The organism is Amycolatopsis sacchari (assembly GCF_900114035.1).
Taxonomy (GTDB): domain Bacteria; phylum Actinomycetota; class Actinomycetes; order Mycobacteriales; family Pseudonocardiaceae; genus Amycolatopsis_E; species Amycolatopsis_E sacchari.
Genome location: NZ_FORP01000031.1, coordinates 1 through 56,414, shown reverse-complemented (window position 1 = coordinate 56,414; position 56,414 = coordinate 1). Strand labels below are relative to the sequence as shown.

At 71.2% G+C, this 56,414-nt stretch carries 51 protein-coding genes, 2 tRNA genes and 2 pseudogenes (1 of these 55 running past the window's edge); 19 read left to right on the top strand and 36 right to left on the bottom strand.

The window, feature by feature from the left end; translation table 11 throughout:
• Both BMZ92_RS32575 and BMZ92_RS32570 read left to right on the top strand, forming a co-directional pair.
• Positions 1-11, top strand: partial view of an SAM-dependent methyltransferase gene (locus BMZ92_RS32575; RefSeq protein WP_091515622.1) — the 3' end only. Its footprint begins 793 nt before the window's first position; only the last 11 of its 804 coding nucleotides appear in the window; the start codon falls outside the window, past its left edge; it ends in the stop codon at positions 9-11.
• Positions 12-53: 42 nt separating this feature from the next.
• Complete coding sequence (locus BMZ92_RS32570) at positions 54-686, top strand: helix-turn-helix transcriptional regulator (RefSeq protein ID WP_091515619.1); 633 nt, start codon at positions 54-56, stop codon at positions 684-686.
• A 71-nt stretch (positions 687-757) separates the two neighbouring features.
• On the opposite strand, the pseudogene BMZ92_RS38440 reads toward BMZ92_RS32570, so the two are convergent.
• A pseudogene (locus tag BMZ92_RS38440) lies at positions 758-901 on the bottom strand (nucleotidyltransferase family protein); the annotation flags it as partial.
• An 86-nt stretch (positions 902-987) separates the two neighbouring features.
• Positions 988-1,872 (bottom strand): LysR family transcriptional regulator, encoded by an 885-nt coding sequence (locus BMZ92_RS32565; RefSeq protein ID WP_091515618.1) that lies wholly within the window; start codon positions 1,870-1,872, stop codon positions 988-990.
• An 82-nt stretch (positions 1,873-1,954) separates the two neighbouring features.
• Between BMZ92_RS32565 and gabT the strand changes: the two genes are divergently transcribed.
• The gene (gene gabT, locus BMZ92_RS32560; protein ID WP_091515659.1) at positions 1,955-3,268 is read left to right on the top strand and encodes a 4-aminobutyrate--2-oxoglutarate transaminase; all 1,314 of its coding nucleotides are present in this window, start codon (positions 1,955-1,957) and stop codon (positions 3,266-3,268) included.
• Positions 3,268-4,647, top strand: coding sequence for an NAD-dependent succinate-semialdehyde dehydrogenase (locus BMZ92_RS32555; protein ID WP_091515615.1), 1,380 nt, complete (start codon positions 3,268-3,270; stop codon positions 4,645-4,647). The genes gabT and BMZ92_RS32555 overlap by 1 nt, the downstream gene beginning before the upstream one ends.
• Here BMZ92_RS32555 and BMZ92_RS32550 read toward each other — a convergent pair whose 3' ends face one another.
• Positions 4,648-6,618: an acyltransferase family protein gene (locus BMZ92_RS32550; RefSeq protein ID WP_091515614.1), complete on the bottom strand. Its 1,971-nt coding sequence runs from the start codon at positions 6,616-6,618 to the stop codon at positions 4,648-4,650.
• Positions 6,619-6,972: 354 nt separating this feature from the next.
• Here BMZ92_RS32550 and BMZ92_RS32545 point away from each other — a divergent pair, with 354 nt between their 5' ends.
• Positions 6,973-9,030 (top strand): tetratricopeptide repeat protein, encoded by a 2,058-nt coding sequence (locus BMZ92_RS32545; protein WP_143249998.1) that lies wholly within the window; start codon positions 6,973-6,975, stop codon positions 9,028-9,030.
• Between the two features lie 7 nt (positions 9,031-9,037).
• On the opposite strand, the gene BMZ92_RS38630 is transcribed toward BMZ92_RS32545, so the two are convergent.
• The 3 genes from BMZ92_RS38630 to BMZ92_RS32535 form a co-directional block, all read right to left on the bottom strand.
• On the bottom strand, positions 9,038-9,163 hold the full coding sequence (locus tag BMZ92_RS38630) for a hypothetical protein (RefSeq protein ID WP_281245243.1): 126 nt from the start codon (positions 9,161-9,163) through the stop codon (positions 9,038-9,040).
• 221 nt (positions 9,164-9,384) lie between these two features.
• A complete protein-coding gene (locus BMZ92_RS32540; RefSeq protein WP_091515612.1) occupies positions 9,385-10,365 on the bottom strand; it encodes an NADPH:quinone reductase in 981 nt (326 codons plus the stop codon).
• Between the two features lie 49 nt (positions 10,366-10,414).
• Positions 10,415-11,506: an epoxide hydrolase family protein gene (locus BMZ92_RS32535; protein WP_091515656.1), complete on the bottom strand. Its 1,092-nt coding sequence runs from the start codon at positions 11,504-11,506 to the stop codon at positions 10,415-10,417.
• Positions 11,507-11,648: 142 nt separating this feature from the next.
• Between BMZ92_RS32535 and BMZ92_RS32530 the strand changes: the two genes are divergently transcribed.
• The 5 genes from BMZ92_RS32530 to BMZ92_RS32510 all read left to right on the top strand — a co-directional run bounded on the left by BMZ92_RS32530 (position 11,649) and on the right by BMZ92_RS32510 (position 16,077).
• Positions 11,649-12,629, top strand: a complete 981-nt coding sequence (locus BMZ92_RS32530) for a LacI family DNA-binding transcriptional regulator (RefSeq protein ID WP_245783398.1) — start codon at positions 11,649-11,651, stop codon at positions 12,627-12,629.
• Between the two features lie 76 nt (positions 12,630-12,705).
• Positions 12,706-13,167 carry a MarR family winged helix-turn-helix transcriptional regulator gene (locus tag BMZ92_RS32525; RefSeq protein ID WP_177228969.1) on the top strand — a complete coding sequence of 154 codons (462 nt, stop codon included), beginning with the start codon at positions 12,706-12,708 and terminating at the stop codon, positions 13,165-13,167.
• A gap of 46 nt (positions 13,168-13,213) precedes the next feature.
• On the top strand, positions 13,214-13,858 hold the full coding sequence (locus BMZ92_RS32520; protein ID WP_091515599.1) for an MBL fold metallo-hydrolase: 645 nt from the start codon (positions 13,214-13,216) through the stop codon (positions 13,856-13,858).
• 119 nt (positions 13,859-13,977) lie between these two features.
• Positions 13,978-15,267: a serine hydrolase domain-containing protein gene (locus BMZ92_RS32515; RefSeq protein ID WP_091515597.1), complete on the top strand. Its 1,290-nt coding sequence runs from the start codon at positions 13,978-13,980 to the stop codon at positions 15,265-15,267.
• Positions 15,268-15,351: 84 nt separating this feature from the next.
• On the top strand, positions 15,352-16,077 hold the full coding sequence (locus tag BMZ92_RS32510) for an IclR family transcriptional regulator (RefSeq protein ID WP_091515595.1): 726 nt from the start codon (positions 15,352-15,354) through the stop codon (positions 16,075-16,077).
• Positions 16,078-16,091: 14 nt separating this feature from the next.
• Here BMZ92_RS32510 and BMZ92_RS32505 read toward each other — a convergent pair whose 3' ends face one another.
• The 3 genes from BMZ92_RS32505 to BMZ92_RS32495 are packed head-to-tail and all read right to left on the bottom strand — an operon-like array spanning position 16,092 to position 18,768.
• Positions 16,092-16,937, bottom strand: a complete 846-nt coding sequence (locus BMZ92_RS32505) for an HpcH/HpaI aldolase/citrate lyase family protein (protein ID WP_091515592.1) — start codon at positions 16,935-16,937, stop codon at positions 16,092-16,094.
• Positions 16,934-17,431 carry a MaoC family dehydratase gene (locus BMZ92_RS32500; RefSeq protein WP_091515590.1) on the bottom strand — a complete coding sequence of 166 codons (498 nt, stop codon included), beginning with the start codon at positions 17,429-17,431 and terminating at the stop codon, positions 16,934-16,936. The genes BMZ92_RS32505 and BMZ92_RS32500 overlap by 4 nt, the downstream gene beginning before the upstream one ends.
• A complete protein-coding gene (locus tag BMZ92_RS32495) occupies positions 17,428-18,768 on the bottom strand; it encodes an MFS transporter (RefSeq protein ID WP_245783395.1) in 1,341 nt (446 codons plus the stop codon). Before BMZ92_RS32495 ends, BMZ92_RS32500 begins: the two co-directional genes overlap by 4 nt.
• Positions 18,769-18,941: 173 nt before the next feature.
• On the opposite strand from BMZ92_RS32495, the gene BMZ92_RS32490 reads away from it, so the two are divergent.
• Both BMZ92_RS32490 and BMZ92_RS32485 read left to right on the top strand, forming a co-directional pair.
• On the top strand, positions 18,942-20,105 hold the full coding sequence (locus BMZ92_RS32490) for an acyl-CoA dehydrogenase family protein (RefSeq protein WP_091515586.1): 1,164 nt from the start codon (positions 18,942-18,944) through the stop codon (positions 20,103-20,105).
• Between the two features lies 1 nt (position 20,106).
• Positions 20,107-21,387, top strand: coding sequence for a CaiB/BaiF CoA transferase family protein (locus tag BMZ92_RS32485; protein WP_091515574.1), 1,281 nt, complete (start codon positions 20,107-20,109; stop codon positions 21,385-21,387).
• 19 nt (positions 21,388-21,406) lie between these two features.
• On the opposite strand, the gene BMZ92_RS32480 is transcribed toward BMZ92_RS32485, so the two are convergent.
• The 7 genes and pseudogenes from BMZ92_RS32480 to BMZ92_RS38625 form a co-directional block, all read right to left on the bottom strand.
• A complete protein-coding gene (locus tag BMZ92_RS32480) occupies positions 21,407-22,081 on the bottom strand; it encodes a cupredoxin domain-containing protein (RefSeq protein ID WP_091515571.1) in 675 nt (224 codons plus the stop codon).
• Entirely contained in the window at positions 22,078-22,647 is a 570-nt protein-coding gene (locus tag BMZ92_RS32475) for a YceI family protein (protein WP_177228968.1), read from the bottom strand. The genes BMZ92_RS32480 and BMZ92_RS32475 overlap by 4 nt, the downstream gene beginning before the upstream one ends.
• 78 nt (positions 22,648-22,725) lie before the next feature.
• Positions 22,726-23,469, bottom strand: a pseudogene (locus BMZ92_RS32470) (cupredoxin domain-containing protein); the annotation flags it as partial.
• 24 nt (positions 23,470-23,493) lie between these two features.
• A complete protein-coding gene (locus BMZ92_RS38435; protein ID WP_245783393.1) occupies positions 23,494-23,700 on the bottom strand; it encodes a hypothetical protein in 207 nt (68 codons plus the stop codon).
• Between the two features lie 27 nt (positions 23,701-23,727).
• Positions 23,728-24,453, bottom strand: a complete 726-nt coding sequence (locus tag BMZ92_RS32465; protein WP_091515566.1) for a hypothetical protein — start codon at positions 24,451-24,453, stop codon at positions 23,728-23,730.
• Between the two features lie 24 nt (positions 24,454-24,477).
• Positions 24,478-25,392, bottom strand: coding sequence for a copper resistance D family protein (locus BMZ92_RS32460; protein WP_342743528.1), 915 nt, complete (start codon positions 25,390-25,392; stop codon positions 24,478-24,480).
• A 3-nt stretch (positions 25,393-25,395) separates the two neighbouring features.
• Positions 25,396-26,079 carry a hypothetical protein gene (locus BMZ92_RS38625; RefSeq protein ID WP_091515563.1) on the bottom strand — a complete coding sequence of 228 codons (684 nt, stop codon included), beginning with the start codon at positions 26,077-26,079 and terminating at the stop codon, positions 25,396-25,398.
• A gap of 356 nt (positions 26,080-26,435) precedes the next feature.
• On the opposite strand from BMZ92_RS38625, the gene BMZ92_RS32450 reads away from it, so the two are divergent.
• Both BMZ92_RS32450 and BMZ92_RS32445 read left to right on the top strand, forming a co-directional pair.
• A complete protein-coding gene (locus BMZ92_RS32450) occupies positions 26,436-26,966 on the top strand; it encodes a copper resistance CopC family protein (protein WP_091515561.1) in 531 nt (176 codons plus the stop codon).
• A 124-nt stretch (positions 26,967-27,090) separates the two neighbouring features.
• Positions 27,091-27,525 carry a hypothetical protein gene (locus BMZ92_RS32445; protein ID WP_143249997.1) on the top strand — a complete coding sequence of 145 codons (435 nt, stop codon included), beginning with the start codon at positions 27,091-27,093 and terminating at the stop codon, positions 27,523-27,525.
• Between the two features lie 243 nt (positions 27,526-27,768).
• On the opposite strand, the gene BMZ92_RS32440 is transcribed toward BMZ92_RS32445, so the two are convergent.
• The 4 genes from BMZ92_RS32440 to gltX all read right to left on the bottom strand — a co-directional run bounded on the left by BMZ92_RS32440 (position 27,769) and on the right by gltX (position 30,405).
• Positions 27,769-27,841 (bottom strand) — tRNA-Glu (locus BMZ92_RS32440).
• A gap of 52 nt (positions 27,842-27,893) precedes the next feature.
• Positions 27,894-27,965, bottom strand: a tRNA-Gln gene (locus tag BMZ92_RS32435).
• Positions 27,966-28,060: 95 nt separating this feature from the next.
• On the bottom strand, positions 28,061-28,753 hold the full coding sequence (locus BMZ92_RS32430) for an HAD family hydrolase (RefSeq protein WP_091515557.1): 693 nt from the start codon (positions 28,751-28,753) through the stop codon (positions 28,061-28,063).
• A gap of 173 nt (positions 28,754-28,926) precedes the next feature.
• Entirely contained in the window at positions 28,927-30,405 is a 1,479-nt protein-coding gene (gene gltX, locus BMZ92_RS32425; protein WP_091515554.1) for a glutamate--tRNA ligase, read from the bottom strand.
• Positions 30,406-30,493: 88 nt separating this feature from the next.
• On the opposite strand from gltX, the gene BMZ92_RS32420 reads away from it, so the two are divergent.
• Positions 30,494-31,717, top strand: a complete 1,224-nt coding sequence (locus tag BMZ92_RS32420) for an FAD-dependent oxidoreductase (protein WP_091515553.1) — start codon at positions 30,494-30,496, stop codon at positions 31,715-31,717.
• A gap of 632 nt (positions 31,718-32,349) precedes the next feature.
• Here the strand turns inward: BMZ92_RS32420 and BMZ92_RS32415 are convergent.
• From BMZ92_RS32415 to BMZ92_RS32370, 10 genes are all read right to left on the bottom strand, one after another.
• Positions 32,350-33,084 carry a class I SAM-dependent methyltransferase gene (locus BMZ92_RS32415; protein ID WP_091515550.1) on the bottom strand — a complete coding sequence of 245 codons (735 nt, stop codon included), beginning with the start codon at positions 33,082-33,084 and terminating at the stop codon, positions 32,350-32,352.
• Between the two features lie 75 nt (positions 33,085-33,159).
• Complete coding sequence (locus BMZ92_RS32410; RefSeq protein ID WP_091515548.1) at positions 33,160-33,930, bottom strand: fumarylacetoacetate hydrolase family protein; 771 nt, start codon at positions 33,928-33,930, stop codon at positions 33,160-33,162.
• A 15-nt stretch (positions 33,931-33,945) separates the two neighbouring features.
• Positions 33,946-35,550: a citramalate synthase gene (gene cimA, locus BMZ92_RS32405; protein ID WP_091515546.1), complete on the bottom strand. Its 1,605-nt coding sequence runs from the start codon at positions 35,548-35,550 to the stop codon at positions 33,946-33,948.
• A 204-nt stretch (positions 35,551-35,754) separates the two neighbouring features.
• Positions 35,755-36,798: a 3-isopropylmalate dehydrogenase gene (locus tag BMZ92_RS32400; RefSeq protein WP_091515544.1), complete on the bottom strand. Its 1,044-nt coding sequence runs from the start codon at positions 36,796-36,798 to the stop codon at positions 35,755-35,757.
• A gap of 206 nt (positions 36,799-37,004) precedes the next feature.
• A complete protein-coding gene (locus BMZ92_RS32395; protein WP_091515542.1) occupies positions 37,005-40,310 on the bottom strand; it encodes a S8 family serine peptidase in 3,306 nt (1,101 codons plus the stop codon).
• Positions 40,311-40,419: 109 nt separating this feature from the next.
• On the bottom strand, positions 40,420-42,018 hold the full coding sequence (gene serA, locus BMZ92_RS32390; protein ID WP_091515539.1) for a phosphoglycerate dehydrogenase: 1,599 nt from the start codon (positions 42,016-42,018) through the stop codon (positions 40,420-40,422).
• A gap of 133 nt (positions 42,019-42,151) precedes the next feature.
• Positions 42,152-42,427, bottom strand: coding sequence for a DUF397 domain-containing protein (locus tag BMZ92_RS32385; RefSeq protein WP_091515538.1), 276 nt, complete (start codon positions 42,425-42,427; stop codon positions 42,152-42,154).
• 82 nt (positions 42,428-42,509) lie between these two features.
• The gene (ilvC, locus tag BMZ92_RS32380; protein ID WP_091515535.1) at positions 42,510-43,523 is read right to left on the bottom strand and encodes a ketol-acid reductoisomerase; all 1,014 of its coding nucleotides are present in this window, start codon (positions 43,521-43,523) and stop codon (positions 42,510-42,512) included.
• 40 nt (positions 43,524-43,563) lie between these two features.
• Positions 43,564-44,070, bottom strand: a complete 507-nt coding sequence (ilvN, locus tag BMZ92_RS32375; RefSeq protein ID WP_091515532.1) for an acetolactate synthase small subunit — start codon at positions 44,068-44,070, stop codon at positions 43,564-43,566.
• Positions 44,067-45,938: an acetolactate synthase large subunit gene (locus BMZ92_RS32370; protein ID WP_091515530.1), complete on the bottom strand. Its 1,872-nt coding sequence runs from the start codon at positions 45,936-45,938 to the stop codon at positions 44,067-44,069. The genes ilvN and BMZ92_RS32370 overlap by 4 nt, the downstream gene beginning before the upstream one ends.
• 301 nt (positions 45,939-46,239) lie before the next feature.
• Between BMZ92_RS32370 and BMZ92_RS32365 the strand changes: the two genes are divergently transcribed.
• Positions 46,240-46,689: a PH domain-containing protein gene (locus BMZ92_RS32365; protein ID WP_245783392.1), complete on the top strand. Its 450-nt coding sequence runs from the start codon at positions 46,240-46,242 to the stop codon at positions 46,687-46,689.
• Here BMZ92_RS32365 and BMZ92_RS32360 read toward each other — a convergent pair.
• The 5 genes from BMZ92_RS32360 to BMZ92_RS32340 form a co-directional block, all read right to left on the bottom strand.
• Positions 46,661-46,876: a hypothetical protein gene (locus tag BMZ92_RS32360; protein ID WP_091515527.1), complete on the bottom strand. Its 216-nt coding sequence runs from the start codon at positions 46,874-46,876 to the stop codon at positions 46,661-46,663. The genes BMZ92_RS32365 and BMZ92_RS32360 overlap by 29 nt on opposite strands.
• 11 nt (positions 46,877-46,887) lie before the next feature.
• The gene (locus BMZ92_RS32355; RefSeq protein ID WP_091515525.1) at positions 46,888-48,300 is read right to left on the bottom strand and encodes an amidase; all 1,413 of its coding nucleotides are present in this window, start codon (positions 48,298-48,300) and stop codon (positions 46,888-46,890) included.
• Positions 48,297-49,034, bottom strand: a complete 738-nt coding sequence (locus BMZ92_RS32350) for a GntR family transcriptional regulator (RefSeq protein ID WP_245783391.1) — start codon at positions 49,032-49,034, stop codon at positions 48,297-48,299. Before BMZ92_RS32350 ends, BMZ92_RS32355 begins: the two co-directional genes overlap by 4 nt.
• Positions 49,035-49,102: 68 nt before the next feature.
• Positions 49,103-49,696 carry a cysteine hydrolase family protein gene (locus BMZ92_RS32345; RefSeq protein ID WP_091515520.1) on the bottom strand — a complete coding sequence of 198 codons (594 nt, stop codon included), beginning with the start codon at positions 49,694-49,696 and terminating at the stop codon, positions 49,103-49,105.
• Positions 49,696-51,348 carry a purine-cytosine permease family protein gene (locus tag BMZ92_RS32340; protein WP_091515518.1) on the bottom strand — a complete coding sequence of 551 codons (1,653 nt, stop codon included), beginning with the start codon at positions 51,346-51,348 and terminating at the stop codon, positions 49,696-49,698. The genes BMZ92_RS32345 and BMZ92_RS32340 overlap by 1 nt, the downstream gene beginning before the upstream one ends.
• 213 nt (positions 51,349-51,561) lie before the next feature.
• On the opposite strand from BMZ92_RS32340, the gene ilvD reads away from it, so the two are divergent.
• A complete protein-coding gene (ilvD, locus tag BMZ92_RS32335; protein WP_091515515.1) occupies positions 51,562-53,406 on the top strand; it encodes a dihydroxy-acid dehydratase in 1,845 nt (614 codons plus the stop codon).
• Positions 53,407-53,437: 31 nt separating this feature from the next.
• On the opposite strand, the gene BMZ92_RS32330 is transcribed toward ilvD, so the two are convergent.
• Positions 53,438-54,070 (bottom strand): DoxX family protein, encoded by a 633-nt coding sequence (locus BMZ92_RS32330; protein ID WP_091515513.1) that lies wholly within the window; start codon positions 54,068-54,070, stop codon positions 53,438-53,440.
• Between the two features lie 114 nt (positions 54,071-54,184).
• On the opposite strand from BMZ92_RS32330, the gene BMZ92_RS32325 reads away from it, so the two are divergent.
• Positions 54,185-55,381 carry a PQQ-dependent sugar dehydrogenase gene (locus tag BMZ92_RS32325; protein WP_091515511.1) on the top strand — a complete coding sequence of 399 codons (1,197 nt, stop codon included), beginning with the start codon at positions 54,185-54,187 and terminating at the stop codon, positions 55,379-55,381.
• Positions 55,382-55,413: 32 nt separating this feature from the next.
• Positions 55,414-56,004 carry a DinB family protein gene (locus BMZ92_RS32320; RefSeq protein ID WP_091515509.1) on the top strand — a complete coding sequence of 197 codons (591 nt, stop codon included), beginning with the start codon at positions 55,414-55,416 and terminating at the stop codon, positions 56,002-56,004.
• The last annotated feature ends 410 nt before the right edge of the window (positions 56,005-56,414 follow it).

Sequence of the window (56,414 nt, the reverse complement as noted above, 5' to 3'; positions counted from 1 at the left end):
GGGTGCCGTGAAACCCGCTTCTGGACAAAGTGTCCGGTCTCTAGACTGACCGGGTGGAGACGGCGGACGCGATCCTCGACGCGCTCAAGGGGCTGGTACCGGGGCTGGCCGCGACGTTCGGCCGCTCGTGCGAGGTGGTGCTGCACGACCACCGGCTCGGCGACCGGTCGGTCGTCGCCGTCGCGGGCGAGGTGACCGGCAGGCACGTCGGTGGCGCGACGAGCGAGATCGGGCTGCGGATGCTCGCCCGCGGTGACGCGGCGGAGCCCGAGCTGAACTACGTCACGCGCACCGAGTCGGGACGCGTGATCAAGTCGTCCACGCTGCCGCTGCGCGACGGGGAGGGGCGCGTGTTCGGGGCGCTGTGCGTGAACCTCGACGTGACGGCGCTGCGCCAGGCCGGGGACCTGCTGGCGGACCTCGCGGGCCTGGCCCCGGCCACCATCCCGGCGACGACGTTCACGGACGATTTCGACGAGGTCGTCGACGCGGTGGTGCGGGCGGAGGAACTGGCGCTGGCCAAGCCCGTCGACAGCCTGCAGCGCCGCGAACGCCTGCGGCTGCTCAAGGCGCTGGACGAGCGGGGCGTGTTCGCCGTGCGCGGCGCGGCTCCGCGCATCGCCGCCCGGCTCGGCATCTCGCGCGCGTCCCTGTACACCGATCTCGCGGAGTGCCGCCGGGGTTGAGGGGCAGACGACGGGAACCGGTCCTCCAGCGCCGGGAGCGGCCCCAGTGTCGTGAGCGAGGAGTGGGCGAAGTAGTCGATGGCCGCCTCGGTGGAGGAATAGGGCTCGCACGGCACGCCGAAGCGGTCTTCGTACCAGAGGTGGACGCGCGCCTCGTTGCGGATCTCGACCTCGGCCGCGAGGTCTCCGAAGAGCCGGGCACCGGCGGTGATCATCTGGAACAGGCCCCGGACGTCAGGTACCAGCAAGGCGAGTTCCGTGGCGCGAGCCCGCCCCGCAGGCGGCCGATGCGCAAGCCCCCTCAACCGGCCGGCAACACCTCGTCCCCGTACAGCTCCGCGCTGAACGCCCGCAGCCGCCGCGCCAGTGCGGCCAGCGAAGCCGCCGCGTGGTGCGTCGGCGACCATGCCGCGAACAACGCCATCCGCAGCGGCCCGTCCGCACACCGGATCCGCATGCCGTGCAGCCCGAAGCGCGGGTCGTCCGACACCACCGCCGCGCCCCGGCCCGCTGCCGCAAGCGCTTGCGCCACCTGGGCGTTGCCGCATTCGACGAGCTCCGGCGTGGTCAGCCCCTCGGCCGCGAGCGCCTCCTGCAACAACTGCCTCGGCCGGAACGACGGGTCCAGCACCACGAGGGTTTCGCGCGCCAGCTCCGCGAGCGGCACCGCGGCCTGCCCCGCCCAGCGGTGGCCGGGCGGCACGTACGCGAACAGCGGCATCACGGCGACCGCGTAACTGCTCCAGCCCGACTCCGGCGGCTGCGTCACGATCGCCAGGTCCGCGCCGTGGTGCAGCGCCGCCGTTCCCCTGTTCTCGACGACCGTGGGCAGCGGGTCGTCCGGCCCGAAGGTCGCCAGGAACGGCGCGATCAGGTCGGTCAGCGTCGTGGTCGGGGCGGCGATCGTGAGCCGCACGAGGTGGCCGGCGGCGAAGGCCTCCGCGGCGGACAGGGCGTCGTCGGCGCGCTGCAGGACGTCCCGCGCCACGGGCAGGAACTGCGCGCCCGCGGCGGTGAGCGCGAGCCGGTTCCCGTGCCGCTCGAACAACTCCAGCCGCAGCTCGCGCTCCAGCTGCCGCACCTGCCGGGACAACGCGGGCTGCGTCACGTGCACGGCGGCCGCGGCGGCGCTGACCGAGCCGTGCTCGGCGACGGCCACGAAGTACCGCAGGGTCCTCAGTTCCACGTCCTCCAGTATGCCTTCCAGGCATGGCAAGACTAGAAAACAAGCAGTGGACGGCATGGTCGGCGGCTCCGACCATGGGGGCATGACACTCGCCACCTCCCTGCCCCAGACCCGTCGCCTCGCGACGGAGATCCCCGGCCCGCTTTCGCGGGAACTGATGGCTCGCAAGCAGAACGCCGTCGCCCGCGGGGTCGGGACGACGATGCCCGTGTTCGCCGTGCGCGCCGGTGGCGGGGTGGTCGAGGACGTCGACGGCAACGTGCTGATCGACCTCGGCTCCGGCATCGCCGTGACGACCGTCGGCGTCAGCGCCCCGCGCGTCGTGGACGCCGTGCGCGAGCAGGCCGAGGCGTTCACGCACACCTGCTTCATGGTCACGCCGTACGAGGGTTACGTCGCTGTCGCCGAGCAGCTCAACCGCCTCACGCCGGGCACGCACGAGAAGCGTTCGGTGCTGTTCAACTCCGGCGCCGAGGCCGTGGAGAACGCCGTGAAGATCGCCCGCGCGTACACCGGCCGCCAGGCCGTCGTCGCGTTCGACCACGCCTACCACGGCCGCACCAACCTGACCATGGCGCTGACCGCGAAGTCCATGCCGTACAAGCACGGCTTCGGCCCGTTCGCGCCCGAGGTCTACCGCGCGCCGCTGTCCTACCCGTTCCGCGACGAGCTGGACGGCCCCGCCGCCGCCCGCCGCGCGATCGACGTCATCGAGAAGCAGATCGGCAAGCCCGCCGCCGTCGTGATCGAGCCCATCCAGGGCGAGGGCGGGTTCATCGTGCCCGCGCCCGGGTTCCTCCCCGCGCTCGCGCAGTGGTGCCGGGACAACGACGTCGTGTTCATCGCCGACGAGGTCCAGACCGGCTTCGCCCGCACCGGCGCGCTGTTCGCCAGCGAGCACGAGGGCATCGTGCCGGACCTGCTCGTCAGCGCGAAGGGCATCGCGGACGGCCTGCCGCTGTCGGCGGTGACCGGCCGCGCGGAGATCATGGACGCGGCGCACGCCGGTGGCCTCGGCGGCACGTACGGCGGCAACCCGATCGCGTGTGCCGCCGCGCTCGCGACCATCGAGACGATCGAGGCCGAGGGGCTCGTCGAGCGCGCCCGGGAGATCGAGCGCCTGATGAAGGACCGGCTGTCGGCGCTGCGCGAGCGCGACGACCGGATCGGCGACATCCGGGGCCGCGGCGCGATGATCGCCGTCGAGCTGGTGCGGGCCGGCACGACCGAGCCCGACCCCGAGCTGGCCCGCTCGGTGGCCGCGGCCGCGCACGCCCGTGGCGTGATCGTGCTGACCTGCGGCACCTACGGCAACGTCCTGCGGTTCCTGCCCCCACTGTCCATCAGCGACGAACTGCTCCACGACGCGCTCGACGTCCTCGCGGAAGGATTCTGATGTCCCAGTTCACCGTCGAAAACCCCGCCACCGGCGAGACCATCGCGACCGTGCCCGACGGCGGGGTCGCCGAGGCGACCGCCGCGGTGGACGCGGCCACCGCGGCCGCCCGCGCGTGGGCGCGCACGCCCGCGCGCACGCGTTCGGAGGTCCTGCACCGGACGTTCGAGCTGATGCTGCGCGACCGCGAGGAACTGGCCGCGCTCATCGTGTCGGAGAACGGCAAGTCGCTCGCCGACGCCCGCGGTGAGGTGACCTACGCGGCGGAGTTCTTCCGTTGGTACGCCGAGGAAGCCGTCCGCACCGACGGCAGCTACGGCCCCTCCCCCGCCGGCGGCACGCGCACGCTCGTCACGCGCAAGCCGGTCGGCGTGGCGGCGCTCGTGACGCCGTGGAACTTCCCCGCCGCGATGGCCACGCGCAAGATCGGCCCGGCGCTCGCCGCGGGCTGCACCGTGGTGCTCAAGCCCGCCGCCGAAACGCCGCTGACCGCGCTCGCCGTGGCCCGCCTGCTCACCGAGGCCGGGGTGCCGGACGGTGTGGTGAACGTCGTGACCACCACCGACGCCGGTGCCGTCGTGACCACGTGGCTGGAAGACCCGCGCGTCCGCAAGATCTCCTTCACCGGCTCCACGCGTGTGGGCCAGTTGTTGTTGCGCCAGGCGGCGGACCGGGTCGTGAACTCGTCGATGGAGCTGGGCGGGAACGCGCCCTTCGTCGTCACCGCCGACGCGGACCTCGACGCCGCCGTCGAGGGCGCGATGATCGCCAAGTTCCGCAACGGCGGGCAGGCCTGCACCGCGGCGAACCGCTTCTACGTGCACGCCGACGTCGTCGAGGACTTCACGGCGAAGCTGGCCGCACGCGTCGGGGCGCTGAAGGTCGGCGCCGACGGGGAAATCGGCCCGCTGATCAGCGCGAAGGCCGTCGACGGCGTGACGAAGCTCGTCGAGTCGGCGATCGCGGCCGGGGCACGGGTCGTCGCGCGCGCCGAGGTCCCGTCCGACGGCAAGGGCTACTTCTTCCCGCCCACCGTGCTGGCCGACGTGCCCGCCGACGCCGAGATCGTGCGGCACGAGATCTTCGGCCCGGTGGCCCCCGTCATCACCTACCGCTCGGAGGACGAGCTGCTGGAGCTGGTGAACGCGTCCGAAATGGGCCTGGCCGCCTACGTCTACGCCGGGGAACTGCAGCACGCGCTGCGGCTCGGGGAGGCGATCGACGCGGGCATGGTGGGCGTCAACCGGGGTCTGGTGTCCGATCCCGCCGCCCCGTTCGGCGGGATGAAGCAGAGCGGCATCGGCCGCGAAGGCGCCCGCGAGGGCCTGCACGAGTTCACCGAGATCCAGTACCTCAGCGTCGCCTGGCCGGAGGACTGATCACGCGGGCGTCGGGGCCGCGGCCCAGCCGAGCGCGTCGTCGATGGCCTGCTCGACGATCGGCGCCATCGTGCCCAGGTACGTCGCCGACAGGTGGTTGTCGTCCAGGTACAGCAGCACGTTCCCGAGCACCGGCGGGCAGACGTCCTCGTCGCAGTAGTAGTCGCTGAAGTCCAGGAAGTCCACATTGGACGGCGTGTCGAGGAAGTGGTACGGCGGGTCCGGTGCGTACAGCTCGCTCCGGGGTGCGGCGCACTCCGGGGCGTCCGGGCCCGCCTGCTCGACGCACTCCGAAGGGGACGTGTCGTAGCGCGGGTTGTCGCGCACGGCCAGCACGCGGATGCCGGCGTCGCCGAGTTTCGCCCACTGGGCCAGGAAACCCGGCGGCGTCTGCTCGGTCAGCCCGACGCGCACGTCCCGCGTGGCGGAGGTGAACACGACGTCGGGCCGCAGGTCGAGCAGCTCGTCGGCGGCCGCGGCGTTCCAGTCCCGGCACGCCTGGTTCGCGGGGTCGATCTCGGACTCGGTGGAGAACGGGCAGCCGCCGCGGGACAGCACGATGAGCTGCCAGTTGCGGCGTTCGGCGATGGGCTGCAGCGCCGCGATGAACTGCGTCGGGTGCGAGTCGCCGACGATGGCGATCCGGTGCTCCGGTTCGGGGGTGTCGGTGGTGCAGACCACCAACTCCGCCCCGCGCGGGGACTCGGCGCAGTTGTCGATCCACGCCCAGTCGTCAGGCAGCGCCACGAACGACGGCGCGAGCGGCGCGTCCGGCCTGCCCTCGTACACGAAGCCTTCCGTCCGCGCGAGCGCGCCCGGGTGGTCGGCGTCGCCCGCCACGACCGCGCGTGAACGCACCAGGTGCTCGCTGGTGAACTGCCAGGCGAACGTCGCGAGCAGCACCGGCACCATCGCCACGGCGACGAGCCGGTAGGAGCCCCAGGCGACGGTGCGGGCCGGTTGTTCGACGAGGTGGTACGTCGCGACGGCCAGCAGCGCGGCGATCCCGATCACGAAGGCGCCGCCGAGCAGTCCGACCTCGGCGCGGTCCCGTGCCACGAGGTAGAAGACGAGCACGGGCCAGTGCCACAGGTAGAGCGAGTAGCTGAGTTTCCCCAGGTACCGCAGTGGCCGGGTGGACAGCAGCCGGTCCACGCCCAGGCGGCTGCCGGTCGCGCCGGCGACCAGCACGAGCGCGGCGGACAACGTCGGCCACAGCGCGACCCAGCCGGGGAACACCGTGCCCACGTTGAACACCAGCCCGCAGCTGATCAGGCCCGCGACCCCGGCCCAGCCGAGCAGGACCCGCAGCGGACGTGGCGCGGTGAGGACGTCGATGCCGAGCGCGACGAGCCCGCCGAGCGCGAACTCCCAGACGCGGGTGAGCGAGTGGAAGTACGCCAGCGGCTGGTCCACGTCGGTGAGGTGGATGGAGTATCCGAGTGAGCCGGCGAACAACAGCGCCAGCACCACGGCGAGCACCGGCCGCAGCCGCCGCCGGGCGACGAGCGCGACTCCGGCGATCAGCAGCGGCCACACGAGGTAGAACTGCCCCTGCACGGCCAGTGACCAGAAGTGCTGCACGGGACTGGCGGTGTTGTGCGCGGCGAAGTAGTCGGCCGAGTCCGCGGCGAGGCGCCAGTTCTCGACGAACAGCGACGAGGCGAAGATCTCCCGGATCGTCTGCGTCCAGCGGCCCTGCGGCAGCACCGCGACCCCGACCGCGACGGTGACGAGCAGCACGGTCAGCGCGGCGGGCAGCAGGCGCCGGAGGGTGCGGCCCCACGTGGCGAGCAGATCCCCGCGGCGGCGCACCAGTTGTCCGGTGAACAGGAAGCCGGAGAGCAGGAAGAAGACGTCCACGCCACCGGAAACCCGCCCCAGCCACACGTGGTAGATGACGACGAGCACGCAGGCCAGCGCCCGCAGGCCGGTCAGCTCCGGACGGTACCGGCGCGCCGCTTCGGTCAAGTTTCGCCCCTTTGCTCCTGGTTCCCTCCCTTTTGTACGTGACGGCCGGTGGCTGAACGGCTCTCGGGGTCACCACAGAGGATTGATCAGCGTTCAGGAACGCCTGCGTTGCAAAAGTGTTGCACTCCGGACGACACGTCCTGACGCCCGAAACCCCACGGCAACCGGCCTGCCGCGCTCCCGCCAGGCGCAAGATCGGCGCGATCAGCCGCACCCGACCGCACACTGTGATTTCATTGGGCAAAACGTCCTTACCTGTTCCGCCCACAGAGCATCCAGCCGGGTGACCCGCGAGCCACGCCCCGTAGCCGACCGCGGAACGGCCGTGCTGGACCGGAATAGCAGGTGGTGCCGATGAACGTCCGCCGGTTCCTCGCCTGGCTGCGCGGCCTTTCCAGTCGGCGGCGACCGGCTGGACCCACGGCACCCGCCGAGTCCGGCCCGCTCTCCCCGTGGCCCGCCCGGCCACCCCAGGCCCCACGGCGCCTCGTCGGCCGCGAGCGGCACCTGCGGGTGCTCGACGAGCAGGTCGGCCGCAACCGGATGGTCGCGGTCGTAGGCGCTCGCGGCACGGGCAAGACGGCACTGGTGAGCTACTGGGTCAGCCACCACACGACCGCTTTCGAGTTGTACGCCGATTTGAACGGGACGGTCAGCGACGGGCAGACCGAGGCCGTGCTCTCCGGTTTCCTCCACAAGCTGGACGTGTCGTTGAACTCGGTGGACCCGGCCGACCTCCCGGAGCTGTTCCGCTCGGTCACCGCGGCCACCAGGGTGGTGGTCGTCCTGGACAACGCCGCCTCCGCACCCCAGGTGAACGCGCTGCTCCCCGCCCCCGGCAACGAAGTTCTCGTCACCAGCCGCCGTCCGGTCGACGCGCTCGCGGCGGGCGCCACCGTGGAGCTGGGGCCGCTCACGTTCGCCGAAGCCCGGTCCATGCTCGAAGGCTTCCTGGGCGCGGCGGTCGTGGCCGAAGACCCGCACGCCACGTGGCGGGTGACCGAGTCGTGCGGCCGGCTGCCGCTGGCACTGCGGATCGCCGGGGACCTGGCGGCCCGCGAGAAGCTCAGCATGACCGCCCTCGCGCGGAAACTGGAGTCCGCGGGCGCCGAGGTGCGGGTGGTGACGACGATCGACGCCGATCTGTCGTCCGCGATGGGCGCGAGCTACGACGGTCTGACGAAGGAGGCGGCGCGGACCTTCCGGTTGCTGGGCAGCCAGCCGTGCGCCGCGCTGCACAAGTACGCGGTGGCCGCGCTCGTGGACCGCGAGCTCACCGTCACGATCGCCGCGCTCGACGAACTGCTGCGGTACCAGCTGATCGAGATCCACGACGACCGGGTGAAGCTGCAGAGCGCCCTGCGCGACTACGCGGCCGAGCAGGCGAGTGCCGCGGAGAAGGCAGCGGGGTTCGCCGGGCTGCTCCGCTGGTACATCGCGAACGTCGCCGCCGCCGGGAACGCGCTCGCCCCGGACTGGGCGGGCCCCGCGATCGAGGTCGACGAGGAAGGTCTGCACCTGCTGGAGTTCTCGCAGGAGCGGTACCGGGAGGCGGTCGGCTGGTGCCGGTCCGAGCTGGCCTCGGCGCTCGCTCTGGTGCGCGCGGCCGAGCACGGGCACTCCGACGCGTGGAAGCTGCCCGTGCTCTTCATGCCCTACCTCTTCCTGAGCAAGCACTGGAGTTCCTGCCTCGACCTGGCGCGCCTCGGCGTCAAGATCGCCCGCAACGCCGGTGATCTCGTGGGGCTCGCGCGCTGCCTGCACAACTTCAGCTGGGTGCTGCACGCGCTGAACCGGGACCAGGAGGCGCTGCCCTGCCTCCGCGAATCCGCGCAGCTGCACGGAATGCTGACGGACGACCGCGGTCGGGCGTGGACGTCCTTCGCACTGGGCGAGAGCCTGACGGCGGTGAACGAACTCGCCGAGGCCCGGGAGTGCTTCGAGCGCGCGCTCACGCACTTCGAGGAGACGAAGTGGCGGTTCGGGGAGGCCATCGTGCTGGCGAGCCTGGCCGTCACGCTGGAGAAGCAGGGTGACGTGCGCCAGGCTTTCGCGGCCGCCGAAAAGGCGTTGAAGATCGCGCAGGCGGTCGGGATTTCCCCGCTGCAGAGCCATTCCCACCACCAGCTGGGCCTGCTGCACCAGCGTGAGGGGAACCAGGAGGCGGCCGTCGGGCACTTCCAGCGGGCGCTCGTCCTGCGGCGGAAGTTCAACGAACGCTGGAACGAGGCCGACACCGAGCTGAGCCTGGGCGAGGCGTACGGCGCGCTCGAACGTTACGACGAGGCGTACGCCGCGTTCGATCGAGCGGAGGAGATCTTCGCCGAACTCCACGACGACGCACGCCGTCTCGTCGTCCACGCCGCTCGCGCCAACCTCGAAGTCGCCCCGAAGCCGTTCCAGCGGGAGTGAGGCCGGGTCAGCCGTCCTCGGGGAGGGAGGAGTCCTCCTCGCCGAGGCCTTCGTCCTGCTCGGTGGCAGGCTTGGCCTCCTCGGTGTCCTCGGGCACTTCGTCGCCGCGCTCGCGTGACTGGTCTCGATCCATGGTTCGCCGGTACCCCGCCGCTGGGCCGGTGAAACCGGGTGCGCCGGGCTGAAGTACAGGTACCCGCGCTGCTCGGCGGCGGCCCTGATCGCCCGCACAACTCGGGGGTCCAGGACTTCCGGGCTTTCTGCCAGCTCCGCCAGCAACAGGTCCGCCCTGCCGCGAGTTCAGCATGGTCAAGCCCGCGCTCAGATCCCCCTTGGTCGCCGGGTCCCGCACCTTCACGGGCGGACGAGGACCTTCCCCACCGCCCCCTTCTCCACGGCCAACTGCGCGGCCGCGACGTCGTCGAGGCTGTACTCCGTGATCGGCAGCGCCGACAGCGCGCCTGCTTCCATGGCGGCGTTCGTCCAGCTCACCACCCGGTCGAAGTCCTCCTTGGAGACGGTGTACATCAGCGCGAACTGGATCATCGCGTTCGCCTGTGCCAGTTCCAGGAGGGGGATCCTGGGCTCTTGGCCTTCGCCCGCGTAGACGGCGATCACGGCATGCGGTGCGATCACCGCCGTGTCGATGCGGATGTTCGCCGCGAGCGCGACCTCGACGACGCGGTCCACCCGTCCCACGGATTTCAGAATCTTGTCCGCGACATCCTCTTCGCGGTAGTTGACCACGAGGTCGGCACCGGCGGCACGGGCGAGTTCGCCCTTCTCCTCCGAGCTGACCGTGGCCACCACCGTGGCGCCCGCGTGCTTGGCGAACTCGATCGCGAAGTGCCCCACCGCTCCCGCACCACCGGCCACGAGGACCGTGCGCCCGCGGACCGCATCGGGATCACCGCCGAGGCAGTACGCCGCCGTCAGCGCCGGAACTCCCAGGCAGGCGCCCAGCTGGTCGGAAGCGTTGTCCGGCAACGGAACGACCTTCTCCGCCGGCACCACCGCGAACTCCGCGGCCGTCCCGTACCGGTTCTCCGCCGCCGCGAGGTACAGCCACACGCGCTGCCCGACCGCGAGGCCCGTCACGCCCGGGCCGATGGCGTCCACCCGGCCGGCCCCGTCGTGGTGCGGCACCTGGAAGCCGTCCGGATCGCCGCTGGTGAGCCCGGCGCGGGCCTTCCAGTCCGTCGGGTTCACGCCGGAGGCCGAGATCGCGACGCGGACCTCCCCTGCCTTGGGCTCGGGCACCGGCAGCTCGACGACCTCGAGAACATCCTGTGCCTGCCCCGTTTTCCGGTAGATCGCTGCCTTCACGGCCCCCATATTGCCACCGCCGGAACGCGCCGCGCCTGGCCGACCGGGCAGACGGGGATCACGTCAGGTCCACCGCCGTGCGCACACCCGCGACGTAGTCCGCCGGCCGTTCCCAGGCCGCGAAGTGCCCGCCGTGGGGGTGTTCGACCCAGGAACGCACGTCGAAGAAGCGGGCGGCGAACTCGCGCGGGGCGTTGACGAGGTCCTTCGGGAAGATCGTGAAGGCCGCGGGCGCGGCGATCCGCCCACCCAGCTCCGGCGCGCTCTCCACGTACGGGCTGAAGGAGGTACCGATGGCGCCGCTGACCCAGTAGGCGGTGACCCAGGTGAGCAGTTCGTCGCGCGTGAAAACGGTTTCCACGTCGCCGCCGCAGTCGGTCCAGGTGCGCAGTTTCTCCAGGATCCACGCGGCCGTGCCCGCCGGTGAGTCGCCGAGGCCGACGGCCAGCGTGTGCGGTTTGGTCGACTGCTCGTGCATGTAGCCGCCTTCGGTCGCCTGCCAGTGGTGCCCGTACCGGACGTAGGCGCGCTCGGCGTCGGACAGGTCCTGCGGCGGGTCGACCAGGAAGTGGTACTGCGACACGTCGGTCAGGTGCAGGGCGGCGACCCGCTCGGGATACGCGGCGGCGAGTGCTTCGGCCACATCGCACCCGACGTCCCCGGCCGAGATGACGTAGCGGTGGTACCCCAGCTCGGCCATGGCCGCGGCGATCGCTTCCGCCATCGCGGTCGCCGACAGGCCCCGCCCGGGAACCGGTGCGGCGAACGGGAAACCGGGCAGCGCCGGGACGACCAGGTGCAGGTCGGACAGCAGCGGCAGGACCTTCTCGAACCGCAGGACCGAGTCGGGCCAGCCGTGCAGCAGCAGGACCGCCGTCGCTCCGGGGTCCTCGGCGCGCAGGTGGACGGCGCGGACGGGCGTGCCACCGGTGCCCGTGAGCACCCACGGCAGCTCCCGGATCCGCGCTTCGTGCTCCCGCCAGTCGTAGCCCTCGGCCCAGTACTCGATGAGTCCGGACAGGTAGTCCGGGTCCACTCCGCGCTCCCAGCCGAAGCCGGGCGGCAGGGCCACCCGGCGGTAGGCCCGCAGGCGTGCGCGCAGGTCGTCGAGAACCGGCTGCTCGACAGCGGCAGGGGCAGGGCTGGTCATGATCGGTTCTCCTTCGTCGTCGACACCGTTCAAGGGGACGCGATCCAGTAGAGACCGTCATGACACCGGTGTCAAGGCGAGCTATCCTCGAACCACGACACCGGTGTCATGACGGGCGGGAAGGAGACGAGCGGTGGCCACCATGCGGGAAGTCGCCGAGTTGGCGCGGGTCAGCCTCAAAACGGTCTCCCGCGTGTTCAACGACGACCCGCACGTCCTGCCGGAGACCCGCGCACGCGTCGAGGCCGCCCTTCGCGAGCTCAACTACACCCCCAACACGCTGGCGACGACCTTCCGCGCGGGCCGCGTGCCGATCATCGGCCTGGTCGTACCGGACCTGGTCGATCCCTACTTCGCGGCCATCGCCAAGGCCGTCGGCGCCGTCGCCGAGGCGCACGGCATGGCGGTCAGCGTGACGAGCACCGGCGACGACGCGGACCGTGAACCGCAGATCGTGACGGCTACCCTCGGCCGGTCGCTCAGCGGCCTGATCCTCGCGCCGGTGACGACCGAGCAGTCCTACCTGCGCCCCTGGTCAGACCGGACGCCCATCGTCTTCGTCGACCGGGCACCGGCGAAGATCACGGCCGACTCCTTCACGCAGGACGACCACGGCGGGGCGCTCGTCGCGACCGAGCACCTGCTCGGGCACGGGCACCGGCGGATCGCCTTCGTCGGTGACGCGCTCACGAAACCGACGGTGCACCGGCTGGAGGGCTACCACGCCGCCCTCGAACGGCACGGCATCGGCAGGGACGACGATCTCGTCGTCCTGGACGTCTGGGACCGCCCGTCGGCCGCCGAGGCGGTGGCGGCGTTGCGAGCCCTCGACGAACCTCCGACGGCGGTGTTCTCCTCGAACGACAGGGCCAGCATGGCGCTGGTCCCCGCGGTGCGGGAGACCGGCCTGGCGCTGCTGTCGTTCGGCGACTTCCCGATGGCGGACCTGCTCGAGCCCGCCGTCACGGTCATCGACCAGGACCCGGGCACCCTCGGCACGCTGGCCGCCGAGCGCTTGTTCGACCGCCTCGCCAACCCCGGCAAACGCTTCCGGCGCCGCACCGTGGTGCCGGTTTCGCTGGTGGAGCGGGAATCCTGCCGCAGAACGTCCACTGTGGTCTGACGCCCGGCCGGTTCCGCGCTCTGCCATGATGGCTGCCATGGCCGATGTCCCCCCTGCCCGGCGCCCTAGCGTGAAGGTGTCCGCCAAGCTCGCCCGCCGGCTGCGCGCGTCGGTGGGCGGCTTCGTCCGTTCGGCCCGGTCGGCGGACCGGATGTCGCCGGTCATGGCCGGGGTGCTCGACCTGTTGCACCGGCACGGTCCGATGACGACCGCCGACCTCGCGGCGCTGCGGAAGGTCCGGCACCAGACGATGTCGACGACGGTCGCCGACCTGGTGGAGTCCGGCCTGGTCGAGACCGGCCCGCACCCGGACGACCGGCGCAAGAAGCTCAACAGCCTCACCGAGGCGGGCCGCGAGGCCCTGGCCCGCGACGCGGAGCAGCGCGAAGCGGTTCTCGCCCGCGCCATCTCCGAATCCCTGAGCAAGGAAGACGTCGAGGCGCTCACGAACGGGTTGGCCGTTCTGGAGCGCCTCACCGCCGCGCTCGACGAGCGCAGTGGTGGCACCGAGGGCCCTTTCGTCACCGGCGACTGGTGAGGATATACAGGTCGATCTGTACAGAGCGTCCTGTATAGTTGACCCCATGAAGATCACCAAACACGCCCACGCCTGCGTCGAACTCGCCGAGCCCGGCGGCGGCGTGCTCATCGACCCCGGCACGTTCACCCCGAACGCGGCCGAACTGATCGCGCGGGCGACCGCTGTGTTGATCACCCACGAGCACTTCGACCACGTCGACGCCGAGGCGCTCGAAGCGGCGCTGAGCACGCGGTCCGACCTCGCCGTCTGGGGCCCGGAAGCGGCGGTCGGCCGCTGGCGCGAGCAGTACCCGGACCAGGTCACCGCGGTCCGGCACGGTGACCGGTTCACCGCGAACGGCCTGGAAGTCTCCGTGCACGGTGAGGTGCACGCGCTGATCCACCCCGACCTCCCGCAGGTGGCCAACGTGGGTTACCTGATCGGCGGCTCGGTGTACCACCCCGGCGACGCCTACCACGTGCCGCGGGTCCCGGTGCCGACCCTGCTCGTGCCGACCAGCGGCCCCTGGACGAAGGTCGGGGACGCGGTCGACTGGGTGCGGGCGGTCAAGCCGGCTCGCCTGGTCCAGATCCACGAGATCATGCTCAGCCCGGTGGGCCAGCAGTCGATGGCGAGGTTCCTCGGCCCGGACATGCTGGGCAGCGTGCCGCTGACCCTGGTGCCCGTCGGCGAGTCCCTGGACGTGTGAGCCTGCGCCACCGCGACGTGGTGTACCTAGGTCCACCACGCGCGGTGGTGCGGACCCACCTTGCGAAAGGGTGGTCAGCGGGCGCGACTCGGGCGCGATGGTCCGCCAGCATCGCAGACATGACGAAAAACTCCCACGAAACAGCGACCATCGCCAAAAAGAAGCGTCGCCGCTTGCGGGTGACCGCGCTGGTGGTCGCGACCTCGACAGCGCTGGCCGGCCCGGCTGCGGTCAGCGCCGTGGCCGCCCCCGCCCTGGTGCCTCCGACAGCGACCGACCGCACGCACAACGGCCCGATGCAGGACGTCGCCGAGCAGGTGCTGGGCGCGGGCGCTCCGGGATACACCGCCCGGATCGACAACGGCCGCCGCGTCGCGGTGACGACGGCCGGTGTCGCCGACCGGGCGACCGGGCGCCCGATGACCGGCCGGGACCAGTTCGAGATCGGCAGCAACACGAAGATGTTCACGTCGGCCCTCGCCCTGCAGCTGGTGGACAGGGGCCGGCTCGACCTGGATGCGCCGGTCTCGAAGTACCTGCCCGGGGTCGTGCCGAACGGCGAGAACATCACCGTCCGCATGCTGCTCAACCACACCAGCGGCCTGTTCAGCTACACCGGCGACCCGGACTTCTTCCCCAACACGGAGAAGAACCCGCAGCACGTGTACACCGACCAGGAACTGCTCGCCATCGCGTTCAGGCACGCGGCCGACTTCGCACCCGGCACGAGCTGGTCGTACTCCAACACGAACTACGTGCTGGTCGGCATGATCCTGCAGAAACTCACCGGCAAGAGCATGCCCGAGCTGGTCGAGCAACGCATCGTCCGCCCGCTCGGCCTGACGCACACGTACTACGCCGCTCCCCGCGCCACCCACACCGGCCCCGGTTACGCCCACGGCTACCAGGTCAGGTTCGCCGGCCCGAGCCCGGCCTACACCGACGTGTCCGACTGGCCGCTCGGCGGCTGGGCCGGTGCCGCGGGAGCGATCATCTCCACCCAGGCCGATCTGTCCCGGTTCCTGTCGGCGCTGCTGCGTGGCGAGCTCTTCTCGCGGAAGCAGCTCGAGCAGATGCAGACGACCGTCCCGATTCCGGCGTCGTTCGGCATCCCGGGGAGCTACGGCCTCGGCTTGATCAAGATCGACTCGCCGTGCGGAACGGTCTGGGGTCATGGCGGCGACACCATGAGCCACCACAGCACCGCCGTGGCGACCGCCGACGGCCGCCGAACCGCGATCAGCGACACCAACGCCGAGCCGGCCGACACCACGCGCAACGACGGGGTGGACCGCTACGTCGCCGTGGCTTTCGCCGCCGAGTACGCGACCATCTGCCAGATGCTCGACAAGCCCGTCCCGGCCTCGGTGACACAGGCCTTGCACGGCGGCGCGCCCACCACCGGCTGACGCGCTGAACGTGCCACGAGCCGTACGGCGCAGGCCCAGTATGGTTCGTACATACGAACAACTCAGCGCATTTCCGGGAGAGACATGGCAGAGCGGAGCGCCAAGGCACACCGCACGGTTTCGCGGGTGACCGACATCCTCGAAGCTGTCGCCGCGGCCCAACCCGGCGGACTCCGGCTGCACGACCTCGCCGTGTCACTGGACGCACCGAAGTCGTCCGTCTTCGGCCTCGTCAAGGGCCTCGTCGCCACGGGCTACCTGGTCGAGGAGGAGAGCCGTTACCTCCTCGGCCCCGCCCTCGGCCAGCTCCTCACCGTCGAACGGCCCAGCCTCGTCGACGCGGCCCGGCCGGCGCTCGAGAGCCTGCGCAACACCTTCAACGAGACCGTCACGCTCGCCACTCCCGTCGGTGAGTCCATTGTGTACGTCGACTCCGCGGAGTCGAGCCAGATGATCCGCTACTCGCCCCCCGCGCGCACGCGCCGTCCGCTGTACCCGCCGAGCCCCGGCAAGGCCGTCCTCTCGCACTGGTCGCGTCGTCGGCAGGAGGCGTACCTCAAGGAGATCGTCACCGCCGAGGAGCTCCCCGCGGCCCTGGCCGAGCTCGACGAGGTGCGGGAGAGCGGCGTCGCCTTCAACCGCGGCGAGACGCTTCCGGACGTCAGTGCGGCCGCGGCGCCGATCATCGTCGGGGGAAAGGTGCTGGGCGTCATCTCGGTCGCCGGCCCGAGCTCGCGGATGAGCGACCGGCTCGACGAGATCGCCGCGGCCGTGAAGGAAGCAGCGGCCACGACCGCCCTGCGCGTCTGAACGCGGGACGCCGCTCAGGCGCGAGCGCGCGAAAGGATGCGCTGGGCCTGGGCGAAGACCGGGCCGTCGACCATCCGGCCTTCGTGGGTGAAGACCCCGAAGCCGGCGGCCTCGGCCGCACGCAGCAGGCTTTCGGCCCACGCCACCTGCTCGGCCGTCGGCCGGTAGCCCTCGCGGATCACCGGGACCTGGGACGGGTGGATCGCCACCTTGCCATCGAAGCCGATGGCGACGGCGTCCTCGACCTCGGCCGCGAGCCCGTCGACGTCGGGGATGTCCAGGTAGACGGCGTCGAGGGCAAGCTTCCCCGCCGCCTTGGCCGCGATCAGCGCGCGCGACCGCGCGTGGCGCGCGACGTCGCGGTAGCCGCCCGCCGCCCGGCGCGACGTCGAGCCACCGAGGCCGGCGACCAGGTCGTCGGCGCCCCACATGACCGCCACGACACCCTCGGCCTGCGCGATCGCGTCGGCGTCCCGGATGCCTCGCGGGGTCTCGAGCAGGGCCACCACCTCGCACCCGTCGAGCCCGGCGACCGCGGCCGCCGTCTCGGTCTTGGCGAGCATGACCCGCCGGATCCCCGCCGGCAGCAGGGAAGTCGTGACCAGCTCGCGGTCGGCAGCGTGGTCGGCGGTGCCGGCCGCGTTGACGCGCACCACGACGCGCTCCGGGTCCAGCCGCCCGGACCCGGCTGCCTCGCGGAGGGCTTCGCGTGCCGCCGCACGACGGTCAGGGGCGACCGCGTCCTCGAGGTCGAGGATCACGACATCGGCGACTGCCAGCGCCTTGGCGTAGCGCTCGGGGCGGTCGGCCGGGCAGAAGAGCCACGCACTGCCGGGCTGCCAGCCGGGAGCGCCGCTCACGACGCACCGCCCGGCCGCATCCGCACCAGGGTCTGCCGGACGGCGAGCGCGACGACCTCGCCGCGCTGGTTGACCGCCTGGTGGCGCAGGCTCACCACACCCTCACCGGGACAACTCTCCGACGGGCGCTTGCCGGTGACCACGGTCTCCGCGTAGATCGTGTCGCCGTGCCGCACCGGCGCGGGGAAACGGATCTCGCTGAACCCCAGGTTGGCCACGATCGTGCCCTGCGTGAGCTGGTTGACCGAGAGACCGACCATGGTCGACAGCGTGAACAGGGAGTTCACGAGGCGGTCGTGGAACGGCGGCAGCTGCTCGCTCGCCGCCTGGTCGAGGTGGAGCGGCTGGGTGTTCATCGTGAGCGTCGTGAAGAGGACGTTGTCGGCCTCGGTCACGGTGCGCCCGGGAGCGTGGACGTAGGTGGCACCCACCTCGAACTCTTCGAACCACAGGCCGCGCTGCTCGATCCGGCGCCCTTGCCGCGCAACGCTCATCGGGTGGCCACCGACGACGGGCGCCCGGCGGCCGCGGCCTTGCGGGCCCGGCGCGACCGGTCGAAGACCGCACCGACCACCAGCAGGACGCCGGCACCGACGAACAGCAGCGAGACGCCGAACGTGGAGTGGCTCGGCGAGGCGTCGACCAGCGCGACCGCCCACAGTGGAGCGAAGCCACCCGCGAAGGCGCCGCCGACCTCACGACCGGTCCCGAGGCCCGAGGCCCGCACGTGCACAGGGAACTGCCGGGCGAGGAAGTCACCCTGCGCCGACAGCGCGGCGGGGATGACCAGACCGGTGGCGAGGACGAGAGCGGCCCCGATCGCCCACTTGTTACCGGTGTCCAGCAACGAGAAGAACGGGAATGCGAGGGCGACGACGCCGATACCGGCCGCCAGCAGGACTCGCCGGGAATCGACGCGGTCGCAGAGCCTGCCGACGACCGGGATCACGATGATCGCGGCGACACTGGCCACGGTGATGCCGAAGGTCCCGTAGGAAGCGGGCGCGCCGACATCCGTCTTGAGATAGCTCAGGGAGAAGGTCTTGAAGACGTAGCTGGCGCCGTTGTAGCCGATGGTCATGACCATGACGACGAGCAGCGCCTTCCAGTTGCCGCGGACCAGCTCGAGCAGCGGCTTGCGGCGCTCGCGCGGCGTCGCGTGCTCGAGCTCCTCGAAGGCGCGGGTCTCGGGCAGCCGCCGGCGGACGGCGTAACCGACGGCGACGAGGACGAAGCCGACCAGGAACGGGATGCGCCAGCCGAAGCCGTAGAGGAAGTCCTCGTCGATGGCGGTCAGCAGGGTGATCGTCAGCGACGAGACGAAGAGGCCGATGTTGACGCCCAGCGCGGGCCACGAGCCGAAGCGGCCGGTCTTGCCGGATCCCGCGTACTCGTACGACAGCGCGATCGCGTTGCTGAACTCGGCACCCGCACCGAGGCCCTGCAGCAGGCGGAGGACGACGAGCAGCAGCGGGGCGGCGACGCCGATCGCGGCGTAGCCAGGCAGCAGGCCGATGCAGCCGGACGACAGGCCCATCACGAGGAACGTGATCGACAGGGTCGCCTTGCGGCCCAAGCGGTCCCCGATCGCACCGAAGACGATGCCACCGAAGGGGCGGGCGATGAAGCCGACCGCGAACGTCGCGAACGAGGCGAGCGTGGCGGCCGAGTCGTTGCCCGCGGGGAAGAAGACGCCGCCGAAGACGAGGGCGGCCATCGAGGCGTAAAGGTAGAAGTCGTACCACTCGAGGGCCGAGCCCACGATGATCGCGGCCGCGGCGCGACGGCGCTCGGGACCGGTCAGCTCGGGCCGGGAGACCACTTCGTCCACGGCACCACCTTTCAGATATACGAACGCGGTTGCGCATCTACGCATCACCGAAGCACGTGGCAGGCATCACGTCAAGCGTTGCGCGGGGATTTCCACGGCCTGCGCCGGGGTTGCCCGGGCCCCTTTTTCGTGTTCAGATAATCGTATGACTGTTCGTATATCCGGAGGCCGTCGTGGATTTCACGCTCACTGAGGACCAGCAGGCGCTGCGCGAGGGCGTCCGGGCGCTGGCCGCGAAGTTCGATGACGACTACTGGGCGCGCTGCGACGCGGACCACGAGTTCCCGTGGGACTTCTACAACGCGCTCGCCGAGGGCGGCTGGCTCGGGATCGCCATCCCCGAGGAGTACGGGGGCGGCGGCCTCGGCATCACGGAGGCGGCGCTGCTGCTCGAGGAGGTGGCCGCCTCCGGCGCCGGCATGAACGGCTGCAGCACGATCCACCTGACGATCTTCGGCCTCAACACCATCGTGAAGCACGGCAGCGAGGAGCAGCGCGAGGAGATCCTGCCGGGAGCGGTCGACGGCTCCCTGCACGTCTGCTTCGCGGTCACCGAACCCGATGCCGGCACGGACACGACGCGGATCTCGACCTTCGCCCGCAAGGCCGACGGCGGCTACCACCTGCGCGGCCGCAAGGTGTGGATCACCAAGGCCGGCTACTCGCAGAAGGCCGTCCTCATCGCCCGCACGAGTCCCCGCGACGACGAGCGCCCGGTCGACGGCATGAGCCTCTTCCTCGTCGACATGGACTCCCCCGGCATCACGATGAACCCGATCCCGAAGCTCGGCCGCAACGCCGTGCCGTCGTACGAGATCGCCTTCGACGACGTCTTCGTGCCGGAGTCGGCCCGCATCGGCGAGGAGGGCAAGGGCTTCCGCTACCTCCTCGACGGGCTCAACCCCGAGCGGATCCTGCTCGCACACGAGGCGCTCGGCATCGGTCGCGCGTCATTGCGCCGGGCCGTGAAGTACGCGCAGGAGCGGGTCGTCTTCGACCGGCCGATCGGGCAGAACCAGGGCATCGCGTTCCCCCTCGCCGAGTGCGCGATGCGGCTCGACGCCGCCGAGCTCGTCGCCCGCCAGGCAGCCTGGGCCTACGACCAGGGCCTCCCCTGCGGCCGCGAGGCGAACATGGCGAAGTTCCTCTGCGCCGACGCGGGTTTCAAGGCCGCCGACCAGGCGGTCCAGACGCACGGCGGCATGGGCTACGCGCACGAGTACCACGTCGAGCGCTACTTCCGGGAGTCGCGCATCCTGCGCCTCGCCCCGGTCAGCCAGGAGATGGTCCTCAACTACATCTCCACCCACGTCCTCGGCCTCCCGAAGAGCTACTGAGATGAGCACCGGGACGTACGCCGCGGACGCGCCCGCTCTGTCCGGCCTCAAGGTCGTCGACCTGTCGCGGGTCCTGGCCGGGCCGCTCTGCGCGCAGATGCTCGCCGACCACGGCGCCGAGGTGATCAAGGTCGAGTCGCCAACGGGCGACGAGACCCGGACGTGGGGCCCGCCGTTCGTGGGGCCGGACACGAGCGCCTACTTCACCGGCATCAACCGCAACAAGGCGAACATCTGCCTCGACCTCCGTACCGAGGCGGGCCAGGCGGTCCTCCGCGACCTGTTCGCCGAGGCCGACGTCGTCGTCGAGAACTTCAAGGCCGGCACGCTCGCCCGCTGGGGCTTCGGCGACGAGGTCGTCCGCGCGACGTGGCCGCGGCTGATCCTGTGCCACATCACGGGTTTCGGCGCCGACGGCCCGATGGGCGGCATGCCGGGCTACGACGCGGTGGCGCAGGCCTACAGCGGCCTGATGAGCATCAACGGCGAACCCGACGGCGAGCCGCTCCGGGTCGGCGTGCCGATCGCGGACATGGTCACCGGCATCTACGCCTGCACCGGCGTCCTGCTCGCCCTGCAGGCGCGGCAGCGCACGGGCCAGGGGCAGGTCGTCGACTGCAACCTGGTCAACACGGCCGTCTCACTGCTCCACCCGCACTCGCCGTCGTACCTCATGGGCGGTGTCGAGGGTCAGCGGACCGGTTCGGCCCACCCGACGATCGCGCCGTACGACAGCTTCGCCGCGGCGGACGGGCTGATGTTCATCGGCTGCGGCAACGACGGCCAGTTCCGCAAGCTGGTGGAAGTGCTCGGCATCCCGGGCCTCGCTGACGATCCGCGTTTCGCCTCCAACGGGGCGCGCCTGGCCCACCGCGCCGCGATGGAGGAGCACCTCCGCCCCGCGATCGCGACGTGGAAGCGCGCCGGGCTGACCCGCGACCTGCTCGCGCGCGGCGTCCCGGCGACGCCGATCCACAGTGTCGGCGAGGCGCTGGAGGACGCCCACGTGCGCAGCCAGGAGATGGTCGTCGCGGTCGGCGACTACGTCGGCACCGGCATCCCGATCAAGCTGCGCGGCACACCCGGCACCGTGCGCACGGCCCCGCGTCCGCGCGGCGCCGACACGGAGGCGGTCCTGGCCGGCCTCGGGTACGACGTCGAGCGCGTCAACGAGCTGCTGAGCGACGGCACGGCCCACGCGGCCGGTGAGTTTGTCGATGCGGCCAGGTTTCTTACTGACGGACAGCAACGGCTCCAAGAGCACCACCGGTCGACGCAGTGAAACAGGGCTATTGGACCGCTCAGGTCTCCCGGCGGGACCCGAGCAGCAGCAGGCACAACACGACGACACCGGCGGCGACTCCGGCGACGAGCAGCATCGGGTCCAGGACCGTGGTCGACGTGGCCGGTGCGGTACCGGCGGCGACGACCGGTTGCGCGGTCGCCGGTGCCTGTCCCGTCGCCGGTGCCTGCCCTGCCGCCGGGCCCGCACTGTCCGATGTGGACGGTACCGGCTGCTGCGCGACGGGCGCCTGTCCCTGCTGCGGGGACGCCTGCGCCCGCGACGGGGCCGGGGCGCGCGAGGCGCCGGCCTGCGGGTGGGCCGTCGTTCTCGGTGCCGGGGACACGACCGGTGCCGCGGCGGCCGCGGGCTGCACGATCACCTGCGCGCGCATGTCGGGGTGGATCGAGCAGTAGTACGAGTAGGTCCCGGCGGTGGTGAAGGTGTAGGTGAAGCTCTGCCCCGTGCTGAGCATCGGGCTCTTGATCGCGACCGGCGCGCTGGTGGTGGTGACGTCGTGCGGCGCCTGGTCGTGGTTGGTCCACGTCACGCTGTCACCGACGTGCACGGTCAGCGTGGCGGGCGAGAAGGCGTAGTTCTGCATCATGACCGCCTGCGCCGCCGCGTCGGCCGCCGGCGCGAGGGCCAGCGGTACCCCGATCGCCAGCAGGCACGCCACGAGCACCAGCCTCATCGCGCGAACTCCGCGGCGAGTTCGAGGTGCAGCGGACGCCGGGCGATCACCCGCGCGGGCGGGGACCCGCGCTTCAGCGGCCGCCGCGGGGGCGGGAGAACGCCCTTCACCCACAGCACCACGGAGTTCTCGTCCACATAGGCCAGTCGACCGGTCAGCCGCAGCTCGCGGGTGACGCCGAGGACTTCGAGTCGTCCGGCGAGGTCCAGGAACCGGGTGGAGGTCACCCCCATCCTGGTGCTGGTGAACCGGATGGCGGGAAAGGTGCTCGCGCACAGTCCTCCTTCGTCGGTCAGTAGCCGCGCGAGCCCGGGCACCCGGGTGCGCAGGGAACGGGTGTCCAGCTCGAGTGCGAGCTCCGGCTGGTCGGGGTCGAGGACCAGATGGCCGGCGGTGGCGGCGAACCGCCCGCGCAGGACGGGACAACGCAGCAGCCGGGCCGTGGTTTCGAGCACGAACCGGTCCGGGTCGAGCTCGTAGCGGCCGGGCAGCGGCAGGTCCTCGACCGGCGCGAAGGCGGTGGTCGCGGCCGGGAGTTCGACGGTGGGATGCGGGTCGCCGGACACGGAGTTCTCCTCGGCGGGTCGAGCGGGCACGGTGGGGTGCGGTGGCCCGGCCGGTCCGGCCGGGCCACCGCGGCGGTGTCAGCAGGTCAGCTGGTTCGCCAGCGGGGTGAGGACCTGTTCCAGCCAGACGGTGTGGGTCTTGATGTACTGGTCGAGGTTCAGCGCGTCGGTCACCTGCTGGCTCAGCGAGGTTTCCAGGTGCGCCGACTGGATGTGCGCCCAGATCGGCGCCAGCGTGTCGGTGACCACCTTGTCGGCCGAACCGTTGAACACCGGGGACAGGACCTGTTCCAGCCACACCGTGTGGGTCTTGATGTACTGGTCGAGGTTCAGCAGGTCCGCGACCTGCTGGCCGGGGGACTCCTCCAGGTGCGCGGCCTTGACGTGGTCCAGGATCGGCTGCAGCACCCCCTTCGAGACGCAGCCGCTCGCGCTGCCGCTGCTCGTCGACGGCATCGACATCGAGGGCGTCGACGAGGACGCCGGGCTGCTCGGGGACGAGGGCATCGACATCGACGTGGTCGGCGCGGCGGTCGGCGACTGCGAGGTGGACGGCGGCGTGGTCGCCGCTCCGGTGACCGTCACCGTGGCCTTCATGTCCGGGTGCACCGCGCAGTAGTAGTCGTAGGTGCCCTCCTGCGTGAAGGTGTAGGTGAAGCTCTGGCCCTGCTGCAGGTTCGGCGAGTTGAACTTCACCGGCCCGTTGGAGACGGTCACCGTGTGCGGGGCGACGTCCTCGTTGGTCCAGGTCACGGTGTCGCCGACCGCCACGGTCAGCGAAGCCGGCGAGTAGGCGTAGTTCTTGATTTCCACCGAGACGGTCTTCGCGGTCGGGGTCTCCGCCTGCTACATGCTCTCGTAGAGCGCGACGCCGACCGGGTTACCGGTGATCTCGGCGGGCAGGGCCGCCGGCGTGGAGTCCTGGTGCGAGCGCAGGCTGACGACGCTGAACAGCAGACCTGCCAGCGCCACCACGGCGACGCCGATCAGCCAGCCCGGCCTGCGGGGCCGGTGTGGCGGCGTCGCGGCCGGGGTTTCGGTTGGGGTGTCCATGGGTGTGTTCGTCCTTTCCGGAGCGGGTCAGCAGCTCGCCTGGGTGAGCAACGGGGTCAGCACCTGCTCCAGCCAGACCGTGTGGGTCTTGACGTACTGGTCGAGGTTCAGCGCGTCGGAAACCTGCTGCGCGGGTGAGGTCTCCAGGTGCGCGGACTGGACGTGGGCCCAGATCGGGGCGAGCGTGTCGGTCACGGTCTTGTCGGCCGAGCCGTTCATGACGGGCGAGAGCACGTTCTCCAACCAGACCGTGTGGGTCTTGACGTACTGGTCGAGGTTCAGCGCGTCGGAAACCTGTTGCCCGGGCGAGGTTTCCAGGTGCGCCGCCTTGACGTGGTCGAGGATCGGCTGCAGCGCTTCCTTGGCCACGCACGCTGAGGCGGACGTCGCGGGGGCCATCTCGCCGTGGGCGGCCTGCGGCTGTGCCGGAGCCGGGGCGGCGGCAGGCACCGGTGCCGCGGCCACCGCCGCCTGCACCGGTGCCGCGGGCTGTGCGAGCTGACCGGCGGCCTGCGTGAGCTGGTCGGCCTGCGGCAGCGCGAGAAGGCTCTGCGACGCCGCGTCAGCGACGTCCACAGTGGATGGTGCAGCGGCCGGTGGGGCTGCGGTCGTGCTCGTGGTGCCGTTCAGCTGCACGAGTGCGGCCGTGGCGCCCGCCGCCCCGAGGACGGCGAGGCCCACCAGCAGCCGGGACCGCCGGACCACCGCGGGCGGGTCCGGCACCCTCGCCGGTCCGGGTTGGGACGTGTCCATCCAGAAGCTCCTTTCACAGAAGGGTCAACGGCCGGGGCTGGCCGTGACGAGCAGAGCGGCCGCGACGACGACCGCGATCACGAGGACCGTCTCGACGGCCACGGAGTAGACGAACGGGCGCACGGTCGCGGAGTCGCCGCGCAGCACCACGGCGAAGTCCAGCCGCCGGTTGACCCAGCGGCGGCTGCCCTGCGCGACCAGGAGGATCCCGGCGAGCACCACGATCTTGAACAGCAACGTGCGCCCGTAACCGGTGCTCACGAGCTTGCCCAGCGACCCCAGCGTCTGCCACGCCAGCACCACCCCGGCGCACACGATCACCAGCACCGATCCCATGGCCAGCACGGAATACCGCGGCACCACCGCGGCGAGCTCGTCGGGCCTGCGCCGGACCAGCACACCCAGCAGCAGCATCACCAGCCCGCCCAGCCACGCGCAGACCCCCAGGACGTGCGCGAAGTCCGCCACCTGCGCCAGCAGGGGACGCGCGGTCTCCGCGGCGTGCCCGGTCATCCCGGTGGTCCGCAGCAGCCCGAACGCGACCGCCGCGAACCCGGTGCGCCAGGCGAGGGCACCGGCGGCGACCCTCCCCCGCTGCAGCAGCTGCGCCAGCACGACCCCGCCCAGCAGCCACAGCAGGACCCTGGCCACCCAGATCTGTCCGAAGTGGACGTCCAGGACCTGCGAGACGATCTGCCAGTCGAACACCGCGCCCGGACCGCGTTGCGAGATCCACGCACCCTCGAAGCCGATCGCGGTCACGGTGCCCAGCACGCCGAGCACCCAGCCGGTCACCACGATCCGGCGGGCCGGCCGCTGGTCGGCGCCGCCGGGCCAGAGCACCGCCAGGAACAGGAGTCCACCGAGGAACAGCGTCATCCCGAGGTAGTCGACCGCTCGCGCCGCGATGTAGCAGACCTTGACAGGACTCAGATCCACTGGTCACCCACCCGTCGCGGCCGGCAGCACCGACGGGAGCCCGGGAAGCGCACCGGTCAGCGCCGACACCGGGTCGCCCGCCGCGGTGCCTGCCGGGTCGCAGTACCCGGTCACGGTGTACAGCAACGTGTTGAGGGCGCCCGGGCTCGTCCCGTCCGGGCTCTGCGTCAGCCCGAGCGCGCCGGTCAGGCTGCTCACCACCGGCAGCCCGCTCACCACCGTGTTCGCGTTGTCGACAACGGTCTGGGCAGCACCGGGCAGGCAGACGGCGGGAGCCGCGGGAGGCGTGCCGGGCGACCCGGGTGCCCCGGGCTGGCTGGGCGGGGTCGGTTGTCCCGGCGGTGCAGGCGCCACGGGCACCTGCACCGGGGAGGAGGGCATCGAGCCGTCGGGCGCCGGGCCAGCGGGAACCGGCTGGTCGAGCACCGGTGACACCGCCCCGGCGGCGGGCAGGACGTTGTCGGGCATCGTCATCCCCGGCGGCGCCACCGCCTGGGGCAGGCCCGCGGCCGCGGGCGGCATCGCGGCATCAGCGCCGGGCTGGGCCGTCCCCGCCTGGGCGGGCGCGGTCGCCGTCGTCGTGGTGTGCAGGCCGAGCCCGGAGGCATAACCGACGACCACCACCACGCCCGTCACCAGCAAGGCCGCGACGACCTGCTCTCTGCGCAGCGAATTCACTGCCGCCACCTGACACTCCTTCGCGATATCCGTCCGCTTGCGACGACACGCCCGTCCGGGCCGTTCGATGCGGCATCACATCACCGGCGGCGTTTCAGGCAATGACCCCGTTGTGAAGCTGAGGTAAATGACCTCCCGGCGTGCGCGGCCGCCTTGGTGAGAAGCGTCCATTTAGACATCCCAAATAGGACAGTCCAGGTGGACGGACAGCCGGAACTGAGCGCGGACAACGCCTGTCGCCGCCCCGGTGGCCCACGCGGTGAACTTCTGGTTACCGCGCCTTAACGACGGAAGGTGTTCAACTTTCGTCGCGCGTCGCTAGCCTTCCGGCGACTTGCTCCCCGTTGGAAAAGGAAGTACCGAGAATGCGCAGCCTGAAAGCGCTTGCGGTCGCCGGAGCGGCGGCGGCCCTGGTCGTGGGCGCGGCACCGATCGCGCAGGCCCACAACGTCCTGGTCTCCAGCGACCCCGCGAAAGGGGCCTCGATCGCCGCGGCGCCGGCCCAAGTGCGGCTGGTGTTCAACGAGCCGGTCGACAACGGCCCCAACGAAATCAGCGTCACCGGCCCGGACGGCAGCTCGCGCTGGGACACCGGACCGACGACCGTCAGTGGCGCGACTGTCTCAGTAGGACTGCGGAACCTCGGTCCCGCGGGCGTCTACACCGTCAACTACCACATCGTCTCCGAGGACGGGCACCCCGTTTCCGACGCCTTCGCCTTCACCCTCACCACCGCGGGCACGGGTACCCCCACGACGCCCGCCGCGGCCACGCCGACCGTTGCCGCCGCCACCACCGCAACCACCGACGGCACGGTGCCGGTCTGGGTGTGGATCATCGCCGCGGCGGTCCTGCTCATCAGCGGGCTCCTCGTCGCACGCCGCGTGAGCCGCTGAACGAGCGGCAAGCGGAGCGCGGCAGGACGCAACCCGGGGAGGAACACATCAGGACCCCCGCTGGGCCCACCCCTGACCCGGCTCACCGCGCGATCCGGAAACCGCACCCGCGGCCCTGGCGGTGGTGCGCCGGTTCACTCCAGGCATCGGCCTCGGGCTGGGCGGGCTGCTCATCGGGATCTCACCGTTGGTGCCATGGCTCCACGTCGTGCTCGTCGGCAACGTGAACCTCCTCGACGCCGCACAGCTGGGATCGGGCGGCTCGGTCCCGCTGGTGTTGGTCCCCGCCGCCCTCGTCGTCTGCGGCCTCACGTCGCTCATCGCGGCCCTGGTGTTGCGGGAAGGCCTCGCCGCCCGCGGCACGGCCGTCATCCTCCTGGCCAGCGCGGGCGCGATCGGCGGACTGCTCTCGGTCGGCTTGCTCAAGGCGCTGACGGGCACGGGAGAGCTCGCCAGCATCGGCCTGGGTCCGTGGATCGATCTGGCGGGGGCGTTCGTCATGTTGTTGGGCGTCGTCGTGCCCGCTCCGCCCACGGCGGCGACCCACCGACCACCGTGACTGCTCTCCCGCCCGCACGTTCGGTTTCACCCCCGACCGACCACAGCCGACCGCGGGTTGGGAAGCGCCGAAGCGTTGATCTGGGCCAAGCGCTCCACGCGCTGCGGTATCCGTGAAGCAGACGTCGGCGAACTCGGCACACCGAAGACCAACGCCTGGAAAACCCGAGCCCAGCTCGACCCCGCCCGGACCTCCGACAAAACAAAAGAGCGCCGACTCGATCGAGTCGGCGCTCTTTGAACGTACCCCCGATGGGATTCGAACCCACGCTACCGGCGTGAGAGGCCGGCGTCCTAGGCCGCTAGACGACGGGGGCTTGCTCTTGCTTGCGAGAGGAAACTTACCAGAGGCTGTTTTCCGCTTCGCAGCTGGGGTACCAGGACTCGAACCTAGACTAACTGAACCAGAATCAGTCGTGCTGCCAATTACACCATACCCCAACGGTTTTGCCTCTCCGGTCGCGATCCGGATCAGCACCGCCGGGAAGAAATACTAGACCACGCCCGGAACGCCCTCATCACCGGGGCCCCGCACCTCAGCGCTGGACGGGCACGCCGACCCTCGCGAACTCGCTGACCAGCAGCTGCGGCAGCTCGTCCAGCCCGGGGATGACGTGCACGCCCTCCGGCACCTCGGCGGCGGTGTCGTGCCGGTCGAGCCACACGCCCGTCAGCCCCGCGTCGCGCGCGCCGACGGCGTCCGTCTGCAGTTTGTCCCCCACGTGAGCGGCCTCACCGGGCGCGCACCCCAGGCGCTCGCACACCGAGTGGAACATCACAGGATCGGGCTTGGCAACCCCCACTTCGCCCGCGATGGCGACGTGGTCGAAGAACCGGGCCAGGCCCAGATCCGCCAGTTTCGCCCGCTGGTGGGCCCCTGAGGCGTTCGTCACGGCCGCCAGGCGCACGCCCGCGGCCCGCAGCCAGTCGAGGCACGGCAGCGCGTCGTCGAACAGGCACATCGACCGGCGCAGCAGGTCCTTGCGCCGCACCTCGAACCGGGCGACGTCGTCCCCGTCGACCACTACCCCCAGCTCCCCCAGGAAGCACTGCGTGCGCCGGAAGTGCATCGACGCGTAGTCGAGGTCCCCCGCGACGACCAGCGCGACGTGCCGGTCGGTGATCCGCTCCCACAGCGGCCACATGTCGGCACGACCGAGCAGCGCGGCGAGCGCCCGGCGGCCCGCCGCGCTGAAGTCGATCAGCGTGTCGTCGATGTCGAGGCACACCAGCCGCAGACTGGGCGGAGTCCACGGATCGGCCGGGGTACCGAGGGTGAAGACAGGAGCGGAGGAACGGGGGCGCGCGAAATCCACCCAGCGAGGCTAGGGGACTGAGCGCGTTCGCGATTCGACCGACAAGGTGATTACTTTCGTCGATTCGCGATCGTGACCCTCTACTCTCAGTTGCCCGGCACCGCGCGCATCAGCCGGGCGAGTGATGTTGACCGGCCAAGCAGTTCCATTGACTCGTACAGCGGCGGCGACACCGTGCGCCCGGTGACCGCCACGCGGACGGGCGCGAAAGCCTTGCGGGGCTTGAGACCCAGGCCCTCGACGAGCGCGTCCTTGAGCGCCTGCTCGATCGCGGGCGCCCGCCACTCCCCGAGCCCTTCGAGTGCCTCGATCGAGGCACGCAGCACCGGCTCGGCGTCCGGGCCGAGCGCCTTCGTCGCGGCGTCCTCCTCGGGCGCGAACTCCTCGTCCGGCACGAACAGGAAGCGCACCAGCGGCGCCGCGTCACCCAGCACGGTCACGCGCTCCTGCACCAGCGGCGCGATCGTGCGCAGCTTCGCCAGCTGCTCCTCGCCCGGCTCCGCGGGCAGCACGCCCGCGCTGACGAGGTAGGGCACGACCCGCTGCACGAAGTCCTCGGCGGGCAGCGCGCGCAGGTGCGTCCCGTTGATCGCCTCGGCCTTCTTCGCGTCGAACCGGGCGGGGTTCGCGCTGACCTTGGCGATGTCGAACGCCTCGACGAGCTCCTGCACGCTGAAGACGTCCCGGTCGTCCGCGATGGACCAGCCCAGCAGCGCCAGGTAGTTCAGCAGCCCCTCGGGGATGAACCCGCGGTCGCGGTAGTTGAACAGGTTCGACTGCGGGTCGCGTTTGGACAGTTTCTTGTTGCCCTCCCCCATCACGTACGGCAGGTGGCCGAACTCGGGGGTGAAGTCGGTGACGCCGATGCGGCGCAACGCGTCGTACAGCGCGAGCTGCCGCGGCGTGGACGGCAGCAGGTCCTCGCCCCGCAGCACGTGCGTGATCCGCATGAGCGCGTCGTCGACCGGGTTCGTCAGCGTGTACAGCGGATCACCGTTCGCGCGCACCAGGACCGGGTCCGGCACGCTGCCGGCGGGGAAGGTGATCGGGCCGCGGACGAGGTCGTCCCAGCCCAGGTCCTTGTCCGGCATCCGCAGGCGCAGCACCGGCTTGCGGCCCTCGGCGCGGAACGCCTCGCGCTGCTCCTCGGTGAGGTCGCGGTCGAAGTTGTCGTAGCCCAGCTTGGGGTCCTGGCCCGCGGCCTTGCGCCGGGCCTCGACCTCCTCGTTGGTCGAGTACGCCTCATACAGCTCACCGGCGTCGAGCAGGCGCTTCGCGACGTCGGCGTAGATGTCGCGGCGCAGGCTCTGCCGGTACGGACCGTATTCGCCGCCTGCGTCGGGGCCCTCGTCCCAGTCGATGCCCAGCCAGCGCAACGCTTCCAGCAGCTGCTGGTAGGACTCCTCGCTGTCGCGGGCGGCGTCGGTGTCCTCGATCCGGAACACCAGCGTGCCGCCGTGGTGGCGGGCGAAGGCCCAGTTGAACAGCGCCGTGCGGATCAGCCCGACGTGCGGGGTGCCGGTCGGCGAGGGGCAGAAGCGTGCGCGTACCGCGGTCTCAGTCATAGCCCGACCAGCGTATCCCGCTTGACGAACGCCTTCCCCGAGGCCATCCTGGTTTTATTCAACAGACGATGAAAAACAGGAGGCGGCGATGACCGAGCGGACGACGTGCCTCGTGGCGGGCGGCGGGCCCGCGGGGATGGTGCTGGGGCTGTTGCTGGCGAGGGCCGGGGTCGACGTCACGGTGCTGGAGAAGCACGCCGATTTCCTGCGTGACTTCCGCGGCGACACCGTGCACCCGTCCACGCAGACGCTGCTGGACGAACTGGGCCTCGGCGAGCGGTTCGCGGCGCTGCCGCAGAGCAGGCTGCACGAGGTCGTGGTGCCCAGCGGGGAGGGGCCCGACCTGGTGATCGCCGACTTCCGGAAGCTGCGGGTGCCGCACCCGGACGTGGCGATGGTGCCGCAGTGGGACCTGCTGGACCTGCTGGCGGACGCGGGCCGCGAGGAGGAGCACTTCCACCTGCGGATGGACACCGAGGTGGTGGACCTGCTGCGCGAGGGGGGCCGCGTGACGGGCGTGCGTTACCGGACGGCCGACGGGCGGACCGGGGAGATCGCCGCGGAGCTCACGATCGGGTGTGACGGGCGGTGGTCCACGGTGCGCCGCCTCGCCGGGCTGAGGCCGCACGAATACCCGGTGCCGATCGACGTCTGGTGGTTCCGGCTGCCCCGCGAGGGCGATGAACGGCAGACGCTCACGCCCGGCATGCGGAACGCGCAGTTCGCGGTCACGATCCCGCGGGAGGGGTACTTCCAGATCGCGTACGTGGCGCGCAAGGGGCTCGACGCGCAGTTGCGCGCGGAGGGCCTGGACGGGTTCCGCGCGAGGGTCGCCGAGGTGCTGCCGGAGCTGGCGGACCGCGTGGAGAAGCTCGAGTCGATGGACGACGTGAAGCACCTGGACGTGCGGCTGAACCTGCTGCGCCGCTGGCACGCCGACGGAGTCCTGTGCATCGGCGACGCCGCGCACGCGATGTCACCCATCGGTGGGGTCGGCATCAACCTGGCGGTGCAGGACGCGGTGGCGACGGCACGGCTGCTGGCGGGCCCGTTGCGGCGGGGGCGGGTGAGCAGGCGGGACCTCGCGCGGGTGCACCGCCGCCGGTGGCTGCCGACGGTGCTCGTGCAGGGGATCCAGCGGATGATGCACCGGGCGGTGATCGGCCCGGTGATCGAAGGAAGGCGGAGCGGCCCACCGCCGCTCGCGACCCGCCTGGCGAAGCTGGTGCCGGCGGCGCGGTCGGTGCCCGCGTATCTCATCGGCGTCGGGCTGCTGCCCGAGCACGCCCCCGCCTTCGCCCGGCGACCGTGAGGGGGTTGGGGGCGTGGGGGCGGCCGCGGTGGAACGGCTGCCGGGCCTACGCGGCGGCGGTGGGCGGTGCTGGCGCCGCGGCGCTTCGAGGAGGGCGGCGGCGATCTAAGGCGAAGCGGCGCAGGCAGCCGCTGCCGCCGCCGCGCAGCGGCAGCGGCGAACGAAACCGCAGTCGCCAGGCAGCCGTGAGCGGGAGCTGGCGCCTCGGGGGTTCACGGCGAGCAGCATCACCGCGGCAGCCTGACGCAGGAACCTCTCCACAGCACGGGCGCGGGCGGAACCAACGGCTCGGCGCTCACCCGCCGCGACGGCAACGAGACGGAGCCGACAGCTCGCCCCGGCGGCCGCGACCGGCGCCCAGCGGGCCGCGCCCGGCGGCGGCCACACCCGGCGCCCGCGCCCGGCGACCGGCGCCCAGCGGCCCCGCGCCCCGCGACCGGCGCCCGTTGGGCCCGGCGCCCAGCGGGTCGCGCCCGGCGGCGGCCACACCCGGCCCCCGCGCCCGACGCCCACCGCGCCCAGCGGGCCCGCATCCAAAGCCGCGCCCAGCAAGGCCCAACCCCAGGCGGCAGGCCCCGCCTCGGCAACCGTGGGCCTCAGCCCAGCGAAAACCCCTCAAAACCTCCGCCGCGTCACCACTTCGACGCCAGGCGGCGGCGCAGGCGGACCGGGAACAGCTGCCGCGGCGTGCGCACCTCCTGCTCCCCCACCACCTGGAACAGGCCGCGCCGGTCGGTCATGTCGCCCTTGCCGCTCGGCGGGCGGCCGAACAGGCCCAGCAGCGCCAGCGAAATCCCGCTCTCCTCCGTCCACTCCGCCAGCGCCCGCGCCTCCGCCGGGTCCTCGCCCAGCAGCTCGTCGAACAGCAGGACGCTGCCCGGCCGCAGCAACGGCGTCAGCCACTTCAGCGCGGTCACCGTCGAGCTGTACAGGTCCGCGTCGAGGTGGGCGAAGCTCACCGTGCCGACCTCGGCGGCCAGCTCCGGCGTCAGCGTCTGGTCGAAGTAGCCCTTCACGATCCGCACGCCCGTCAGCTTCGGCACGGCCGTCGCGAACGTGCCGGCCTTGAGGTGCTCGTAGTCCTCCGCCAGCCCCTCGAACGAGTCACACGCGAAGATCCGCTTGCCGCGCCCCCGCCCCCACAGCCTGCCGCGCCACAGCTCGTCGCGGATGACGCGCGTCGAGTGGCCCTGCCAGGTGCCGAACTCGACGACGTTGCCCGGGATGTCCCGCGAAATCGCCACGGCGAGTTCTAGTACCTGGGCACGCGTGGGGTAGGCGATGCGGCCCTTGCCGGTGAGCCAGTCACCGGGTTCACCCACCATCAGCGGGTTGAGGAAGTCCGAGGTGCGCTGGGGAATCGTCACGGCCGCAGCGTAGGGGTGATCTTCCCCCGCGTCGCGCGGTCGTGCCCGAACGTCCGCCCGGACTGCCTGACCGGGCTACGCCGACTGGGCGGTGTTCGTCAGCGTGCCGATGCCCTCGATCGTGACCGACACCGTCTGGCCGTCCGCCATCGGTCCGACGCCCGCGGGCGTGCCGGTCAGGATGACGTCCCCGGGCAGGAGCGTCATCACGCCGGACACGAACTCCACCAGCTCCGGCACCTTGTGGATCAGCAGCGACGTCCGCGAATCCTGCTTGACCTCGCCGTTCAGCTCCGTGCGCAGCGCGAGGTCGGCCGGGTCGAGCGAGGTCTCGATCCACGGGCCGAGCGGGCAGAACGTGTCGTACCCCTTCGCCCTGCCCCACTGGCCGTCGGCCTTCTGCAGGTCACGCGCGCTGACGTCGTTCGCGATCGTGTAGCCGAGGATGACGCTCGCCGCGCGGGCGGCGGGCACGTTCTTCACCGGCTGGCCGATCACCACCGCCAGCTCGCCCTCGAAGTCCACGCGCTCGGACTCCTTCGGCAGCTTGATGGCCGCGTTGGGGCCGATCACGCTCGTCGAGGGCTTGATGAAGATCATCGGCGATTCCGGCACCTCGTTGCCGAACTCGGCGGCGTGCGCCGCGTAGTTGCGGCCCACCGCGATGACCTTGCTGGGCAGGATCGGCGCGAGCAGCCGGACGTCGGCCAGCGGCCAGCGCTTCCCCGTGTAGTTGGGCGTCCCGAACGGGTGCTCGGCGATCTCCAGGACCTCGGCCCCGTCGCCCTCCCCCTCGATCGACGCGAACGCGACACCACCAGCGTGAGCAATCCGAGCTAACCGCACGGGGTGAAGTCTACGTCAGCCCCGCAGGTGCTTGTGGACCAGCGCGTCGCACATCGCCAGCCAGCTGGCCTCGACGATGTTCGGGTGCACGCCGACGGTGGTCCACTCGCGGTCGCCGTCGCTGGACTCCAGCAGCACGCGCGTCGTGGCGTCCGTGCCGGGGTGGCTCGGCAGGATGCGCACCTTGTAGTCGGCCAGCTCGACAGTGTCCAACCAGGACAGGTACGGCTGCAGTGCCTTGCGCAGCGCGGCGTCCAGCGCGTGCACCGGCCCGTTGCCCTCGGCCGTCTCGATGACGCGTTCGCCGGAGACGTGCACCTTCACCGTCGCCTCGGAGATCACCTCACCGTCGGCGCGGTGGTCGAGCACCACCCGGTAGGACTCGAGCGTGAACGGCGCCGGCCCGTTGTCCTCGCCGATCTCGTTGCGCAGCAACAACTCCAGCGACGCGTCCGCCGCCTCGAACGACCAGCCCTGCGCTTCCAGGCGCTTGACCTTCGCCACGGCGCTCGTCAGCGCCTCAGGCCGGCCGGCAAGGTCGACCCCGAACTCACGTCCCTTGAGTTCCAGGCTCGCCTTGCCGGCCATCTCGGTGACCAGGACCCGCATGCCGTTGCCGACGGAGGCTGGATCGATGTGGTTGTACAACAACGGATCCACTTTGATCGCGCTCGCGTGCAGCCCCGCCTTGTGGGCGAAGGCCGACGACCCGACGTAGGCCTGGTGGGTGTCGGGTGCGATGTTCGCGATTTCGGCCAGGGCATGGGAGACGCGGGTCAGCTCGGCGGCCCCTCCGGTCGGGAGGACCTCCATCCCGAGCTTGGCCACGAGGTTTCCCGTCACGGCGAACAGGTCGGCGTTGCCCGCCCGTTCCCCGTAACCGTTCGCGGTGCACTGCACATGGGTCGCGCCGGCCTGGACCGCCGCGATGCTGTTGGCCACCGCGCAGGACGTGTCGTCCTGGCAGTGGATGCCGAGCCGGAAACCCGTGCGGTCCTTGACCTCCCGCACGGTCTCGGCCAGTCCGAGTGGCAGCTGGCCACCGTTGGTGTCGCACAGCACGACGACGTCGGCGCCGGCGTTCGCCCCGGCGTCGAGCACGCGCAGCGCCGTGTCCCGGTCGTAGGAGTAGCCGTCGAAGAAGTGCTCGGCGTCGAGGAACACCCGCCGCCCCTCCCCGACGAGGAAGGAGACCGTGTCGGACACCATCGCGCAGGCCTCGTCGACGTCGACCCGCAGCGCGCGCTCGATGTGCCGCAGGTCGGCCTTCGCGACGAGCGTCACCACCGGGGCTTCGGAGTCGAGCAGCGCGCGGACCTGCGGGTCCTGCGCCGCGGTGGTGCCCGCGCGGCGGGTCGAGCCGAACGCCACCAGCACGGCGTGCTTGAGCGCCAGCTCCCCCTTCGCGGCACGCGCGAAGAACTCCGTGTCCTTCGGCATCGCGCCCGGCCAGCCGCCCTCGATGAAACCGACGCCGAGCTCGTCGAGCAGCCGCGCGACGGCCAGCTTGTCCGCCACCGAGTACGAGATCCCCTCCCGCTGCGCCCCGTCGCGCAGGGTCGTGTCGTAGAGGTGGAACTCGTCGCCGAGCGGGGTGCCGGCGGGGGCGGTGCGGCTCACGGTGTCTCCTCGAAGCTTTCTCGGGCAAAGAAAAAACCTCCCGCAAGGGTGCGAGAGGTTTGCGCGCCGGTGTCCACTGGGGACACTACCCGGCGCGCCTGCCGATAATGATCACGGCGTAAGAAGTCACGCCGTCACTATGCCACATCGTTCCGGAACGCGAAAGCGCCCTCCCAAGGAATGGGAGGGCGCTGTGCGTGCGACTCAGGCGACGGGACGCGTGTTCGACGAGACGAGCGCGGCGAGCCGGTCCCCGATCGCGTGCGTGGAACCCGGGTTCTGCTGGTCGCGCGTGGCGAGGTCGAAGGCCACCGAGGCCTCGATGCGGCGCGCTGCCTCGCGCTGGCCGAGGTGGTCCAGCAGCAGCGAAACCGACAGCACCGCGGCGGTCGGGTCGGCGAGGCCCTGCCCGGCGATGTCCGGCGCGCTGCCGTGCACCGGCTCGAACATGCTCGGGTTGCGGCGGGTGATGTCGAGGTTGCCGCTGGCCGCGAGCCCGATGCCGCCGGTGACCGCGGCGGCGAGGTCGGTGATGATGTCGCCGAACAGGTTGTCGGTGACGATCACGTCGAATCGGGACGGGTCGGTGACCAGGTGGATCGTCGCGGCGTCCACGTGCGAGTACGCGACCGTGACGTCGGGGTGCTCCAGCGAGACCTCCTCGACGATGCGCGACCACAGCGAACCCGCGTGCAGCAGCACGTTCGTCTTGTGCACGAGCGTCAGGTGCTTGCGCGGCCGCTCCTCGGCGCGGCGGAACGCGTCGGCGACCACGCGGCGGATACCGAACGCCGTGTTGACGCTGACCTCCGTGGCGATCTCGTGCTCGGTGTCCTTGCGCAGCAGGCCGCCGTTGCCCGCGTACGGGCCTTCGGTGCCTTCGCGGACGACGACCATGTCGATCTCGGACGCCGTGTCGGCGAGCGGGCCGCGCACGCCCGGGTACAGGCGCGCCGGGCGCAGGTTCACGTGGTGGTCCAGCTCGAAGCGCAGGCGCAGCAGCAGGCCGCGCTCCAGGATGCCGCTCGGCACGCTCGGGTCACCGACGGCGCCCAGCAGGATCGCGTCGTGCTCACGCAGCTCGCCGAGCACGGACTCGGGCAGCAGCTCGCCGGTGGAGTGCCAGCGGGAGGCGCCGAGGTCGTAGCTCGTCGTTTCGACACCGGGGGCGACTTCGGCGAGTACCTTCAGCGCCTCGGTGATCACTTCGGGTCCGATCCCGTCTCCTGGGATCACCGCGAGCCGCATCCAGACACCTCCGTCAACCAGTGCGGTGAGGCACTCGCGAGCCCCTACCGCACAAAAACTCCAGCGACGGGGAGGTTACCGGGCGTTGCCATTCAGCCGAAGCGGCACCACCCTTATGCCGTAATTTCCCGAGCAGCGAGACACCCGAACGGGGCGTCGCCCTCAGGCGCCGGAAGGGGCCACGCGAACCCCTTCCGGCGTCCTGATCAGCGGATGTTGATCACCTCGGCCCGCAGGCCCGCCCCGTTGTGGTGAACGAGTGACAGCAGGCCCTCACCCGTATCGGCGGCGGCCGAGGCTCCGTTCCGGGTGACGGTGAGCCGCGTGCCGGGCTTCGCCGTGTACATGAGCGCCGGACCACCCGTCCCCTGGACGGAGTACCCCGGGGCGAGCGGGTCGAACGACAGCGGCGTGCTCACCGCGTCGATGATCGAGTTCGGGCTCGCCGGCGCCGGGTAGTAGCCCGCCACGCCGACCGTGTAGCTGATGCGGTGGCTGGCCGCGGCCGGGTCGATCCCGAGCGCGGTGAGGCTCACCGGCAGCACCACGACGTTGGTGTCGAACACGTTGGTGTCCACGTCGCCGAGCTGGCCATTGACCGCCTGGACGTCCACCGACGGCTCGCCCGCGGCGTTGAGGTCCACGGTGTTCACCAGCAGCACGTCGGTTTCGGCCGCCTTCGTCACGAAGCTCTCGAAGTCGGGCTTGCCGTCACCGGTGGTGTCGATGTCGACGAACGGGATCGTGTTGCTGCCGAGGTTCGCCCAGTCACCCCACGTGGAGATGCCGAACGCGAGCAGCGCGTCCTGCGGGGTGCCGGCCTGCCGGTCGGCGGGCGCGGTCGACGCCGCGCCGACGTACTGCAGGTCGCCGCCCTTCGCGGTGTCGTTCACCGTGCAGTGCTCGGTGAGCCGCCCCCGGCACGCCGGCAGCTTCGGCGAGGTGGCCTGCAGTTCCAGCACGCTGATCAGCGACCGGTACCGCTGCGGGCCCGTGCCCTGGTCGAGCCCGCGGCCGCCCAGCGGCAGCACGGCCTGGTCCCCGCCGCGGAAGCTCAGCGAGTGCGGCACCGTGATCGCCGAAACCGGCTTCGGCGCGGCGTACACCGGCACGCGCAACGCCACCGCCGACCGGCCGAACGGGGTGAACGCGACGCGACCGGAGGCGTCCGCGACGAACTGCCGCGCCAGCCCGGCCTGCTCGGCCTCCATCGTCGGGTCGAGCACCTTGCGCAGCGCCGCCGGATCGGTGACCAGCAACGTGACGCGCACGATCCCGGTCCCCCGCGGCGGCACGACGACCGTGTTCGCCGACAGCTGGTACCGCACGCCGGGCAGCTGGTTGACGCCCTCGTAGTTCACCCGGTAGGCGACGAGGTCCCTGCCCTTGTTGACGACCTTGATCGTCTTGCTCAGCGCCAGCGGACGGCCCGCCTCGACGGCGCCGAAACCGACGCTCACCGTGCCCGGGTCGTCCATCACGTAGGCGAGCACGGACGTGTCGAGCGCCGCCTTGGCGTCGATCCGGCCGGCACCGACCCGTTGCGGCGCATAGGTTTTGCCGTCCGCCTTGATGTCGTGCCCGGCGGTGTTCATCACCGCGGCCTTGACCTCCTCGACCGACCAGTCGGGGTGGGCCTGGCGCAGCAGTGCCGTGATGCCCGTCGTGTGCGGCGCCGCCATCGAGGTGCCCGACAGCACCGTCCGGCCGTTGCCGCTGCCCCGCAGCGCGGACGAGATCGTGTCACCCGGCGCCGCCACGTCGGGCTTCACCGCCGGGCCGCGGACCCCGCGCGAGGTGAACGAGCTCGGCGTGTCCACAATGGACTGGTCGTAGGTCTGCAGGCTCGCCCGGCCCGCGCCGTAGAGGCGGACGGTGAGGGTGCCGGCGTCCAGCGCGGGGCGCAGGGACGCGGTGGCCGAGCCGGTGAACTGGAACATCGGCAGTGCCGCGTTGCCCGCGATCCCGGCCGCGAAGTGCTCCACCGACGACGACAGCAGCACCCCGGCCGCACCGGCGGCCTGCGCGTTGTTGGCGCGGACGGCGGACCCGCAGGCGCGCGTCGCGTCGTTGTCGTCCCACTCCAGCCACGCGAACCGGCCCGCCACCGCCGCCTTGTCGGCCGCGCTGTACGGGGCGCAGCCGTCGGCGTTGGCGGCCGACGGCCGGGCGACGGCCTTGGTGGTGTCGAGCGTGTCGTAGCCGGTGTAGTCCTGGCTGTACTGGCCGCCCTTCGGCCCGGCGGCCGCGGCGGGCGCGGTCACCTCGGCGGCGTCCCGCAGCACGGAGGCGTCCCGGCTGCTCGCCACGGTCAGCGCCTCCCGGGTGTTGCCCGGCGCGCCGCCGACGTCGAACAGGTCACCGCCGTTGCCGCCCGAGATCACCGGCAGCACGTCGTTCTGCGCGAGCTTGCGCACGAACAGCGAGTCCGGGTCGTCCGGCGCGCCGAAGTCGCTGCCCAGCGACAGGTTCACGATGTCGAGGTGGTCGCTGAAGTCGCCGTCCCCGTCGGGGTCGAGCGCCCAGTCCAGCGCCTGCGACGTCACGTCGGTCGAGCCGTGGCAGCCGAACACCTTGATCCCGTACAGCAGGGCCTTCGGCGCGGTGCCCGGCCCGATCTTCATCGCGTTCAGCGCGTCCGGGGTGAGCTTCGAGTAGTCACCGGTGAAGGTGCTGCCGTCGGCGTTGACGCCGAACCCGCCGATGGTGCCCGCGACGTGCGTGCCGTGCTCACCGCACGCCAGCGGGTTGGGGTCGGGCACCGGGTCCGGTGAGCCGCTGGTGCCGTTGGAGTCGTAGTCGTCGCCGACGAGGTCGGTGCCGCCGACCACCTTCGCCGTCGGGAACAGCGGCGTCGGCTTGGCGCGGTCGATCGAGTCGTACGCCGCCTTCGTGCCGGGGCCGCCGAAATCGGCGTGCGTGTAGTCGATGCCGTCGTCGATCACGCCGACGCGGACGCCGTCGCCGTAGCGGCCGGTCTGCTGCCACGCGGTGAGCGTGTTGGTCAGCTGCGCGGCGCTGGAGTTCTCCCGCTGCTTGGGCACGACGGTGCGGATCGACACGACGTCCTGCCGCTGCGCGATTTCCCGGATCTTCGCCGCGTCCGCGGTGACGACGACGCCGGGCACCGCGTTCGAGGTCTGGAACAGCTTCTTCGTGCCCGCGTCGAGGGACCGCAGCTGCCCCAGCACCGAATCCACCGCACCGGTGACGTCCGCCCGCGCCGCGTTGGCCGCCTGCTTCGCCCGCTCCGGGCCGCTGCCCTTCGCCTGCTCGGCGTTGTACGCGTCGACCGCGGGCTGCCGCGCCACCTCGATGAACGCCGTCGTCCTGCCGTGCAGGTCGGCGAGCCGCGCGGACAGCTTGCCGCGCAGCCCCGCCGTGTCCACCTTCACGGCGGGCACGCTCTCGGCAGGGGCCTCCGCGGAAGCCGCGGTGGCGGTGCCGACGGCGGTTGCCGTCAGCGCGATGGCGAAGACGGCCGCAGAAGACCGCCGGGCCCAAGTTCTCATCGAAGTCCACTCCTGATCACAGCGAGGGTGAGAACCTATCCCGAACCCGGCGGCCTTCCTAGCGCAAAGCGGAGAAATCCGACTTAAGTCGGAGTCCCCGTTGCCCGGATCAGGCGAAAGTGACGGCCCTGATGGTCCGCGCGCCGACGGTCGCGGCGATCGGCTCCAGCAGGTGCGAATCGACCTCGCGGTCGACGCGCAGCAGCATCACCGCGTCCGTGCCGTCGGTGGTCTGGCTGATCTGCGCCGCCTCGATGTTGATCGACGCCTCGCCGAGCAGGGTGCCGACGCGGCCCATGATGCCGGGGCGGTCCGGGTACTCCAGCAGCAGCATGTTGCCCTCGGCGCGGATGTCGAAGTGCCTGCCGTTGACCTCGACCAGCTTCTCGACCTCGCCCTTGCCGGTGACCGAACCCGAGACCGACACCGCGCCGCCGTCGTCGTGCACCGCGCGCACGGTGACGAGGCTGCGCCAGTTCGGGCTCTCCGTCTCCTTGGTCAGCTCCACGCGCACGCCCAGCTCCTCGGCCAGCCGCGGCGCGTTCACGAACGTCACCTGGTCCTCGACCACGCCGGAGAACACGCCCCGCAGCGCGGCCAGCTGCAGCACGGTGACGTCCTCGCTCGACAGCTCACCGCTCACGGTCACGGTCACCGACGACGGGGCCTTCTGGCTCAGCGCCGACACGACCGTGCCGAGCTTCTGGGTCAGCGACAGGTACGGGCGCACCTCCTCGCCGACCGCGCCGCCGCCGGAGACGTTCACCGCGTCCGGCACGAAGTCGCCCCGCAGCGCCAGCAGCACCGAGTGCGCGACGTCGGTGCCCGCGCGGTCCTGCGCCTCGGCGGTCGAGGCGCCCAGGTGCGGGGTGACGACGACGTTCGGCAGCTCGAACAGCGGGCTGGCGGTGGTGGGCTCGGTGACGAACACGTCGATGCCCGCGCCGCCGACGTGGCCGCTGCGGATGGCGTCGGCGAGCGCGTCCTCGTCGACCAGCCCGCCGCGGGCGGCGTTGACGATGATGACGCCCTGCTTGGTCTTCTTCAGCGCCTCGGCGTCGATGAGGCCCTTCGTCTCCGGCGTCTTGGGCAGGTGGATCGAGATCGCGTCGGCGCGCGAGAGCAGCTCGTCGAGGCTCACCAGCTCGATGCCCAGCTGCGCGGCGCGCGCGGCCGAGACGTACGGGTCGTACGCGATGATCGTGGTGCCGAAGGCGGCCAGCCGCTGCGAGAACAGCTGCCCGATCTTGCCGAGGCCCACCACACCGATGGTCTTGCCGTTCAGCTCGACACCCGTGTATGCGCTGCGCTTCCACTCGCCGCCACGCAGGCTCTGGTCGGCGGCGGGCACGCGGCGGGCCACCGCGAGCAGCAGCGCGACGGCGTGCTCCGCGGCCGAGACGATGTTCGAGGTGGGGGCGTTGACGACGAGCACGCCCCGCGCGGTGGCGGCGGGCACCTCGACGTTGTCCAGGCCCACCCCGGCGCGGGCGACGACCTTCAGCCTGCTGGTGGCGTTGAGCACCTCGGCGTCGACCTGGGTCGCGGACCGGACGAGCAACGCGTCGGCGCCCTTCACCGCCTCGAGGAGCGCGGGGCGGTCCGTGCCGTCGACGTGCTGGACCTCCACCTCGTCACCGAACACGCTCAGCACGGAGGGCGCGAGCTTTTCGGCGATGAGGACGACGGGCTTGCTGGGGTTGGTCACGATGAGACTCCCAAAGAAGACGCAGCTCGGCGGATGACCAGGAGTCTAGTCGCGGCCTGGGCGAGTCCTGTTAACGGGCGCGCAACCTGGCGAAACGAGAGCGAAAAGCGGCGGGGACCGGGCGTGGCGGGCGTCAGTTGGCGGGGAGGTCGAACTCCCCGTCCCGCACGCCCGCGACGAAGGCGTCCCATTCGGACGGAGTGAAGACGAGGACGGTCCCGTCCGGTTCGGTGGACGAACGCAACGCGGTGTAGGTCAGGCCGTCGCTGTGGGGCACGAACGCGAACTCGATCGCGTCCGGGATGGTCTCCCCGGCCGGTTCGGCCCGTTGCCAGTGCGCGGTTTCCAGATCGAGCACGTGCCGCACCCCGGCTTTGTCGTCGACGGGGCTGCTGTGTTGATCACTCATGGCGCACACGGTAACCCGGGAAAGCGGACGTGCCACCTTCACGGGGTGAACACCGTGAAGGTGGCACGGAAACCGGTGTGGATCAGGCGGTTTCGGTGATCGGACGGTCCACCCAGGACATCAGGCCACGCAGCTTGCGGCCCGTCTCCTCCAGGGGGTGCTGCTCGCCGGCCTCCTGCAGCTTGCGGAAGTTCGGCCGCCCGGCCTCGTCCTCGGCGACCCATTCGCGGGCGAACGTGCCGTCCTGGATCTCGCCCAGGATCTTGCGCATCTCCTCCTTCACCGCCGGCGTGATGACGCGCGGCCCGCGGGTGAGGTCGCCGTACTCGGCGGTGTCGGAAATCGAATACCGCATGCGGGCGATGCCGCCCTCGTACATGAGGTCGACGATCAGCTTGAGCTCGTGCAGCACCTCGAAGTACGCCATCTCCGGCGCGTAGCCCGCCTCGGTCAGCACCTCGAAGCCGTTCTGGACCAGCGCGGTGGTGCCACCGCAGAGCACGACCTGCTCACCGAACAGGTCGGTCTCGGTCTCCTCCTTGAAGGTGGTCTTGATGACACCGGCACGGGCACCGCCGATGGCCGCCGCGTACGACAGGGCCAGCGCCTGCGCGCCACCCGACGGGTCCTGGTGCACCGCGATGAGGCACGGCACGCCCTTGCCGTCCACGAACTGGCGGCGCACGAGGTGGCCCGGCCCCTTCGGCGCGACCATGGCCACGTCCACATTGGCCGGCGGCTTGATGAGGTCGTAGTGGATGTTGAACCCGTGCCCGAAGAAGATCGCGTCGCCGTCCTTCAGGTTCGGCTCGATGTCCTCGGCGTAGATGAAGCGCTGCTTGGTGTCCGGCGCGAGGATCATGATCACGTCGGCCTCGGCGGAGGCCTCCGCCGGGGTGAGCACCCGCAGGCCCTCCTCCTCGGCCTTGGCGCGCGACTTCGACCCCTCCGGCAGACCGATGCGCACATCGACCCCGGAGTCGCGCAGGCTCAGCGCGTGCGCGTGGCCCTGGCTGCCGTACCCGATCACGGCGACCTTGCGACCCTGGATGATGCTCAGATCGGCGTCGTCGTCGTAGAAGATTTCGACTGACATGAGGGGAACTGACTTCCTTCCGGTTTTTCCTGACTTCGGCTCAGCGGGGGGCGGTCGCGGTGATCGAGCGGGCGCCACGGCCCACCGCGACCATGCCGGACTGCACGATCTCACGCACTCCGTAGGGCTCGAGCATGCGCAGCAGGGCACTGAGCTTGTCCCCGGTGCCCGTGGCCTCGATGGTCAGCGCCTCGGGCGAGACGTCGACGACCTTGGCGCGGAACAACTGCACCGTCTCGAGCACCTGGCTGCGGACGGTGGCGTCGGCCCTGACCTTGACCAGCAGCAGTTCGCGCTGCACGGACGCGGCCGGCTCGAGTTCGACGATCTTGATGACGTTGATCAGCTTGTTGAGCTGCTTGGTCACCTGTTCGAGCGGTAGCTCCTCAACGGCGACCACGATAGTCATCCGGGACACCTCGGGGTTCTCCGTGGGTCCGACGGCGAGGGACTCGATGTTGAAGCCCCGGCGCGAGAACAGCCCGGCCACCCTGGCGAGCACGCCGGGCACATTCTCCACCAGCACGCTGAGCGTATGTGTGCTCACTTGCCCGTCACCTCGTCGCTCACCTCGTCGTCGTCGAACAGCGGCCGGATGCCCCGCGCCGCCATGACCTCGTCGTTGCTGGCGCCAGGGCCCACCATGGGCCACACCTGGGCATCCTTCCCCACCACGAAATCGATCACGACGGGGCGGTCGTTGATCTCCATCGCGCGGCGGATGGTCGCGTCGACCTCCTCCTTCGTCTCACACCGCAGGCCGGCGCAGCCGAGCGCCTCCGCCAGCAGGGTGAAGTCGGGGATGCGGTGCTTGTGCGTACCGAGGTCGCTGTTGGAGTACCGCTCGGAGTAGAACAGCGTCTGCCACTGGCGGATCATGCCGAGGTTGCCGTTGTTGATCACGGCGACCTTGATCGGCGCCCCTTCGAGCGCGCAGGTGGCCAGTTCCTGGTTGGTCATCTGGAAGCAGCCGTCGCCGTCGATCGCCCAGACCTGCTTGTCCGGCAGGCCGAACTTGGCGCCCATCGCGGCGGGCACGGCGAAGCCCATCGTGCCGAGGCCGCCGGAGTTGATCCACGTGCGCGGGTTCTCGTACTTGACGAACTGCGCGGCCCACATCTGGTGCTGGCCGACGCCCGCCGCGTACACCGCGTCGGGACCGACGATCTCCCCGATGCGCTCGATCACGTACTGCGGCGACAGCGTGCCGTCGGCGGGCCACTCGTAGCCGATGGGGAACGTCTCACGCCACGAGTCGACCTGGGTCCACCACGCCGCGAGGTCCGGCTCGCCGACGCGCTCGGTCTCGGCCCGCACCGCGTCGATCAGGTCGCCGATGATCTCCTTGCAGTCCCCGACGATCGGCACGTCCGCCTTGCGGTTCTTGGAGATCTCGGCCGGGTCGATGTCGGCGTGCACGACCTTCGCGTCCGGCGCGAAGGAGTCCATCCGGCCGGTGACGCGGTCGTCGAACCGGGCGCCCAGCGCCACCAGCAGGTCCGCGCGCTGCATCGCCGCGACGGCCGCGACCGAACCGTGCATCCCGGGCATGCCCAGGTGCTGCCGGTGCGAGTCGGGGAACGCGCCGCGCGCCATCAGCGTGGTCACCACGGGGATGCCGGTCAGCTCGGCCAGCCGCAGCAGCTCCGCCGACGCACCGGCCTTGATCACGCCACCGCCGACGTAGAGCACCGGGCGGCGGGCCTGCGCGATGAGCCGCGCCGCCTCGCGGACCTGCTTGCCGTGCGGGCGCAGCGTCGGCCGGTAGCCCGGCAGGTGCATCTCCGGCGGCCACGAGAACGACGTCTGCTCCTGCAGGACGTCCTTCGGGATGTCGACGAGCACGGGACCGGGCCGCCCGGTGGAGGCCAGGTGGAACGCCTCGGCGATGACCCTCGGGATGTCCGCCGGGTCCTTGACGAGGAAGTTGTGCTTGGTGATCGGCATCGTGATGCCGCAGATGTCGGCTTCCTGGAAGGCGTCCGTGCCGATCAGCGGGCGGGTCTGCTGCCCGGTGATCGCGACGACCGGCACGGAGTCCATGTTCGCGTCGGCCAGCGGGGTCACCAGGTTCGTGGCGCCGGGGCCGGAGGTGGCCATGCAGACACCGACCTTGCCGGTCGCCTGCGCGTACCCGGTCGCCGCGTGCCCCGCGCCCTGCTCGTGGCGGACGAGGACGTGGCGCACCTTCGTCGAGTCGAGCAGCGGGTCGTAGGCGGGCAGGATGGTGCCACCGGGAATGCCGAACACGACCTCGGCGCCGACCGCCTCGAGCGACCGGACGAGCGACTGCGCACCCGTGACCCGTACCGGGGTGCCGGCGGGCGGGGTGGGCTTGGGGCGGGCCCCGAGCTGGGCGGGCGAGGCCGGGCTCGGGCCGGCTTTCGCTTCCGATCGCGAGGTGGCGCTAGTCATCAGTTCTGCCTCGTGGGTCTCGTCGGTGCTGTCACTCGTTCGGGTAATCGTCGTCGGGCAACAAAAAACCCCCGCCGACCAGGGTTGGTCGCACGAGGGTCGCGCGTCGACGCAGCGGCTGTTCCCTAAGCGTCGACGCGCTCGGGAAGTACAAGACCGGTCTGCGGGATCACGCCAGTGACGTTAACGGGTCGCCGCGAGCAGTGTCAACTGTGCGGGATCGTGATCCCGGATACTGGGCACTCCTACCGTTGGAGGCCCTGCTTTCCCGCAGGCAGCGGCGGCGGTGCACCATTTCGGGGTGTCCGAAACAGCCGACCCGCCCCAGCCGGTCAAGCGCCGGAAGGCGACGTTCCGCGTCCCGCTGATCGCCCTGCTCGCCGTCTTCGGCCTGATGGTGTGCCTGGCGCCGACGGCGTTCGCGGACGTTCCCGGACTGTGGGCGCTGTACGTGATCCCGCTGGGGATGATCGTCTACATCGTGCGGATGAAGACGGTGGCGACGCCGCAGGGGCTGACGGTGCGCACCGTGTTCGGCCGCCGCGAGCTGCCGTGGGAGGCGTTGAAGGGCCTGTCGATCTCGAAGAAGGCCAAGGTGAGCGCGGTGCTCACCGACGACAGCACGATCCCGCTGCCGTCGGTGCGCACGCGTCACCTGCCCGTGCTGGCCCTGGTGTCCAACGGACGGCTCAAGGACCCGGCGGGCATCGTCGAAGAGGTCGTCACCCCCGCGGAGCAGGAGCAGGAGTAGCCCAGTCCTCGATCCGCCCCGCGGCGCGGAAGCGCAGCGCGGGGTCCACGTAACGGGCGGCGGGTACGGCGTAGAGCGCGTCGACCGCCGCCCGGTGCATTTCGTACGCCGACACGTAGGCCGCCGTTTCCGCCTCGGAGGCGGGCAGCTGGGCGGCGGCGAGCAGGTTCTTCAGCACCTCGGTCATGGCTTGTCCTCTCAGGCGGCGGCGCGGACGGCGGGTTCGGGCACCCGCAGGTGCCAGTCGGTGCTCTGCTGGAAGGCGTCCCCGGCGCGCAGGATCGCGGCCTCGCCGAACGCGGGACCGGCCAGCTGCAGCGAAAGCGGCAGCCCGGCGGCGGTGAAACCCATCGGCACGGCGAGCACCGGGTTGCCCACGGTGTCCCAGTACGGCGTGTGGATCAGCGAGAACAACGCGCCGACGTCCGTCTGCCCGTCCGGTCCGGTGAGGTCCTCGAACTTCGGCGCGCCGACCGACGCGGTGGGGCACGCGATCACGTCGACGGTCTCGAACAGCCTGCCCACGGCGTCCTGCGCGACGCGGCGGACCCGTTGCGCCTGCACGTAGTCCGCGCCCGACACCATCGCGCCGATCGCCATCATCGCCCGCGTGGCGACGAAGTAGTCCTCCCAGCGGCCGGTGAGGTCCGTGCGGTGGTAGGCCAGCGCCTCGCAGCCCATCGTGATCATGTCCGCGGTGATCATCTCCTGCCAGTACGGCAGCGTGACCTCGACCAGCGTCGCCCCCTGCTCGGCGAGCACGGCGATCGCGGCGTCGAACGTGCTCGCCAGCGCCGGATCGCTGTGCTCCGGGAAGTGGTGCTCGCGCACGACACCGATGCGCAGGCCCGTCAGGTCACCGGTGAACTCCGGCGCGGTGAACGGCGCGTCCACGCAGTCCGGGTCGCTCTCGTGCAGGCCGGCGAGCACTTCGAGCACCGCGGCGCAGTCGCGGGCGCTGCGGGCCAGCGGGCCGATGTGGTCGAGGCTGTAGCCCAGCGGCACGCAGCCCGACTTCGGCACGCGGCCGAACGTCGGCATCAGCCCGCTCACGCCGCAGAACGCCGCCGGGATGCGGATGCTGCCCGCGGTGTCGGTGCCCAGGCCGGCGAGGAACATCCCCGCCGCGACCCCGCTGCCGGTGCCCGAGCTGGAGCCGCCGGGCCACGTGTCGGGGTCCCACGGGTTGCGCGGGATGGGGAACGGCTTCGTCGCGTCGGGCATGCCGCACGCGAACTCCATCGTCGTGGTCTTGCCGGTGATCACCGCGCCGGCCGCCTTGACGCGGGCGACGGTCGGCGCGTCCTTGCCCGCGCCCCAGCTGCGGTCGAGCACGAGGCTTTGCGCCGTCGTCGGGCCTTCGGCCATCGCGAGGATGTCCTTGACGCCGAAGGGGATCCCGTGCAGCGGGCCGCGGTCGAGCCCACTCGCCAGCTCGGCGTCGGCGGCCGCCGCGCGCTCCAGCGCGTACTCGTCGAACCGGGCGAGGTAGGTGCCGACGGTCGCGTCGTGGGCGTCGGCCGCGGCGATCGCGGCCTGGGTCAGTTCGACGGAGGTGACGGTGCCGTCGCGCAGGGCCGCGGCGGCGTCGGTGAGGGTCTTGGGGGTCATCGGGTCTCCTTGGTGCCGCGCGAGACGAACCGGAAGCGTTCGCCGCGGGTGTGGATGAAGGCCAGGTCGAAAGGGCGGCCTGCCGGGTCGTAGATGAGCTGTTCCATCGAGATCAGCGGGGCGCCCTCGCGGATGCCGAGCACGGACGCCAGCGGCGCGTCGGCGAGTTCGCAGTCGAAGACGAACTCCGACTCCGACAGCCGGACCCCGGCGTCGTCGAGCAGCCGGTACCAGTCGGACACGAACGGCGTGTCCCGCAGCCGCCCGGCCTCGGGGAACAGCACGTAGTTCGTGGCGACGGCGACGGGTTCCTCGTGGTGCAGCGCCACGTACTCCAGGCGCAGGCACGGGGTGCCAGGAGCGACCCCGAGCCGCTCGGCGACCGTGTGCGGCGCGGGCACGACCGACCGGTCGAGCTCCCGCGGCCGCATCCGCTGGTTCCACAGGCTTTCCCTGGACGGCTTGATCACGCCGTGCGCCTCCGGCAATGGCGTCGCCACGGTGTTGAGCACGACGTGCGTGCCGACGCCCTGTGTGCGTTCGATGAGCCCCTCCGCGCGCAGCAGGGCGAGCGCCTGGCGCACCGTGGCGCGCGACGCCTGGTGCGACGCCATCAGCTCGGCCTCGCTGGGCAGCTGGCCGTCCGGGTAGGAGCCGCCCTGCACGGCGGCTCGGAGCATGTCCCGCAGGCGGCGCACGTCGTGTACCCGCTGCTGCTGCGATACGGGTTTCATCCTCCGGGACGGTAAGTACATCCCATTGCCCACCGGTCTCCGGTGGATGACCTCGCTGTTACACGTGATCATGCGGCGACCGGGACCTTCGCGAACTCGGCGGCGGTGGTGACGGTCGCGAAACCGCAGTCCCGCATCACCTCGACGCCGATCTCGTGCAGCCGCGGGGTCTGCGCGGCGCAGCAGTCCTCCAGCAGCGTCACGGAGAAGTCCCGCATGATCGCCGAGCGCACGGTCGACTCGACGCAGAAGTTCGTGACCACCCCGCACACCACCAGTTCCGTGGCCCCCAGCCCCCGCAGCAGCGGTTCGAGCGAGGTCCACTGGAACGCGTCGAGACGGCACTTGTCGACCACGAGGTCGTCCTCGCGGCGGCCCAGCGCGTCCACGACGTCGCCGTCCCAGCTGCCCGCGAGCAGCCCGCCGACGGCCGCCAGATCCGGGCTGCGGCCGGTCAGCCACGGCCCCTCGTCCGCGAAGCCGGGCCGGTAGACGTGCCGCGTGAACACCACCGGCATCCCCTGCGCACGGGCGGCTTCCACGGCGACGGCGGCGTTCGCGACCGCCTCCTCCACCCCGGCCAGGCTCATGCCCAGCTGCGGCAGCGAGCCCTCCGGGACGCAGAACCCGTTCTGCATGTCGACAACGATCATGGCCTTCATCACGCGACCTCCAGTTCCTTTTCCGCGACAGGGGCGAACTTCGGCATGCCGAGCGGGACCGCGCCCTTGGGCGGCCGCCAGGCGTTGGGCTTGCAGGCGTCGTGGCAGGCGCCTTCGGTGGAGCAGCAGAGCGAGCAGATGGTGCCGCCGTGGTGCGGGCAGGTCGCCATGTCGACCACGTCGTAGTCACCGCCGCACACCGAGCACGGCAGCTCGCCGTCGTTCTCCGGCAGCTCCGAGAGCCGCGCGATGTACCAGCGGCCGCGCGTGGCCAGCGCGACGACCGGCGGCAGCACGATCGCCAGCGCCAGCGCGATGAACGGCGACAACGCGGCGGCGGTGGCCCCGAACGCGCCGTAGTAGGCGACCATCGAGACCGCACCCGCGACGATCATCGACCCGAAGCCGACGGGGTTGACGTGGTAGAGGTGCGCGCGGTGGAACACCAGCTCCGGCGGCGCCAGCTTGAGCCACCTCTTGTTGATCACCAGATCCGCGACCATCGCGCCGATCCACGCGACGCCGACGTTGGAGTACCAGGCGAGCACCTCGACGATGTGGTTGAAGATGTCGATCTCCATCAGCACCAGCGACAGCCCGACCTGCAGGAACACCCACGCGGCGCGGCCGGGGTGGCGGTGCAGCAGCCGGGAGAAGAAGTTCGACCAGGACAGCGAACCCGAGTAGGTGTTCATGATGTTGATCTTGATCTGGGACAGCAGCACGAGGAGCCCGGCGAGCACCAGCGCGACCGTGTGGTTGCCGGTCAGCCGCTCGTAGACCGTCGTGAACAGGTCCACCGGGATGCCGACGTGCGCCGCGTCGACCTTCGTCGAGGCGTAGCCGACCAGCAGCGTCGAGGCGAAGAAGATGCCCACCGCGAACAGGGCGAACCCGGGGCCGCCCATGATCACCGCGAGCCGCCAGCGGCCGCGGTTGCGCGCGGTCGGGTCGGGCATCAGCCGCAGGTAGTCGCCCTGCTCCCCCACCTGCGTGGCGAGGGACAGTTGCGCGGCGGCGATCGTGAACACGGCGAGCACGGTCAGCCCGGCCATCCCGGCGGGCGAGACCGTCGCGGGGTGCACCATGTTGTGCCCGGCGTCCGGTGCCGTCGCCGCCGTGCCCAGCGCCAGCCCGATCAACGCGATCCAGATCGGCCACGTCCACGCCTGGAACTTGGCGCTGAACGACATCCCGTACAGCGTCAGCGGGATCATCACCGCGGACACCACGACGTAGGACAGGTGGATGTCCAGGTGCGTCAGCGCGGTCACCGCCTGCGCCATGATCGCGCCCTCGTACGCCAGGAAGATCAGCGTGTACGTGGCGTACACCAGCGACGTCAGCGTCGAGCCGAGGTAGCCGAAGCCGGAGCCGCGGGTGAGCAGGTCGATGTCGACGTGCTTGCGGGCGATGGCGAACGCGATCACCAGCGTGAGCGGCAACGTCACCGCGGCGGCGACGAGGAAGCCGACGAGCGCGTTCGAGAACCCGAAGGCGTCCACGAACGCGGCGTCCAGCGCGTAGCCCGCCATCGCGGAAATGCCGACGAGGCAGGACAGGAACACCATCCACGGCGACCACTTCCGGAACGCCGCCGGGGTGTACCGCAGGGAGTAGTCCTCCATTTGCGGGTTGTCAGCGAGGCCCATTTCCGATCCCTTCGCTCAGGTTGAGCGAAAGCTGCCAAGGCCGTATTTCCGCTGCGTATCGCGCCGCGGTGCGCCCGGTTACGCCGATTCCCCGCGCCGGCGGAAGTGCGCTGAACTGCGGTTTCCCACATTCCGGTCACACTTCCGCCGGAAATCCCCGGCAATGGGCCGCCGCCCTGCCTGCCGTGATCACCACGGGCGTAACCTCGGGGTATGCCTGCTCTGCGCTCCCGAACCACCACCCACGGCCGCAACGCCGCGGGCGCCCGTTCCCTGTGGCGGGCCACCGGCATGACCGACAGCGACTTCGGCAAGCCGATCGTGGCGATCGCCAACTCCTACACCCAGTTCGTGCCGGGTCACGTGCACCTCAAGGACCTCGGCGAGATCGTGGCCGAGGCGGTCCGCGAGGCCGGCGGCGTGGCGCGCGAGTTCCACACGATCGCGGTGGACGACGGGATCGCGATGGGGCACAGCGGCATGCTCTACTCGCTGCCCTCGCGCGAGATCATCGCGGACTCGGTGGAGTACATGGTCAACGCGCACCAGGCCGACGCGCTGGTGTGCATCTCCAACTGCGACAAGATCACGCCGGGCATGCTCAACGCCGCGATGCGGCTGAACATCCCGACGGTGTTCGTCTCCGGCGGCCCGATGGAGGCCGGCAAGGCGGTCGTCGTCGGCGGGGTCGCCCAGGCGCCCACCGACCTGATCACCGCGATCTCCGCCTCGGCGAGCCCCGAGGTCGACGAGGATGGGCTGTCCATTGTGGAGCGCTCCGCGTGCCCCACGTGCGGTTCGTGCTCGGGCATGTTCACCGCGAACTCGATGAACTGCCTCACCGAGGCGCTGGGCCTGTCGCTGCCGGGCAACGGTTCCACGCTCGCAACGCACGCCGCGCGCCGCGCGCTGTTCTCCGGTGCCGGCCGCACGGTCGTCGAGCTGGCGAAGCGCTGGTACGAGCAGGACGACGAGAGCGTGCTGCCGCGCTCGATCGCCACGAAGGCGGCGTTCGAGAACGCGATGGCGCTCGACATGGCGATGGGCGGCTCCACCAACACGGTGCTGCACATCCTCGCCGCCGCGCAGGAGGGCGAGGTCGACTTCACGATCTCGGACATCGACGAGATCGGCCGCCGCGTGCCGTGCCTGTCCAAGGTCGCGCCGAACTCCGACTACCACATGGAGGACGTGCACCGCGCCGGCGGCATCCCCGCGATCCTCGGCGAGCTGTACCGCGGCGGGCTGCTGAACACCGAGGTCCACTCGGTGCACTCCCCCTCGCTGAAGGAGTGGCTGGAGAAGTGGGACATCCGCGCCGAGAACCCGTCGCCGGAGGCCGTCGAGCTGTTCCACGCCGCACCGGGCGGGGTCCGCACCACGCAGGCGTTCTCGACGGAGAACCGCTGGTCCTCCTTGGACACCGACGCCGCGAACGGCTGCATCCGCGACATCGAGCACGCGTACACGAAGGACGGCGGGCTGGCGATCCTGCGGGGCAACCTCGCGGAGAACGGCGCCGTGATCAAGGCCGCGGGCATCGACGAGTCGCTGTGGCACTTCGAGGGCCCGGCGCACGTGCTGGAGAGCCAGGAGGAGGCCGTGTCGGCGATCCTCGGCAAGAAGATCCAGCCCGGTGAGGTGCTCGTGATCCGGTACGAGGGTCCCGCGGGCGGTCCGGGGATGCAGGAGATGCTGCACCCGACGGCGTTCCTCAAGGGCTCGGGCCTCGGCAAGAAGTGCGCGCTGATCACCGACGGCCGGTTCTCCGGTGGCTCGTCGGGCATCTCGGTCGGCCACATCTCGCCGGAGGCCGCTTCGGGCGGCGTGATCGGCCTGGTCGAGAACGGCGACCGGATCGTCATCGACGTGCACGAGCGCAAGCTGGAGCTGCTCGTCGACGACGAGGTGCTGGCCGAGCGCCGCGCGAAGATGGAGGCGAGCGAGCGGCCGTGGCAGCCGAAGGACCGGCAGCGGCCCATCACGGCCGCGCTGCGCGCCTACGCCCGCATGGCGACGTCGGCCGACACCGGCGCCGTCCGCGACGTCAACCGCTGATGTCGTCCGCCGCTGGCCGGGCCCGCCCCGGTCAGCGGCGGAACACGAACGTCACGGCCACGACGGCGGCCGCGGCGAGCACGAGCCCAGCGATCCCGAACGGCACCGGGCGACGGCGCCACGGCGTGTTCGTGTCCACCGAGATCCCGCCGGGGCCGGTGAACAGCAACGCGAACGCGATCCCCGCCAGCACGAGGTGGTACTCGAACCCGCTGCCGTCGCCGAGGAAGAAGCCCTCGCGGTACTGCAGGTAGACGGCGTTCGCCGTGACGGCGAGCAGCGCGGCCGCCGCGGCGGGCGTGAACAGGCCGAGGACCAGCAGCGCGCCGCCCGCGATCTCGGTGACGCCGCCGAGCCAGGACAGCAGCGTCGTCTGGCTCGTGTACCCCTGGTCGCCGAGGATGCGGGAGAGCTCGCTGATACCGGGTCCGCCGAACAGGCCGAACACCTTCTGCAGCCCGTGTGCCCCCAGCGTGCCGCCCAGGACGAGCCGCAGGACCAGCAGCCCGAAGCTCAGCCCGCCGTGCCACTGCGGCGACCGGTCGTCCTCGTCGCCGAGCCGGTCCTCGGGCTGGGACAGCGTCGTGCCCTCGTCGGCGGCCTCGAAGTAACCGGAATCCTGGAACAGGTTCTGGCGGCCGTAGTCATCCCTGGAGGAAGTCACGCCGCGCAGAGTAGAGCACTACCCCCGTTCGAGTGAATACTTTCCGTATTCGATGTTCGTCGGGAACCGGGCGCTTACGGGTGACTCACGGTGCCCCGCCTAGGCTTGAGTTCTATGCGCATTCGGTGGGGACGGGCTCCGTGGCTGGTCGCGGCCTGCGGGGTCGTGCTGGCGGGCTGCGCGAGCTTCGACGACAGGGCCGCGGGCCAGACGTTCGAGCCCGCCCCGCAGCTGACCGCGCCCGCGGGGCCGCAGCCGCAGCTGCCGGAGATCGACGGCAGCTCCGACGCCGACGGCGGCAGCAGGCCGAGCGCGGCGCCGACGCCCATCCCCCCGCCGCAGGGCTGCACCGACTTCGACAAGGCGGTGATCGCGACGTGCCTGGACACGGTGTCCGCGGTCGCGGCGCTGCCGAACACCGGGTCGGCGCCGAGCGCGCTCGCCGGGGAGCGCAAGAGCGGGCGGGTGCTGCAGGTGACGGGCGGGGCCCCGGCCGTCGACCTGATCGACCTGGACGTGCAGCCCACCGGTGACGGCGGGCTGACGGGGCTGGCGCTGTCGCCCACGTACTCCGAGGACCAGCTGGTCTTCGCCTACATCACCACGGCGACGGACAACCGCGTCGTCCGGTTCACGAAGGGCCAGCAGCCGAAGCCGATCCTGACGGGCATCCCGAAGGGCGCGACGGGGAACCGGGGCGCGTTGTCGACGGACGGCAAGGGCGCCCTCCTCGTCGCGACCGGTGACGCGGGCAACCCGTCGGCCGGGGCGGACCCGAACTCCCTCGCGGGCAAGGTCCTGCGCATCGACACGTCCGGCAACGCGGCGGCGGGCAACCCGACGCCGGGCTCGCGGGTGTACGCGAGCGGGCTGCGTTCCCCCGGCGGGCTGTGCAAGTCGGCGGACGGGACCCGCATCTGGGTGACGGACCACGGCGATGCGGCGGACATCCTGTACCGCGTGGGGGCGGGCATCTCGTTGTCGGTGCCGGCGTGGACGTGGCCGGAGAAGCCGGGCCTGTCGGGCTGCGCGGACGGGGGCGACTCGCTGATGATCGGCACTTCGCTGGCGGGCAACGTCCAGCAGCTGCCGATCACGCTGGACGGTTCCGTGGGCGGCCAGCCGAAGCCGATCATGGACGGCAAGAACGGGACGGGGTACGGGCGGTACGGCGGGATGGATCCGCTGGACACGCAGTACGCGTTCGTGGGGACGGTCAACAAGGACGGCGGCAGGCCGGTGTCGAGTGACGACCGGGTCGTGATCATGCAGCTGCAGCCCAGTCCCGGCGGGGGCAGCGGCAAGGACTGAGAATTGTCGGTGGCGGGTGCGAGGATGCTCGCATGCTGGATTCCGCCGAGAAGGATGTACTTCACCGCTACCTGCAGAGCGCCAGGGATGTGGTGCTGTGGAAGCTCGATGGGCTGTCGGAGTACGACGTCCGCCGCCCGATGACGCCGACGGGCACCAACCTGCTGGGCCTGGTGAAGCACCTGGCGGGGGTCGAGTCGGGGTACTTCGGGTTCGTTTTCGGTCGTCCGTTCCCGGAGCCGCTGCCGTGGGCGAGTGAGGAGGCCGAGCCGAACGCCGACATGTGGGCGACGGCGGAGGAGTCGCGGGAGGAGATCATCGGCCTGTACCAGCGGGTCTGGAAACACGCCGACGCGACGATCGCGGAGCTGCCGCTGGACGCGAAGGGCCTCGTCCCGTGGTGGCCGGAAGACCGCCGGGAGCCGACGCTGCACCGGATCCTCGTCCACGTCGCGACGGAGGCCCACAGGCACGCCGGCCACGCCGACATCGTCCGCGAGCTGATCGACGGCGCAGCAGGCCTCCGTCAGGAAGTGGACAACCTCGCCCCAGGGGATGCCACGTGGTGGGCGGAGTACCGGGAGCGCCTGGAGCGCACGGCCAGGGAAGCGGGAGGGCGGTAGGCCGGGGCGTGGCTCGGCGGGAGGCGCGGCTGCGAGCGGCGGGGCTGCGGGCGGGCGAGCGGCGAGAGGCCGGGTCGCGAGCGGGCGAGCGGCGGGGTCGCGAGCGGGCGAGGCTGCGGGCGGACGAGCTGGGAGAAGCCAGGAGACAGTGGCCAGCCGAGCGGCGGAGCCACCTCGCGCCGGGCAGGTGATAGGCCCGACGACGGACGAGCTGACGCCGAACCTGCTAGCGGCGGCCAGCCAACCGTGCCTTGCGAAACCAGAAGCCAGACGACACAAACGCCACCCGGCAATGCGAAGCGAGCAGGGGCTCAACGCCCACACCCACCCCCGCCCCGATCCCCAGCCGCACTTACGGCCGATCCGGCGGGATGCTCCTATGGTTGTCAAGGGATGTTTGTGCTGGTGGT

Coding starts and splice junctions, on each gene's coding strand:
- gltX (WP_091515554.1), bottom strand. CDS start 30,405: ATGACTGAGACCGCGGTACGCGCACGCTTCTGCCCCTCGCCGACCGGC.
- BMZ92_RS32395 (WP_091515542.1), bottom strand. CDS start 40,310: ATGAGAACTTGGGCCCGGCGGTCTTCTGCGGCCGTCTTCGCCATCGCG.
- BMZ92_RS32370 (WP_091515530.1), bottom strand. CDS start 45,938: ATGACTAGCGCCACCTCGCGATCGGAAGCGAAAGCCGGCCCGAGCCCG.
- BMZ92_RS32500 (WP_091515590.1), bottom strand. CDS start 17,431: ATGAGCGTTGCGCGGCAAGGGCGCCGGATCGAGCAGCGCGGCCTGTGG.
- BMZ92_RS32540 (WP_091515612.1), bottom strand. CDS start 10,365: ATGGGGGCCGTGAAGGCAGCGATCTACCGGAAAACGGGGCAGGCACAG.
- BMZ92_RS32510 (WP_091515595.1), top strand. CDS start 15,352: ATGGCAGAGCGGAGCGCCAAGGCACACCGCACGGTTTCGCGGGTGACC.
- BMZ92_RS32465 (WP_091515566.1), bottom strand. CDS start 24,453: ATGGACACGTCCCAACCCGGACCGGCGAGGGTGCCGGACCCGCCCGCG.
- ilvC (WP_091515535.1), bottom strand. CDS start 43,523: ATGTCAGTCGAAATCTTCTACGACGACGACGCCGATCTGAGCATCATC.
- BMZ92_RS32400 (WP_091515544.1), bottom strand. CDS start 36,798: ATGCGGCTCGCGGTGATCCCAGGAGACGGGATCGGACCCGAAGTGATC.
- BMZ92_RS32350 (WP_245783391.1), bottom strand. CDS start 49,034: ATGAAACCCGTATCGCAGCAGCAGCGGGTACACGACGTGCGCCGCCTG.
- BMZ92_RS32345 (WP_091515520.1), bottom strand. CDS start 49,696: ATGAAGGCCATGATCGTTGTCGACATGCAGAACGGGTTCTGCGTCCCG.
- ilvD (WP_091515515.1), top strand. CDS start 51,562: ATGCCTGCTCTGCGCTCCCGAACCACCACCCACGGCCGCAACGCCGCG.
- BMZ92_RS32515 (WP_091515597.1), top strand. CDS start 13,978: ATGACGAAAAACTCCCACGAAACAGCGACCATCGCCAAAAAGAAGCGT.
- BMZ92_RS32355 (WP_091515525.1), bottom strand. CDS start 48,300: ATGACCCCCAAGACCCTCACCGACGCCGCCGCGGCCCTGCGCGACGGC.
- BMZ92_RS32480 (WP_091515571.1), bottom strand. CDS start 22,081: ATGAGGCTGGTGCTCGTGGCGTGCCTGCTGGCGATCGGGGTACCGCTG.
- BMZ92_RS32450 (WP_091515561.1), top strand. CDS start 26,436: ATGCGCAGCCTGAAAGCGCTTGCGGTCGCCGGAGCGGCGGCGGCCCTG.
- BMZ92_RS32485 (WP_091515574.1), top strand. CDS start 20,107: ATGAGCACCGGGACGTACGCCGCGGACGCGCCCGCTCTGTCCGGCCTC.
- BMZ92_RS32535 (WP_091515656.1), bottom strand. CDS start 11,506: ATGACCAGCCCTGCCCCTGCCGCTGTCGAGCAGCCGGTTCTCGACGAC.
- gabT (WP_091515659.1), top strand. CDS start 1,955: ATGACACTCGCCACCTCCCTGCCCCAGACCCGTCGCCTCGCGACGGAG.
- BMZ92_RS32360 (WP_091515527.1), bottom strand. CDS start 46,876: ATGACCGAGGTGCTGAAGAACCTGCTCGCCGCCGCCCAGCTGCCCGCC.
- BMZ92_RS32545 (WP_143249998.1), top strand. CDS start 6,973: ATGAACGTCCGCCGGTTCCTCGCCTGGCTGCGCGGCCTTTCCAGTCGG.
- BMZ92_RS32420 (WP_091515553.1), top strand. CDS start 30,494: ATGACCGAGCGGACGACGTGCCTCGTGGCGGGCGGCGGGCCCGCGGGG.
- BMZ92_RS38435 (WP_245783393.1), bottom strand. CDS start 23,700: ATGGACACCCCAACCGAAACCCCGGCCGCGACGCCGCCACACCGGCCC.
- BMZ92_RS32385 (WP_091515538.1), bottom strand. CDS start 42,427: ATGAGTGATCAACACAGCAGCCCCGTCGACGACAAAGCCGGGGTGCGG.
- BMZ92_RS32520 (WP_091515599.1), top strand. CDS start 13,214: ATGAAGATCACCAAACACGCCCACGCCTGCGTCGAACTCGCCGAGCCC.
- BMZ92_RS32530 (WP_245783398.1), top strand. CDS start 11,649: ATGCGGGAAGTCGCCGAGTTGGCGCGGGTCAGCCTCAAAACGGTCTCC.
- BMZ92_RS38630 (WP_281245243.1), bottom strand. CDS start 9,163: ATGGATCGAGACCAGTCACGCGAGCGCGGCGACGAAGTGCCCGAGGAC.
- BMZ92_RS32340 (WP_091515518.1), bottom strand. CDS start 51,348: ATGGGCCTCGCTGACAACCCGCAAATGGAGGACTACTCCCTGCGGTAC.
- BMZ92_RS32320 (WP_091515509.1), top strand. CDS start 55,414: ATGCTGGATTCCGCCGAGAAGGATGTACTTCACCGCTACCTGCAGAGC.
- BMZ92_RS32325 (WP_091515511.1), top strand. CDS start 54,185: ATGCGCATTCGGTGGGGACGGGCTCCGTGGCTGGTCGCGGCCTGCGGG.
- BMZ92_RS32555 (WP_091515615.1), top strand. CDS start 3,268: ATGTCCCAGTTCACCGTCGAAAACCCCGCCACCGGCGAGACCATCGCG.